Origin of the sequence: Cobetia sp. 1AS1 (assembly GCF_029846435.1) — a bacterium.
Lineage (GTDB): Bacteria > Pseudomonadota > Gammaproteobacteria > Pseudomonadales > Halomonadaceae > Cobetia > Cobetia amphilecti.
On sequence record NZ_JARWKU010000002.1, the window covers coordinates 230,686 to 288,356 of the forward strand.

Here is a 57,671-nt window from a genome sequence, read left to right on the forward strand (position 1 = left end):
GAAAGGCAGGCCTGACCCTTTCCCGCCACCTGGGGCATGCCTTGTACAATATCGAGCAATTGCCCCGAACGGGCCGCCAACAGGCAGCAATTTACCCCTGCGTAAGGGCGAGGAATAACGCAATGTCAGCACTTGTCTAGAATGGGCTATCTGCTATTTCAACGCTGCGAGAGGACCCGCCAGCGCCTCGCCCAAATGGGCTTCTCTCTCCGCTTCAACACAATAAAACACTACATATGAGGGTTCTGGCACAAACAACATGCAGGATCGAGCTGCATTTACAGGGCGAGCCTCGGCGGAGTTTCAATACCGTATCCACGCAAGCAGTTCACCTGAGTGACGCTTTATTTAAATATTATAAATAAATTATATTTCTCGATATCTTGGCCTGTGGCGTGACGCCTGAAGTGTCACTTCACACCTCCACAGTCGCCATGCAGTGGCATGTCATAAAAACATTCGCCAAGGCTCAATGAGCAAGAATCGTACAAGGATGAAACATCATCCTGCAGAGCGGGACATTCGAGGATTTTACTCGCAAGGCGCCTTCTGTGAGCGATGCCTCTCTGCCCATAGCTCGGCGATCTTGACGACGACCTGCATCAAGGCTGTGGGCAATTCCTTGCGTGCCGGCAGGCCGGTGGCCAGCATTTCGACCAGCTCGGGCATTTCATGCACGCTCAGACCCAGCGAATTGGCCCGCTGCTGGATGCGCTGCCCCAGCCTCTCACCCTGGGTATGCATGAAATCCGTCGCTTGCTCTGCCGTGGCCCGAGGGGCATCAACAGATGTGCCATCAGAAGACGCGGGCGCCTCATGATCAGGTACTGCATCGACGGGGCGTACGTGCACCCTGGGCGCCAACCCGGCCAGACCTTGCGCGAGCGCATGCTGCAGCTCGCGCAAGGCCGCATCACGCTCGCCTGAGTCGCTGGAGGGTTGCGTCAGTCGCTCGATCTCGACCACCAAGGCCACAGGCGCAGCGAGCTGATACCAGGTCAGCTTCACTGCAAGCGTTGCCCGCGCGGCAGTATCACCGCTCTCACTGCTCCTGCTTTTCTCCCCCCTCTCACTTTCGGCACTTTCGGCACTTTCGGCACTTTCCGCACTACCGGGCGCTGGCGCCTGCCCTTCGCCCTGCTCCGCATTATCTCGCGCAGCAAGATTTTCCGGCTCGGAAGTCACCTGGGGTTTGCGATCGCTGTCCCCCTCGCCATCGCTGTCGCCTGCCACCAAGGTCAGCGACATCTTCCACTGCTGAGCCTCGCCGTGATCACTGCGGCGACTGTCAGGTGTGGCGTCATGCGCAGCCACGGGCGTCACGCCCAATGGCGCTGCACGTCGCTCCTCCTCATCCCGCGAGCGATGCCGATAAGGCGGCCCCGGGAAATAGAGGCTGAAGAAGACATGCAGGCCGGGCATCAACAAGCCCTGCCAATGGAAGGGCTGACCCAGAATCAACAACAGCTGTTGCTGTACCAGCCCGCTGGCAAGGGCGTCTGAGCCACTCGCCTGGCGAGACACATCAGAGGCGGCAGGTTGAGCAACGCCCAATTGCATGTTGGCTCGATAAGCACCCAGCGCACTGGCTTCATGAGAGCCAGCGCCCTGTCGGGCCGCGTCAATGCCACCCGGCGGCAACAGCATGTCACTGCTCGGGCGAGCCATGCCCGGGCGCGACTCACGGCGCAGCTCTGCTCGCATGTCTCGCATGCGCCAGACAAAGGCGTCCTCGCGTGCCGCCTCCCAGGGGATGAAGCGCGCCTCCGCCAGCACCGGCCATTGCCGCCAGGCCAACAGAGCCTCCAATCTGGCATTGGCAAGCTGAGGATGACCGGCGAGCTCGGCCAATCCCAGCCGATTCTCGACCCAGGCGAGCAGGTCCGCCTCGTAGAAGAGCCCGCTCTGGTGAATCTGCTGGCTCAAGGCCGCCGACAGACTGAGAAGTGATGCGCTGGACAACGCCATGGGCGCCAGAAGACCGGGCAAGGGCTGGCCGCGCGCCAGCAGAGACACCAGCGACTGCCCTTCCGGCAGCGCCAACCCGACCCGCGCGGACGGCGAGCCGCTGGCCACTAGCTGTGACAGGGCATCGAGCAAACGCGACATCGTCTGTGTCTGCGTCGTCAGCTCGACGGAAGCACCGGACGGTGGGAGGGAAGAGGAAGCTGACGCGAGGGCGCCAGCGGGAGAAGTGGAGGCTTGCGAGGCTGTCAGCAACGCTGCGCTGGCATTCAATGACGGGGCCGCAGGCCTTGCGCCTGAGCCTGTACCAGTTCCCGTCTGAAAGAGCGGATTGGCACCATTCTGGCCGCCACTGCCCTTGCCATCTTCCGCCCCCAGCCCCTGGCGCGACTGGAGAGCGGAAGTCGGGAAGACGACACCGGAGTCCGCCGGCGGCGGGCGTTGTGCCGTCCTCCCCAACACCTGATGGAGCAGACTATCGATCAAGGGATTGATGCCGCTCATGTCGTGCAATCCTCATTGCCAGGGAGGCCGTCAGGGGTGATGCGCGAGGCCTTGAAGACTCGGCTCTCCCCGTGTCAGGTCAAGCCTTTCTCTGCTGAGCCTGGCCGCCATGATCGTAACTTGCCTGATCTTGGTTGTTCTGGCCTCAGCTATTCTGACCGTAGCTGCCCTGGCCATAATTGCCCTGGCCATAGCTGCGTGCCAGCTTGCGGCGCGTACCCACATCCCCGAGCACTTCCTGCAACTGACTCTGGCGCGCCTTGAGCTGGACAGTCAGCTCTGATTCCAGTGTGGTCAGCGTACGCAGGCGTTGTTCCAGCGCCCTGCGCGTCTCGGCGTTGCCACCTCGCGGCATGCGCAGCTGCTGCATCTTCTCGATATAGCTGGCCTGCCCGCCGAGAACCGCGGGCCAGTCACCCAGGCGTGCTGAACGCAGCATGGCATTCATCTGCTCCAGCAGCTCATCGCATTGCTGGAAGGTGTCATCGGCGAGCAGTGCATTGCTGTCCATGGTCAATCCAGTCCCTTGTCGTGTACGGCAATCTGACGCCAGGCGTCTCCCAGCTCGTTGAGCAGGCGACGCGCCTCGTCGAGCTTTTCCGGGCTGTTGCCCAGGTTGGCCTGCATGATCAGGCGCGCGATGTAGTCATACATGCGATCAAGGTTGGTCGCGACCTCATTGCCCTGCTCATGATCCAGGCAGGCACGCAGGCCTTCGGTGACGATGCTGGTCGCCTTGGCCAGCGACTGTCCCTTGGCGGCCACGTCGCCGGCCTCCATCTGCAGGCGCGCCGCTGCCAACGCGCGGTCTGCTCCCTCGAACAACATCACGATCAACTGGTGCGGACTGGCGGAAAGCACACCGGATTCCACGCCGACACGGGCATAGGCATTGGCGCCACGATAGCGACTCATGGTGATTGGGTTCCCTTGTTCATGGCGTTTGTCAGTATCTCTGTCAGATATGGAGCCGTCTTCGGCATGCCGTCTCGACTGCGGGCATTGCCGGATTCATCGAATCACGCAAGCGGATCGCGGATGGCCTGGGCCTGGGCCTGGGCCTGGGCCTGGGCCAGTGACCAATGTCTCAGGGCATCAGCCACCGATCAGCCCGTCATGTCCCAGCTGTTTTCCAGCGTTTCCAGCTGACTGGTCAGGTAGTCACTGGTGGATGTCAGGTTGGCCACCAGGATGTCGAGTTCCGTGAACTGCTCCCGATAACGCTCGATGGTGGACTCGATGGTGTCTTCGGTCTGCTCATACTGACTGGCGAGACTCTCCAGCGACCCCTCGATGCCTTCCGTGGTGCTTTCCAGCGTGCCGTCTTCCCCAACCACCTCCTCCAGCAGACTGGACATCTGGCTGGCGAAACCGCTGGTGCCCGCCTCATCATCGGAGATGAAGAACCCCGACATCGCCGCCAGCTGCTCACTGTCGGCAGCCTCGATCACGGCGCTGTCGAATTCGAGCTTGCCATCGTTGGTACGGCTCACTCCCAGCGAGGAGAGCGCATAGAAATCGCCCTCACTGGTGAAATTCAGCGCCGAGGTCAGACGACTCTCGATGGTGCGCAGTGTCGAATCGCCCAGCAATTCCCCCGCCGTCCCTTCATCGGCATTGAAGGCGGTGTAATTGTCGATGGTGTCCTGCAGGTCGTTGTAGGCATTGACGAAGGTTTCCATCGCCTTGCTTACCGACTCGGCATTCTCCTTGACGGTGACCACGCTCGCAGTCGTATTCGTCTCGCTCAGCGTCAGAGTCAAGCCATCCACGGCATCATCGATGACATTGGAGGTGGCTTGCATGCTGATGCCGTTGACGCTGAACTCGGCATTGCGCGCCGCGACGACTTCCTCCATCCCGCCGGCGGCCGGGTCACTGCTCGTCGGGTCATGGCTGAGCAGGCTATCGAGCTCTGCCACCTCACCGCTGGTCGAGAGGCTCATCACCGCCTCGTTGCCCGTCTCGTCCGAGGTCATCACCAAGCGATACGGCGTGTCGGAGCCATCATTGACGATCGAGGCCGTGACCCCGAGACCCGCCTCATTGATGGCATCACGAATGCCTTCCAGCGTGTTGTTGCTCTCGTCGATGACGATGCTGGCGCTGCGCTCGGCGTCCGCCGCATAGCTGCCGTCACTGGCCAGCGTGCCCAATGACAGCGTCAGCGTGGTCGCGGTGCCATCACCGATGGCCTCATCACGACTCGCCTGCCCCGTCGTCGCCAGACTCTGCGCCTGCGCCAGCTGGGTGACAGCCACCGAATAACTGCCCGCACTCACTTCCGAGGTTGCCGTGGCACTGACGCCCGAGCCACTGGCGGTGGTGGTCATGCCGGCATAGGTCTCGGCATCGGCCAGCGCCGCGGCGGCGGTATCCAGGGATTCCAGACGACTTTGAATCGTGCCCCAGGCCGACAACTCGGCCTCGTAACTTGCCTGCTGGGTCTCGATCGGCGTGAGCTTCTGACGCTCTGCCGTCTCCAGATCCGTCAGCAGACTGTTGAGGTCGAGCCCAGAGCCAATCCCCAGCGATGAAATCGTCGCCATATGCACCTCTCGATAGGGTGAAGGTATTTTCACATGCCCGCTGAGTCGCCATCAGGCGAAAAAGCACGCATACCGGGCGTATTTGTCTGTCTGAGTGTTGTGGCTATCGGCACAGGGTTCGTGAACTTGAGGGCTTTCTTGTGCAGACGTTTTCTTGTGTGAGCGCTTTCTTCTTTCGATCACCTTCTTTCGACCACCTTCTTCTTCCGACCACCTTCTTTTTCGATCGCCTTCCTTGTTGATCACCTCCCGAGCGCACCCTGCATTGGACCTCAGACTACAGAAAGGTAGTCACCCTACAGCGCCTACGACGTATCGCTTACCGCACCGCAAACGTTTGCGGTTCATAATTGGCGCCATTGTGAACCAGCGGATTCAGACACTGGATCGACTCATTCCTGCTTTACCCAAGGACTGCGACGTGAAACGACACGGCATCTTGAACGGACCTCTCAGTGGCCACCTCGCCCGTCTCGGCCATACCCACACCGTGGTGATCGCCGACGCCGGCCTGCCGATTCCCGAGGGCGTGCCCTGTGTCGATCTCGCGGTGGTTCCCGGCCTGCCCGCCATGCTGCCGGTGCTGGACGCCCTGCTGGCCGAGCTGTGCATCGAGGCCACGACCCTGGCAGAGGAGCTGCCGGTCAAGAGTCCCTCCTTCCACGACGCCATCGTCGAACGCCTGGACACGCTGGACCGCCTGTCCCTCGCACCGATCGCCCGCAAGCAGCTCAGCCATGAAGCCTTCAAGGCGGCGCTGCCCGAGGCGAGCGTCATCGTGCGCACAGGCGAGTGCACGCCGTACGCCAACGTGATCCTGCACTGTGGGGTGCCCTTCTGATGCAGAGCCATGCACAACCGCGGGTGCTGATGGCACTCAAGGGCATCGACAAGGGCTTCTCCGGGGTCAGCGTGCTCAAGGGTGTCGACTTGACGCTGCGCGCGGGGCGCGTGCATGCGCTGGCCGGCGAGAATGGCGCCGGCAAGTCGACGCTGATGAAGATTCTCTCCGGCGTCTATCGCTATGATGCCGGCACGCTGTGGCTGCGTGACGAGGAAGTGGTCTTCACCACCCCGCGTCAGGCGATGGACAGCCGCATCGCCATCATCCACCAGGAACTCAATCTGGTGCCGGGCCTGTCCGCCGGCGAGAACATCTTCCTCGGCCGTGAGCCACGCACCGCGCTGGGCACCGTCGACTGGAAGCGCCTGCACCGTGATGCCCGCCAGCTGCTCGACCGCCTTCGCCAATCGCTGGATTCCCGCACCGCCGTCAGCGAGCTGAGCATCGGTCAGCAGCAGATGGTCGAGATAGCGCGTGCGCTGTCGCTGGACGCCGAGATCATCATCATGGATGAGCCCACGGATGCGCTGACCGACATCGAGACCGAGATTCTCGCCGAGGTCGTCGCGGAGCTGCGCGCCGAAGGCCGCTCGCTGGTCCTGATCACTCACCGTCTGAACGAGATCTTCAGCATGTGCGATGAAGTCGCCGTGCTGCGCGATGGCCAGATGATTCACCAGGGGCCGACGGCAGAGCTGGATGAAGATGGGCTGATTCGCCTGATGGTCGGTCGCGAGCTGGCCGAGCGCTACCCTTACACGCCCGCCAGCCCTGATGGCGAGGTGATGCTCGAGGTGACGAATCTCGAGGCGCCGGGCGTCAAGGGCATCAGCTTCTCGGCCCGCCGCGGGGAAGTGCTCGGCTTTGGCGGCCTGATGGGCGCCGGGCGTACCGAACTGGCCCGCGCCCTGTGCGGCGATACCCGCATCAGCGCCGGCAGCATGCAGCTGCATGGCCAGCCGGTGCGCTTCGCCTCGCCGGCCGAGGCATTGGCCGCGGGCCTGGTATATGTGCCGGAAGACCGCAAGCAGGCGGGCCTGATTCTCGCCCATTCGGTGGCCAGCAACATGTCCTTGAGCGCCCTGCCGAGTTTCTGTGGCGCGTTCGGGCGCATTCGTCATGGCGAGGAAGCCGCCGCCGTCGAAAGCTTCGTCAAGAGCATGCAGATCAAGGTCAGCAATACCGACCAGCCGGTCGATACGCTGTCCGGCGGCAACCAGCAGAAGGTGTCGCTGGCCAAGGCACTGATGCCGGCGCCGGAGCTGGTGATTCTCGATGAACCGACCCGTGGCGTGGATGTCGGCGCCAAGCGCGAGATCTACCTGCTGATCAATGAGCTAAAGCGCCAGGGCAAGTGCGTGTTGCTGATCTCCTCCGAAATGCCTGAACTGCTCGGCCTGGCCGATCGCATTCTGGTGGTCGCCGATGGACGCATCTCCGGCGAGTTCAGCCGTGAGAACGCGACCCAGGAAGCGATCATGACCGCGGCCTCGGGCCTCGAGAGCCCCCTGAGCAGCGGCAACGACGCCGCGAATGGCACGTCAATGTCCAGCGCTGCATCACGCGATACCGTCCGCCCGTCTTCTACCCCCGATTCCTCCGCTTCCCGCCACGAGATGCCGAACTGATGTCTACTCCTTCTTCCTCTGCCGCCAGCGGCCGCCGCCTCGACGTCATGCGCCTGCTGGTCGACAACAAGGCGCTGATCGCGCTGGCCCTGCTGATCGCCGTGAGTGCCGGCCTGTCCGACAACTTCCTGTCGTCCGACAACCTGCTCAACGTGCTTCGCCAGACCAGCATCAATGCCATCATCGCCATGGGCGTGACCTTCGTCATTCTCACCGCGGGTATCGATCTGTCCGTCGGCGCGGTACTGGCGCTGACCGGCGCCTTCGCGGCCTCGATGACCGCCGCCGGCCTCTCCCCCTGGCTGAGCGTGCCGGGCACCATCATCGCCGGTGCCGGCCTGGGTGCCATTTCCGGTCTGTTCGTCGCCTTCGGTCGCATCCAGGCCTTCATCGTCACGCTGGTGGCGATGACGGTGCTGCGCGGTGCCACGCTCGTCTACACCGATGGCCGTCCGGTCTCCATCGGCGTCAGCGAAGCCGCCGACAGCTTCTGGAATCTGGGCGGTGGTTACTGGCTCGGCGTGCCGATCCCGATCTACATGATGTTCTTCGTCTACGTGCTGTGCTGGGGCGTACTGCATCACACCCGCTTCGGGCGCCACGTCTATGCGGTCGGCGGTGGTGAGAAGGTCGCGCGCCTGTCCGGCATCAACGTCAATCGCATCAAGATCAGTGTCTATGCCATCGCGGGTGCCTTCGCGGCACTGGCGGGTGCCATCCTCGCCGCGCGTCTGGGCTCGGCACAGCCGAATGCCGGCACCGGTTACGAGCTGGACGCCATCGCGGCGGTCGTCATCGGCGGCACCAGCCTGATGGGTGGCCGTGGACGCATCTTCGGCACCTTGATCGGGGCACTGGTGATCGGCGTGCTCAACAATGCGCTGAACATCATGGGCGTCTCCAGCTACTACCAGATGATCGCCAAGGGCGCCGTCATACTGCTCGCGGTACTGATCGACAGCCGCGCGCAGAAATAGAAGAGCAAGTAAGTAACACACGACACGGTTTCATTCCCGGCAGCATCGAAGACCCTCGCCCCCGTGCGCCAACCATGGGGGCCCTCCAGCGGGTCGCCGACAACAACGAAAGGACCATCGCCATGAAGAAGAACGGAAAACTGCTCACCTCCACGCTGACCACCGCCATCACTGCCGCAGGCCTGAGCTTGATGCCGGTGCAATCCGCCATGGCCGACAAGATCGCGTTGGTGGTCTCGACGCTGAACAACCCGTTCTTCGTCAGCCTCCAGCAGGGTGCCAAGGACAAGGCCGAGGAACTGGGCCACGAGCTGATCGTGCTGGATTCCGGCGATGACGCCGCGCGTGAGCTGTCCAACGTCGAGGACGCCCTGTCCCGCGGCGTCGATCTGCTGCTGATCAACCCGACCGATTCCGATGCCGTGGTCTCCAGCGTGCGCACCGCCAATGGCCGCAATGTACCGGTGGTGACACTGGATCGCAGCGCCAACGGCGGTCGCGTCGCGGCGCACGTCGCCTCCGACAACGTCGCCGGTGGTGAACTGGCGGGCAATTTCATCGCCGAGAAACTCGCAGGCAAGGGTGAGATCGTGCAGCTGGAAGGTGTCGCCGGCGCCTCGGCCACGCGTGATCGCGGTGAAGGCTTCATGAAGGCCATCGACGGCCAGTCAGGCCTCAGCCTGGTGGCCACGCAGCCGGCCAACTTCAACCGCACCCAGGGCCTGAACGTGATGGAGAACCTGCTGCAGGCGCATCCGGGCGTGAATGCCGTCTTTGCCCAGAACGATGAGATGGCGCTCGGTGCCCAGCGTGCCCTGCAGGCCGCCGGCAAGGACATCCTGCTGGTCGGCTTCGATGGCACCGATGAAGGCATCAAGGCCGTGCAGGCCGGCAAGATGGACGCCACCGTCGCCCAGCAGCCGGCGCTGATCGGCAGCCTCGGCGTCGACACCGCCGACAAGCTGCTCAAGGACGAAGACGTCGAGAAAACCATCTCCGTGCCGCTCAAGCTGATCACCGAATAAGCGATCACACGGCTCACGCCGCCTGCATCGCGGGACAGGACGCCGGCCACTGGCCGGCGTTTTTTCGTCTTTTTGCGTCTTTCCATCAATGGCGTGTCTTGCTCGCCTCGCAGGGCCAGTAACGCCCACTCGACTTTCACCATCAGGCTCACCACCAGGCTCACCACCAGGGATAGAAAAGTGATTCGACTCAAGGATGTGGCGGCACACGCTGGAGTTTCGGTAACCACGGTATCGCATGTCGTGAATGCCACCCGTCCGGTGGCCAGTGCCACCGAGGCGCGGGTACGCGAATCGATCGCCGCGCTCGGCTATCGGCCGGACAGCGTCGCCCGCGCGCTGAAATCCAACCGCAGCCGCACCCTGGGGATGATCGTCACCAGTGCGCACAACCCCTTCTTCGCCGAGGTGATCCGCGGCGTCGAGGACCGCTGCTACCAGGCAGGCTACAGCCTGATCCTGTGCAACAGCGACGATATCGACGCCAAGCAGCTCAGCTATCTCGAGACGCTGCGGGATCGGCGCATCGATGGCCTGGTGGTGATGACCGCCGAGAACGGTGCCGGCTTTCTCGAGGCGCTCAGCGCCCTGCCACTGCCGACGGTGATGATGGACGCCGAGCCCCAGCCGGGCTGGGACATGACGGTGGTCAATGATGATTCACGCCTGGGGGGCAGGCTTGCCATCGAGCACCTGCTGGCGCAGGGGATCGAGCGCATCGCCCTGCTGACCGGGCCTCGTGATCATGCCCGTTCCCGCGAGCGCCTGAGCGGAGCACTGGACGCCCTGCACGCCGCCGGCCTGGGGCTCGCCGAGGACTGGCAGATCGCGACCCAGTTGATGCTGGCCGACGGTCATCGCGCGGCCCACCTGCTGCTGGCCAATCCGGCCGACAGACCCGATGCCATCTTCGCCTTCAATGACCTGCTGGCGCTGGGCTGTCTGCGCGCCGCCCAGGACCTGGGTCTTGAGGTACCGAAGCAACTCTCGATCATCGGCTACGACGATATCGAGATCAGTGCCTACCTCTCACCCGCCCTGACCACCATCCGCCAACCGATCTATGCGCTGGGCACCACGGCCGTCGATCAGCTGATCGCACGTCTGGATGGCTCTCCCTTCCCGGGCCAGACCCAACTGGCCCCGAGGCTGGTGGAACGCGACAGTGTCGCGCGGCCAGGCCAGTGCCTTATGGGCCACGTTTGAGCACAGCCAGGCTAGATCACAGATCTATACAAGATGAGCATCAAACATATCAAACAACAACATTTCTCTTATAGGTGAACACTGCCTACTCTGCCCCTCATGAATCACCGCTGCCACGCTTGGCAGCACGAACATGAGGACACCCAGGTGACAGGCACTTCTTCAAGCACTTCCCCTTCAAGCACTTCCCCATCGGACACTGCCCGATCAGATACTGTCCAGGCAGGCACTGACACGCCGACATCGACACCAGAGGCCGACAGCACGCCCGCCATTGGCCGCGGGTTGTTGTTGCTGATGGCGATCGCGGTCGCCGCGACCGCCGCCAATCTGTACTACAACCAGCCGCTGCTGGCGGAGATGGCCGGCTCACTGGGCGTGAGCCAGGGCATGATCGGCCTGATTCCCTCCGCGACCCAATTCGGCTATGCCGCCGCCATCCTGCTGATCTCGCCGCTGGGCGACACCATGGACAGACGCCAGCTGATCCGCAATCTGTCCATCACCCTGGCACTGGCCTCACTGGGCATCTTCCTGGCCCCCAGCTTCTGGCCGCTGTTGCTGGCAAGCTTCGTGGCCGGACTGGGTGCCAACATCACCCAGCAGCTGATTCCGCTGACCGCCTCGCTGTCCACCCCCGAGGCGCGCGGCAAGAACATCGCCACCCTGATGACAGGACTGACCATCGGCATACTGCTGTCACGCACCCTGAGCGGCAGCATCGGCGGATACTGGGGCTGGCGCAGCGTCTTCCTGGTCGCGGCCATCCTCACCGTCATCATCGGTGTGCTGCTGCATCGTCATCTGCCCAGCCGCGCGCCTGCCGTGCAGATGGCCTACCCCAGACTGATCGCCTCGATGGGCACGCTGTTCAAGCAACATGCCCTGCTGCGGGAATCCGCGCTGACCGGCGCGCTGTGGTTCGCGGCCTTCAATGCCATGTGGGCGACGCTGGCCATTCACGTCACCGATGCGCCGTTTGACTACAGCGTCCAGCAGGCGGGGCTGTTCGGCATCATCGGGCTGGCGGGCATCTTCGGTGCCAAGGCGGCGGGCCGACTGGTCAATCGTGTCGGCGCGGGGCGTCTGATCAGCTTCGCCCTGGTGATGGTGCTGGCGTCCTTCGCGGTGCTTGCCATGTGGGGTGACAGCCTGGCCGGACTGATCGTCGGCATCATCCTGCTGGACCTGGGCGTCTTCGCGGCCCAGATTCCCAACCAGGTGCGCGTGTTCTCGATCGACCCCAAGGCCCAGAGCCGCATGAACGCCGTCTACATGCTGTGCTACTACCTCGGTGCGGCAGCCGGTTCCGCCATCGGCGTCAAGATGATGAGCGTCTATGGCTGGCAGGGCATGTCGCTGTTCGGGCTGGCACTGGCAGCGGTGGCACTGGTTCATCATGGTGTGAAGCAGCGCCGCTCGGCCTCTTCATCACAATGAGATCAGGACAGTGAGATCAGGACAGTGAGATCAAGACAGTGAGACGAGAGCGCAAGCGAAGCGCTGGGTGGGCAAGCGAGGCGCGAAAGAGAGAAAGCGCGAAAGTGATGAAAGCGAAGCGATGAACGGCTGAGAGCCTGAGATGGCGCCTGGTCAGCACGTCGAGTCATGGGCAATAACCCCCCGTGCCACGGCAGCTGGCCAGGCGCCTGAAATGGTGGCGCAATTCAGGTAAACTCTGCGCGCCATTTCGGTGCGTCGCCGAAGTGGTACGCGATTCACGACCCGTTATCGGGGCAAGAACCCGTCAAACCCTCGAGATCCACATGAAGCTCATCGTCAAACTTATCCTCGGCATCATTGCCGGCCTGCTGATCGGCCTGATGGCCCCGGATGCCCTCGTACGTGCCGCGCTGACCGCCAAGGTCATCATCGGCCAGCTGATCAACTTCACCATCCCGTTGATCATCCTGTTCTACGTCATGAGCGGCATCGCGTCGCTGCCGAAGAATTCCGGCGCCATGCTGGGTCGCACCGTTGGCATGGCCTACGGGTCGACGATTCTGGCCGGCATCTTCGCCTTCCTGGTGGCCAGCAACCTGCTGCCCGGCATGCTGTCCGGCATGGCGCCGGTCGCTGAAGGCCGCGATGCCCTGACTCCCTTTCTCGATCTCGAAATCCCCGCGGCACTGCCGGTGATGACGGCATTGGTGCTGGCCTTCGTGTTCGGCGTGGTGATCAGCCGCCGTGAACTGCCGACCCTGAAAAGCGCCGTCTTCGAATCGCGTGAAGTGGTCGAGGTGTTCCTCAATCGCGTCATCATCCCGCTGCTGCCCCTGTTCATCGCCGGCACCTTTGCCGAGATGGCCTACGAGGGCAAGGCGCTATCGACACTGGATACCTTCTGGAAGGTGCTGGTGCTGGCGATCGTGATGCACTGGATCTGGCTGAGCACGGCCTACCTGATCACCGGCCTGATCCAGCGTCGTTCTCCGCTGGGCCTCCTGCGCAACATGCTGCCGGCCTACCTGACGGCGCTGGGCACCATGTCGTCGGCGGCGACCATTCCGGTCAGCCTGCGTCAGACCAAGGCCAATGGCGTCAGCGATGAAGTGGCCAACTTCAGCGTGCCGCTGTGCGCCACCATCCACCTGTCCGGTTCCACCATCACCATCGTCACCTGCGCCACCGCCGTGATGATGATGAGCCACAACCTGGCACTCGCAAGCCTCGGCGAAGTGATTCCTTTTCTGATCATGCTGGGCCTGACCATGATCGCCGCGCCCGGAGCACCGGGTGGCGCGGTGATGGCGGCGCTTGGGGTTCTGGGCAGCATGCTCGGCTTTGGCGAGGCGGAACTTGGCCTGATGATCGCGCTGTATCTGGCCCAGGACAGCTTCGGCACCGCCACCAACGTCACCGGCGATGGCGTGATCGCGCTGTGGGTCGATCACTTCGCGCGCCGCGATGGCGTGGTAGCTACGCCTGCGTCAGATGCCGCGACCGGTGAAGCACCGGTGGCACGCTCACAGCCGTGAGCTGCCCTATGTGCTGAGCCGTGAGCTGCCGCATGTGCTCAGCCATGAGCTGAAGTGGTCTGAGCCACCTGCGCTGACAGTCGTCAAAAGCCCCGCCTCCTTTTGGAGACGGGGCTTTTTTCATGCCCGCGGCCATCCATACGCTCATCTCCACGGTCTTTCTCACGGTCTTCCTCGCGATCATCCTCTCAACCACCCCGCAGGATGGCGTACCTGGCGGCGAGGTGAGACATGACGCCGCGCCGTGCCTGACACCCACAGGCCAAACGGCTACCATTGGCGCCCACGCGCGAGCGCTGTCATCGCTGCCGTACGCCATCACCCTGTTACCGTTGCCGGAGTGCCAGATGTCCCTGCTTCCCCCTGCACTGTTCTGTCCTTCGATATCACTACCGATATCTCGCCCGCGTCTGGCACGCTTGTTCGCCACCCTGTCGCTCACCACTGCCAGCCTGGCCCTTGCCCAGCACGCCAGCGCGCTGGAGATCGGCATGCCCGCCGATGGCGGTGTCAGCGTCAGTCCCGCCGTGATGCTCGAAGCCGAGGGCACCCTTGATGAGCAACTGAGCAGCCCGCTGATGCTCAAGCAGTTCTCAAGCCACGAGGCCGTGGAGCAAGGGCTGAGCGATGGTAGCCTCGACGCCGCCTACCTGACGCCGCAGATGCTCAAGGCGCTGACCGCAAGCGGCATGTCACTGCGAGTGCTGGATGGCGCGGATCTCGACGATGTCAGCCTGGTCGCGCGTGACGAGCTGATTCGCTACACCGAATTGTTCGAGCCGCAGGAGCTGCTGATCCGCTTCCTCAACGACACCACCCGCGCGGTGCGAGTGGTGATCAGCGATGACGATGCACGCTCGCATCTGGCCTTGAAGCAGTGGGTGGAGGTCAAGGTCGGCTCCAGCATGCAGCTGGTCAGCCCGCGCTCGCTGGAAGAGCTCGAAGGCGATGAATATGTCGGCGATGCGCCCCAGGCACTGATCAACAGCCGCAAGATGCACGCTGCCTTCCTCAACGGCGATGACGCGACGCGTCTGGTGGCGCTGCATCCGCTGTCCAAGGACTGGCTGCCGCGCGCCGACATGCTCGACCTGCCGCGCATGCTGCTGGTCAGCCGCGCCGATATCGAGGATGCCAGTCTTGAGGCCGAGCTCGAGTCGCTGGCCGTCGCACACGCCCGCATGCAGCAGAGCCTGCACGGTGAGGAGCCGATGAAGCTCGCCTTCACGCTCAAGCAGGCCTGGCCGGCGGATGCCGGTGAGGCGCCGAGTCTGCCCAGGGTGGTGCATGCGCTGAACGGACGCGCTATCCCGACCGCCGACATGCGCACCGCCCTCGAGGACTGGCTGGGCGGGCAACAGTCAGCGGTCAGCTGGCCTGAGCTCCAGCAGTAGACCCAGAAGTAGCCCCAGCAGTAGACCTGGCAGTAGGCCCAGCACTAGATCCAGCGGTCATGCCCGCCACAGGGCAAATCACAGACACAAAAAAACCCGCCGATTGGCGGGGTTTTTCTTGTCTTTCACGACAGCGCTCGCTCGGGCTCAGCCCTTGACGACGGTCGCGATGGCCTTGGCCACGTAGGGCAGGTTCTCGGTGGAGAAGCCGGCCACGTTGGCACGCCCGGAGCGCACCATGTAGATGCCGAACTCGTCACGCAGGCGATCGACCTGTTCCGGCGAGAGGCCGGTGTAGGAGAACATGCCACGCTGTTCGGCGATGAAGGCGAACTGCTCATCCAGACCATACGGCTTGAGCGCCTCGACGAAGTCACGACGCAGGCCGTTGATGCGCTCACGCATCTCGGTCAGCTCGCTTTGCCACTCGCCGCGCAGGGTGTCGTCCTCGAGGATATCGATGACCACCGCACCGCCATGTGCCGGCGGATTGGAGTAGTTCTCGCGCGCGGTGATCGCGGCCTGGGAGCGCACGTCGAGCATGCTCTCCTCGTCCTTGGCGATCAGGATCAGGCAGCCGGTGCGTTCGCAGTAGATGCCGAAGTTCTTGGAGCAGGAGCTGGTGATGATGGCTTCATCGACATTCTCGGCCAGCAGGCGCACGCCGTAGGCGTCTTCTTCCAGGCCGTCACCGAAGCCCTGGTAGGCGAAGTCGATCAGCGGCATTAGCTTGCGCGCCTGGACGACTTCCAGCACCTGGTCCCACTGCTCGCGGCTCAGATCGAAACCGGTCGGGTTGTGGCAGCAGGCGTGCAGCAGTACCACGTCACCTTCCGGGATGGTCTTGAGCGTCGCCAGCATGCCGTCGAAGTCGAGGCGGTTGTTCTCGTCGACATACGGGTAGCTGTGGCGCGTGACGCCAGCGGCGTCGAAGATGCCCAGGTGGTTCGGCCAGGTCGGGGTAGACAGCCAGATATCACGGCCCTTGAGGTTGCTGGCGATGAAGTCCGCGGCCAGACGCAGGGCACCGGTACCGCCGGGTGCCTGGGTGGCGCTGGCGCGATTGGCGGCCAGCACCGGCGACTCGGCGCCCAGCACCATCGGCAGCACGACCTTGCCGAAGCGCGGGTCGCCGTGAGAACCGATGTAGGTCTTGGTGGCCTCGTTCTCGACCAGGCGGCTCTCGGCCTGCTTGACCGCACGCATGACCGGCGTATTGCCGTTGGCATCGCGATAGACGCCCACGCCGAGGTCGACCTTCTGCGGGTTGGTGTCCTTGTTGAAGGCTTCGATCAGGCCGAGGATGGCATCCCCGGGTACACGCGCAATCTGCTCGAACATCTTATTTCGCTACCTCGTCGGTTCTGGCGGCCATGATGAAATCGTTCTTGTGCAGACCCTTCATCTCGTGGGACCACCAGGTCACGGTGACCTTGCCCCACTCGGTGAGAAGTGCCGGGTGGTGCCCGACTTCCTCGGCAATCTCGCCTACGCGATTGGTGAATGCCAGTGCCTGCTTGAAGTTGCGGAACGTGAAGCACCGTTCCAGTTGCATGATGCCATCGCGATTGAGCAACTGCCACTCGGGAATGGCGGTCTTGAGCGTCTCGATGTCGCTATCGCTGACCTTGGGCGCATCGAAGCTGCAGGCTTCACAGGACTGTCTGGCGAGTTCGGTCATGTCACTATCTCCGGCTTGAGGAAAGAGGGGGCTGGTGAAAAGGCGTACCCCTTGGGGCAAGGGCGTCTGTGCGATCAACGTTTGGGCGATCAACGTGGTGCGAAGCGCGGCGTCTTGAGGCCGAGAGCCATGGCCTCGTGCACCAGTGCCATGATGTCGCGGCTGGCGAGTTCATGCAGGTCGTCCAGTGACTCAAGGACATAGTAGAGCGGCTGCAGGATGTCGATGCGATACGGGGTGCGCAGTGCCTCGACGGCATCGAAGGGCAGATGCTCGGGGCGCTCGAGACTCTCCGCAAGCTCACCCAGGGCGTAGCGGGTCTCGCGCGGCGAGGAGATGATGCCGCCGCCGTAGAGGCGCAGCGCACGGCTGCCATCGGGTTGAGTCTCGCGCAGCATGCCGAATTCCACCGTCATCCAGTAGAGGCGGGCCAGATAGACGCGCTCTTCCTTGCTGGCGGCGAGGCCGAGGCGTCCGTAGGTGGCGGTGAATTCGGCGAAGGCGGGGTGGGTGAGCATCGGGCAGTGGCCGAAGATCTCGTGGAAGATGTCCGGCTCCTGCAGGTAGTCGAGTTCTTCCGGGGAGCGGATGAAGGTGGCGACCGGGAAGCGCCGCTCGGCGAGCAGCTCGAAGAAGCGCGTGAAGGGGATCAAGGCCGGCACACGTGCGGTTCGCCAGCCGGTGGCGGCCTCGAGGACACGGTCGATCTCGCCCAGCTGGGGGATGCGGTCCTCCGGCAGGGCAAGGCGCTCGAGCCCTTGCCGATACTCGCGGCAGACACGCCCCTCGACCAGCGCCATCTGACGCGCCATCAGTGTCTGCCAGGTAGAGTTCTCCTGATCGCTGTAATGGATTCGGCCCCGGGCATCCGGCTCATGGGCCACGTAGCGGGTGCCCTTGGCCTTGGCTTGCGAGCCGGGCTGAGCTTCCTGGGATGTCTGTGGCCAATGACGACCCTGCGGTGCGTTCATGCAACCTCCCCAACCAGATGGCGGCGCTGCCGAGCAGGCTGCCGTGTTGTCATTATGGCGTACATGCCAGTCCTTGCATGTCGATGACAACGCTAGGCCTTGTCGGGTGGCGTTGACCAGTGGTCAGGCGTGGCTCTGCGCCGCAGATAACGCTGCGTTGGCGCGTGTCTTGTCACATAATTGTGACACTGGAGCGGTAATCGGGCGCATCCTGTGCCATTCGGGCGTTCGTGCACTGCTGTGTCGCCGTCTTTTGTAAGGAATGCTTTACGACGTTTTTGATAACGCTTACGTTAACGTCACTCAGTCGCCCGTCGCTAAGCTGCCCGTCGCCAAGCCGCCCGTGACTCGAGCGGCGACGCCAGGCCGGCGACACCCTTTCGATGACAATGCCAACAAGAATTCCAACGACAATGCCGAGAACGCCATGCGCCTCAAACTGACCTGCCAGAATCGAATCGGGATTCTGCGCGACATCCTGGCCCCCTTTGCCGATTACGGCCTCAACGTGCTGCGCGGTGAGGTCGGTGGGGAGGCCAACAACTCCATCTATCTGCATGTGCCCAACATGCTGCGCATGCAGCTCTCGACCCTGAAGCCGACCCTCGAGGAGATTCCCGGGGTCTTCAAGGTCAGTCGCGTCAGTCTGATGCCCACCGAGCGACGCCATCTGGAGCTCAATGCACTGCTGTCATCGCTGTCAGACCCGGTGATGTCCATCGACATGGATGGGCGCGTGGTGGCGGCCAATCGCGCGGCGGGCAAGTTGCTCGGGGTGCGCATCGATGAGGTGCCGGGGCTGGCGCTGACGCGTCACGTCCAGGATGTCGACCTGCCGGAACTGATCCGGCGCAACAATGCTCGCGTCAATGGCCTGCGCCTGCGGGTGGGGGAGGAGACTTTCCTCGCCGATATCGCGCCACTGCACACCGAGAACGAGGATGTCGCCTCGCTGGCGGGCGCCGTGGTCACCCTGCATCGTGCAGACCGCCTGGGCTCGCGTATCTATCAGATCCAGCGCACCGAGGTGCGTGGCTTCGAAGCGATATTCCAGGCGAGCCGTCAGCTGTCGGCAGTGGTCAAGGAGGCTCGCCGCATGGCACCGCTGGATGCGCCGCTCCTGATCGAGGGCGAGACCGGCACCGGCAAGGAGCTGCTGGCGCGGGCCTGCCACCTGGCAAGCCCTCGCGGCCAGGCCCCCTTCATGGCGCTCAATTGCGCGGGGCTGCCGGAATCGATGGCCGAGACGGAGCTGTTCGGTTACGCCCCGGGTGCCTTCGAGGGCGCACGGCCGGAGGGCAAGCTGGGCCTGCTGGAGCTGACCAGCGGCGGCACCATCTTCCTGGATGAGGTCGGCGAGATGAGTCCGCGCATGCAGGTCAAGCTGCTGCGCTTTTTGCAGGACGGCGGTTTCCGGCGCGTCGGCAGCGATGAGGAAACCTTCCTCGATGTGCGCGTGATCTGCGCCACTCAACAGGACCTGCCGGCACTGTGCAGCGAAGGGCGCTTCCGCCACGATCTCTTCCATCGCCTCAATGTGCTGTGTGTGCAGATTCCGCCGCTCAGGGAATGTCTGGATGGGCTCGAGGAGCTGGCGCGACATTTCCTCGAGCGCGCAGTGCGTCAGATCGGCGCTCGCGTAAGGGATATCTCGCCCGAGGCCATGGCGCGCCTGCAGGGCTATCACTGGCCGGGCAACGTGCGTCAGCTGGAGAACGTGCTGTTCCAGGCCGTCTCGCTGTGCGATGGCGAGGTGATCGAGGCGCAGCATCTGCGCCTGACCGGTGAGGCGCGTGATGAGGGGCTGGACAACATCGACCTGACCGGCAGTCTGGGCGATATCCATGACGAGGTCGAACGGCGCATCCTGGCGCATCTTTACCCGGAGTATCCGTCCAGCCGATTGCTGGCCAAGCGCCTGGGAGTCTCGCATACCACCATCGCCAACAAGCTCAAGCGTCACGGCATCGCACAGGAATGACCCGCGGCGCAGGTGATGGCGGGTGAGAAGAGACAACAGGGCGAGAGGAAAGCAGACGAGCCGCAAAAGGAGAGAGAGGAGAAGGGGAAGAAGACAGGCAAGAAGACAGAGACGGAGAGGCGCTTAAATGCGTGTTTGAATATCGGAATTGGTGAATTGTTTTGCTCGCTAATAAAGGGTATGATCCTCATATTGTTAGCAAGCTAATATAGAGGGCGTCTGATATCGCCGGCAACAGCCGCCCTGACGCCGCACCAATCAAGGCTCTCGTGGGTCTTCCGCTCAGTACCGATGAGGGGGAGTGTCATGGGAGCCTTCATGTCGAGAGATGATACATGAACGCACATTCTCCGGGGACGGATTCGACACAGGAAATCCCGTTTCACGAGCAGATCAAGCCCTCGCTGGGTGGCCAGGTCGGCCGGGTCCATCGTCTATGGCGCACCGCCATCACCAGCGCGGTGCGTAGCCTGGACATGACGGAATCGCGCTGGACGGTCATGGTCCATCTGGAAAAGCTCGGCGAGGGCTGTACCCAACAGATGCTGGCCAGCGAGCTGGGCATCGAGATGCCGTCGCTGACGCGCACCCTCAATCAGCTCGAGGCTCAGCAGCTGATCGCGCGCGTGCCACACGAGACCGACAAGCGGGCGCGTTGCCTGTGGTTCACCGAGCAAGGCCGCCAGTGCCTGACCCAGTTGACGGAGCGCATCGAGCGAGTGCGTGCCGAGCTGTACGTCGGCTTCGATGACGAAGCGCTCAATGCCTTCGCCCGCACTCTGCTCCAGTTCGAAGACAATGCCAGTGCCAGCATCGCGCGCTCGCAGGCCGAATATCAGCGGAGTCGTCAGGGGTGACATCCGATCAGCGCTTTCGGCGCTGGGTGCGGGGAGCCTTGCTGATCGCCGTATTCAGTTTCGTGTATTTCCTGATCGCGGACCTGTGGATGCCGATGACGTCCCAGGCGCGCGTGATGCACCCGGTGGTCAGTGTGGCATCGCGGGTCAGTGGTCGTATCGATGAGGTGCTGGTCCACGACAACCAGCATGTCGAGGCAGGCGATGTGCTGTTTCGTATTGATGCAAAGCCCTATCAGTTGGCCGTGCAGCAGGCGGAGTTGGCGCTGGAAGCCGCCATTCAGGCCAATCAACAGCTGGATGCCTCGATTCTGGCGGCCATGGCGCAGCTCGAGCAGAGCCGTGTCAGCGAGGAAGAGCAGCGGCTGGAGATGGCGCGCGTCACGCGGTTGATCAAGTCGCACAGCATCTCGCGCCAGCAGTACGATCAGACACGTGCCAGCTATCAGGGCGCGCAGGCGACGGTCAGGGCCGATCAGGCCGATCTGGCAGCGCTCAAGGTGCAGCGGGGCCTGACGGGAGACGATAACTTGAGCCTTCGCCAGGCGCGCAATGCGCTGGAGCAGGCGCGTCTCGATCTGGCCTATACCGAGGTGCGCGCCCGCGAGGCCGGGACGGTGTCCAACATGCAGCTGGTGGCCGGCGCCTACGCCAGCACCGGTCAGGCGCGGCTGGCCATCGTGGCCGATCGTGCCGATGTCATTGCCGACTTTCGCGAGAAGTCTCTGTCACGCGTCGCGATCGGCGATCAGGCAAGCATCATCTTCGATGCGCAGCCGGGGCGGGTCTTCACGGCAACGCTTTCATCGCGGGATTCAGGCGTACAGGCGGGTCAGCTCAACGCCGATGGCTATCTGGCCGCCCCCGAGGACAGCGATCGCTGGGTGCGTGATGCCCAGCGCATGCGCGTCCATCTCGTGATGCCGAGGGCTCATGGCCTCTCGCTCAGCCAACTGCCGACCGGCTCGCGTGCCACCGTACAGCTGTTCCCCGTGGCCGGACCAGCCAGCTGGCTGGCGCATGCCCAGGCGCGTGCGGTCAGCCTGCTGCATTACATCTATTGAGGCGGCGGCATGTTGGCGAATGCATTGCGAGACCGGCTGTCCCGTCTGTGGACACGTGGTGAGACCTTGCCGCGCGTCGAGGGTAGTGAGCCATTCCTGAGCGAGAACGATGTCCAGCAGTGCCTGCGGATCGCCTTCGGCGGCACCCTGGGCTTCGTGCTGCTCAAGTGGATGGATTGGACCTACGGCACCTTCTTCGTGGTCAACCCGATTCTGCTGCTGGCCCTGGTGCCGGTACTGAACGCCTCCATCGCGCGGCAGTTTCTGGCCAGCGTCTTTCTCAACAATGCCTTCACCCTCGTCGTGCAGGGGCTGTTCGGTGACAATCCGGCGATCATGTTGCTGCTGGTGCTTGGCATACAGCTGGTGCTGTTCAACTGCATGAGCCGCGGGCCATTGTTCCTGTTCGGTGCCCTGAGTGTGGTCGGCATGCATGTGCAGCTGAATTTCGCCAGCTACCCGAGCACGGATATCAGTGATCTGGTGTGGTGCAACTTCGTCGGTGGCGGCACCACGCTTTCGATCGTGGCCCTGATGCATTACTGCTTCCCGGACAAGGCGCCGCGCCAGCCACCGTCACGCCCCGCCAAGCCGCCACCCAATCGCCGTCACGAAGTGCTGTTGACCACCGCGGTGGCGATGGTGGTCTATGTGATGTTCCAGGTGCTCGATCTGAGCGATTCGCTGTCGGCGCAGATCGCCTCGATCCTGATTCTCTTTCCGATGAACTGGTTCGGTGCCATTCAGGCCAGCATTCGGCGCGCCGCGGGTACGTTGGTGGGCTGCAACGTGGCGGTGGCGATCCAGCTGGTGTTGATGACGCACTATTCGTTGCTGTGGCTGGTAGCGCTGGGGCTCTGGCTGAGCCTGATGCTGTTCGCGCGCCACCATGTTCTGGAGCGGGTGGGCTCTGGTGCGGGTCTGGGCGCCATGACGACCATGGCGATCCTGTTTGGCCAGTACATGTCGCCCGACAAGGACCTGATCTACAGCGCGCTCTACCGGACCAGCTCCGTGCTGGTCGCGGTCTGCAGCGCGATGCTGCTGATCTACCTGATGCATGCGCTGCTCAATCGCTTCGCGGCGACGCGTCTGATTCGCCCCGCCGCTTGAGACAGTCGTCGCCGGTCGAGATTGTCGGCGCTCCGCAGGCGGTGGATCAGCGTGGCGCGTCGTAGCGCCCTGCGGTGCCGTGGGTGAACACCACCTGCCACAGCTGCAGCTGGCGGGCGCGGAAGGCGCCTGCGCAGGCGCCGAGATAGTACTCGAACATGCGCTTGTCGCGCGGTGAATAGGTATCGGCCAGCTCATGCCAGTGCTGGTCGAGATTGGCGCGCCACGCCATCAATGTCGGGTCGTAGTCGGCGCCGAAGTTGTGCCAGTCCTCCATCACCAGATGCGCTTCGCTGGCGCGTACCAGCTGACTGGCGCTGGGCAGCACGCCATTGGGGAAGATATAGCGGTTGACCCAGGGGTCGGCCGAGATATCACTCTGGTTGGAGCCGATGGTGTGCAGCACGAAGCGTCCGCCGGGGCGCAGCAGGTGCGCGGCATGGGCAAAGTAGGTGGCGTAGTTCTTGTGGCCGACGTGTTCGAACATGCCAATCGAGGCGATGGCATCAAAGCTGCCCACCGTGCGCCGGAAATCTGGGTCGCGATAGTCCTTGAGCAGGATTTCCACCGGTAGCCCTGCGCAATGCTCGCGCGCCAGCGCGGCCTGTTCGGCGGAGATGGTGATACCGACGACCTCCACGCCGTAATGGCGTGCGGCGTAGGCGGCAAGGCTCCCCCAGCCACAGCCGATATCCAGCAGGCGCATGCCGGGCGCCAGCCCCAGCTTGCGACACACCAGATCCAGCTTGGCCTGTTGCGCCTTGCCCAGGTTCTCCGCGCTCATCGGCAGGTCTTTCCAGTAGCCGCAGCTGTAGCACAGGGTGTCATCCAGCATGCGCGTGAATAGGTCATTGCCGAAGTCATAATGCACCTTGCCGACCACGCCGGCGCGGCGGCGACTCTGCAGATTGATCACTCCGGCCTGCAGTCGATAGGCGATGCGCTCGCTGGTGGTGTGGGCACGACTGCCCAGGCCATGCCGCAGCAGGCGACAGATCATCTCGTCGATCTGGTCGCAGTCCCACCAGCCTTCCATGTAAGCCTCGCCCAGTCCCAGGCTGCCTTGCTGCAGCACTCGCCGGAAGAGGTCCGGATGGCGAACGCGAATGTCCCAGGGATCAGGGCCGTTGAGCCTGACGCCGGAACCTGCCAGCAGATGTTCGACGGTGCGTCGATGACGGGTGTCGGGGAGTGCAACGGGGGCCAGGCGTTGTTCGATGCTCATGGAAAAGCCTCCTTGACGGCGCGCGGGCGCAGAGAGTCCTGATGGGTTCGTCATGGCGTATGGCAGTGATCGACAGTCCCCGGGCGATAGGGCTGTCGAACATCTCGCATGGCAATGCGCGAGCTTCATGCTGCGAGGTGCATGAAGCGAGGTTGCAGGTACAGCATCCGAGTCGCCCCAGCGTGCCAGCCGGGTGGCTGGTAACAACTTTTTTTCACCAGATATACGCGGCGGTCAGGAGCGGCGCTGGGACAGCTTTCGTCTCAGCATAGTCAAGAGTCGTCTAATGGGGCGGTGCAATTGACTGATTTGTGGGGCAACCGATGGTTGCGCCCCCGGAACTCAAGTGCCGCAGTGTCGGTTTCCCTGGGTTATCGCCTGGTGTCGGAACGCAAGAAAGCCGCCCCTGGGGCGGCTTTCTGACGGATGCTGCGCTTTCGCTTTCGCCGTCGTTGCGACTTTCGCTTTCACCGTCGTTGCGACTTTCGCTTTCACCGTCGTTGCGACTTTCGCTTTCGCGTTCAATCGCGCTGTCAGGTCACGCTACCTGACGGGGGAACGACTCAGCGGCAGCGCACGGTCCAGACGACCTTGTAGCCTTCGCCTTCATGGGTGGCGGCAGCCATTTCGGTGTCTTCATTGACGGTGCCACCTTCCAGCTGGTCATTGCCATCGGCGGCCTTGGCGGTGGCGTCGTGCGGTCCGAAGACGCGCGAGTCGAGCACATCGTACTTGTCGCGGTCCTGCTCTTCACACACCTCGAGCGCGCGTTCCTTGACCTGTGCGATGGCATCATCGCGGTCTTCATCGACGGCGCTGACTTCGTAGCGCGTGTCCTGCTTCTCGATCACGCTGGTGTTACCGCAACCGGCGATGAAGGCGGAGCCGACGAGGGCCAGGGTCATGCAGGAATTGCGCAGGGCGTTGGATGTCAGGGTCATGATCTCTCCTTGAAGTGTCTTTCAGAGCTGTCTTTCAGAGCTGTCTTTCAGAACGGTCATTCAGAGCTGTCTTCCAGAGCCGCCGTAAGCGGGCTTGGGTCGCAATATCTGTCGTCAAGATGACGCTGATATCAGTACTGGGGGGTATGGGCGCGTGCTTCAAGTGTCGAGATGCATCGACGCTGGCTGTCGCCTGCCGCCAACAGCAGAGGCACGGGGGCACTGGCGTGTGGGCTTGCGGGCAACCGAAGTGACACTTTGGTCGTGAACTGTCTCATTTAGGCATGTCGATGCCTCATCTGGACAGCCAACCTGTGACAACTGACCTAGTCTGCATAAGCCCTACCGGTTGGACGCCACCGACCGGGGGCTGGTGGCCGGGGCAGGAAAAGTGACGGGCGGCGCAAGCCAGCTTGTCTGCCTGACGCCGGCCACGTGCCAAACCCCATGCCAGCCAGGAGCACGTCATGTCAGCCAATGCCAATCGCGGAGTCGTATACCAGGGAGCGGGGAAGGTGAGTGTCGAATCACTGGACTATCCGACCCTGGCGCTGGGAAATCGCAAGTGTGAACACGGGGTCATTCTCAAGGTCGTCTCGACCAATATCTGCGGCAGTGATCAGCACATGGTGCGTGGCCGCACCACGGCGCCGCAGGGCCTGGTGCTGGGCCACGAGATCACCGGTCTGGTCGTCGAGGCCGGGCGCGATGTGGAATTCATCAAGGTCGGTGACATCGTCTCGGTTCCCTTCAACATCGCCTGCGGCCGCTGCCGCAACTGCAAGGAAGGCAAGACGGGGATCTGTCTGAACGTCAATCCGGCGCGTCCCGGCGCGGCCTACGGCTATGTCGACATGGGCGGCTGGACTGGCGGTCAGACAGATTACGTCATGGTGCCCTATGCCGACTTCAACCTGCTCAAGTTCCCGGATGCCGACCAGGCGATGGAGAAGATCCGTGACCTGACGCTGCTGTCCGATATCTTCCCCACCGGCTTCCACGGCTGTGTGACCGCGGGGGTCGGGCCGGGCTCCACGGTATATATCGCGGGTGCCGGGCCGGTCGGGCTTGCGGCGGCCGTGTCCGCCCAGCTGCTGGGTGCGGCCTGTGTCATCGTCGGTGACATGATCCCCGAGCGTTTGCAGCAGGCCGAGAGCTTCGGCTGCGAGACCATCGATCTGCGTCAGGAAGGTTCGATGGAAGACAAGGTCGAGGTGATTCTCGGCGAGCGCGAAGTGGATTGCTTCGTCGATTGCGTCGGCTTCGAGGCGCATGGCTGTGGTTGTGACCACGGCCGTGAGCAGCCGGCCACGGTGCTCAACTCGGCGATGGCGCTGACGCGTGCCGGCGGCCAGATTGGCATCCCCGGCCTCTATGTCACCGAAGACCCGGGCGCCGAGGATGAGGCCGCCAAGGTCGGGGCGCTGTCGATGCGCTTCGGGCTGGGCTGGGCCAAGTCCCACTCGCTGCACACGGGCCAGTGCCCGGTGATGAAGTATCACCGCCCGCTGATGCAGGCGATCCTGTTCGGGCGCGTCAATATCGCCGATGCGGTCAATGTGCAGGTCATCAGTCTGGAAGAAGCGCCGCAGGGTTATGCGGACTTCGATGGCGGCGCTGCCAAGAAATTCGTCATCGACCCCCACGCCATGGTGCGCAACGGCCGTGCTGCCTGACGCCATCACGGCCTGAATCCCGCCCGTAGCGGAGTTCTATCGCCACAGACGACGCTGCCACGCCCTTTGCCGGGGCGTGGCAGCGTCGTCTTTTCTTGAAGCGTGCCTGCCAGGCGGATGTTGCAGCCAGGCCCTTGTTGTCGAAGAGGCGCTGCGCTATACCGGTGGACATATGAGGCCAGCGCGCTGCGTGTGGTGCTCTCCGCTCTGATGTTTCTGCACAGGAATGCCCATGTCCGCTTCAGCGTCCACCATCGCCAATACCGCCAGCCTGATGCCACAGCATGCCGATTTTTCCGACTGGCCCAATAGCCGCGACTGGCTGGCGCATCTGGTCAGCTTCAATACCGTGTCGCGCGAGTCGAATCTGGCATTGATCCATTGCCTGCGCGACGCCCTGGAAGTGGTCGGCGTCAGTGCCGAGGTCATCCACAACGATGGCGGCGACAAGGCCAATCTGCTGGCGGTGATCGGGCCGGAGGTCGAGGGCGGCGTGGTGCTCTCCGGGCACACCGATGTGGTGCCGGTGGAGGGTCAGGCCTGGGACAGCGATCCCTTCACGCTGCGTGAGGACGAGGGTCGCCTTCATGGGCGCGGTTCCGCCGACATGAAGGGCTTCATCGCCTGCTGCATGGCGGCGGTGCCGGCGCTGGTGAATGCCCAGCGTGCGGGCACGCTGAAAAAGCCGGTGATTCTTGCCTTTTCCTATGACGAGGAGATCGGCTGTCTGGGCGCGCCGCGCATGATCGCACGCCTGCGTGACCGCCTGCCGCGTCCGGCGGCGGTGCTGGTGGGCGAGCCGACCATGATGGCGATCGTCGATGCCCACAAGGGCATTACCGATCTGCGCACCACGGTGACCGGCAAGCCGTCGCATTCCAGCCTGGTCTATCAGGGGGTGAGTGCCATCCATCTGGCGGCGCGCATGGTGACCTTCATCGAGGACCGCATGCAGGCGCGCATCGACTGCGGCCATCTGGACGAGCGCTTCGATGTGCCCCACGCCAGCCTGCATATCGGGCGCATCGAGGGCGGCACGGCGGTCAATATCACCGCCGGGGAGTGCATCTTCGACTGGGAGCTGCGCCATCTGCCGGGCGAGGATGTCGAGGCGATGCTGGCGGAGATCGATGCCCACGCCGAGCGTCTGGTCGCCCCCTATCGTGAGCGGGCGCCAGAAGTGGCGATCCGCAGTGAGCGCACGGTGGAAACGGTGCCGTCACTCGGGCATGGCGATCGGGACCCGGCCATTCGCCTCTGCCAGCGTCTGCTGGGCGATAAGCGGGCCAGCGAGGCCGTGGCGTACACCACGGAGGCGGGCCAGTTCCAGAGCGAAGGCTGGCCGACGGTGGTCTGCGGGCCAGGCTCCATCGGGGTCGCGCATCAGGCCAATGAGTACATCGAGCTCAGCCAGCTGGCGGCCTGTGATCGCTTCCTGGCCCAGTTGGTGCGTGAGCAACAGGGCGGCTGAGCCCCCTTTTTGCCGGGCCTGATGCACGACTGACACGCGCTCTCACAGCATGCCGGGGCGGGGTGTCTCCTGCTCCGGCATCGGGCGCAATATCGTGGCACATTCCCGCAGCAGATGGTCGGTGAGCTTGTCCAGCGTGCTGCCTCCGTGACGCCAGTGATGCCAGTAAAGCGGCACATCGAGGGCATGGTTCGGCGCGATATCCACCAGCTCACCATTGGCCAGCAGATGCGCCGCCTGCTGCTCGGGAATCATGCCGTAGCCCATGCCGCTCAAGGCCAGACGCACGAAACCTTCCGACGACGGGCAGAGATGGTGGGGGAAGGGCTCATCGAAGCCCATGGTCGACAACAGCCGGTGCTGCAGGCGGTCATCACGGCCATAGACGATGGCGGGCATGCTGCGCAGGGTCTCGGCCGGCAGAATGGGCGGGATGGCATGGTCTTTCTTCGTGATATGGCGCTGCACGAAGTCCGGGCTGGCCAGCGCCCGATAGCGCATGCTGCCCAGCGGGTGGGAGCGTGCCCCCTGCACCGGGCGTGGCGTGGCACAGATGCAGCCCGCGACTTCTCCATCGCGCATGCGCCTGAGCGCCACTTCCTGATCCTCCACCAGCATGTCCAGCAACAGGTCACGCTCGCGACAGAAACTGCCGGTGACGGTCGGCCACCAGGTGGCCAGCGAATCGGCATTGATGGCGATGCGCAGTCGTTGCTCGCTCTCGCCGAGGGCGGGAATCTGGTCGAGCAGGTCATGCTCCAGCAGGCGCACCTGCTGGACATGATTGAGCAGGCGCCGCCCGAGTGGCGTCGGCCCCAGGCGCGGTGTACGCACCAGTACCGGCTGCCCCAGCCGTGCCTCCAGCAGTTTGATGCGCTGCGAGACCGCCGACTGCGTCAGCCCCAGTGCTCGCGCCCCGCGTTCAAAGCCCGCCTGATCGATGACGGCCGCCAGCGCCTCCAGCAATTTATAGTCCAGCATCAGTATTCCTTATGATCCATTCCCTGAATCAATTTCCTTGATGGATTCATCCTAGCGTACTCTGCCTGCCTCAGCACTGACAGCCGTGGCAGACGTCGTCAGTCACGGCAACGACACGACGAAAGGACAGGCGATATGTGGTGGTCATTCTTCAATGGGGCAGGGGTAGGCGCAGGCTTGATCATTGCCATCGGGGCGCAGAATGCCTTCGTGTTGGGGCAGGGGCTAAAGCGCGAGCATCAATGGTGGGTGGCGGGGCTCTGCGCGCTGTGCGATGGCGTGCTGATCATCGCCGGCGTGCTCGGGCTGGGCGCGCTGATGCAGCAGTCGCCGCTGTTGATGAGCATTGCCCGCTGGGGCGGGGTGGCGTTTCTGCTCTGGCAGGCACTCAAGGCGTTGGGGCGCATGCGCACTGGCGGCCAGCTGACGGCGAGCAACGCGCTCAAGGCCAATCTCGGCAAGGTGCTGGCGGCAACCTTGGCCGTCACGCTGCTCAACCCGCAGGTCTATCTGGATACGCTGGTGATGCTGGGCGCGATCGGCGCGCAACAGCCGTCCCCGCAAAGCTTCATCGTCGGGGCGAGCCTGGCCTCCTTCGGCTGGTTCTTCGGCCTGGTGGCATGTGCCGGTTGGCTGGCGCCACGCCTGACCAGCCCGCGTGCCTGGCAGGTCATCGAGGCCTTCATCGCCACGATTCTGCTGTGGGTGGCCTGGCAGCTGGGCAGCGGTGCCTGGCTCTAGCGGCCAACGCCAGGCGGGCAAGAGGCAACGGCAGGCGTGACGCGCCGATAGGTGTAAAGAAAGCATGACGCAGTGTCAGGCGCTGGCGGCAATGGGAGTGCCCCGAGGGGGCAGTGTCGAGATGGACGTCAGCGCCATGGCAGGGTTTCGTTACATGTCTGGCGTGGGAAGAGGCCGGACACGGCACCAAAGCAGGCCCAAGGCGAATGGGCAGGGCGGCAGGCAAGGCATAGATTTCCGATAACGGAATCGGGACACGGCAGGTGATGCGCGCGATGCGTTCGCCTGTCGTGAAGGATGTTGCCCGCCTTTTCTCTACCTTGCCTGCCTTGTCGGCAGCCTGACTCAGGAGCCCCTCATGAACGCACCGGCACGTATCGAACAGCACAATCCCATCGGCACGGACGGCTTCGAGTTCGTCGAATTCACGGCCCCGGATGCGGCCGGCATCGATGCCCTGCGCAAGTTGTTCAACCAGCTCGGATTTACCGAGACCCGTCGCCATCGCTCCAAGCAGGTGTTCCTGTTTCAGCAGCACGGCATCAATGTGGTGCTCAACGCCGAGCCGAACAGCCCGGCGGCGGAATTCGCGGCGATCCACGGCCCGAGTGCCTGTGCGATGGCCTGGCGCGTGGCGGATGCCGAGCAGGCGCATCGCTACGCCCTGGCGCACGGTGCGCGCAGCGTCGAGCATCCGGTCGGGCCGGGCGAGGTGGGCATCCCCGCGGTGCAAGGCATCGGCGGTTCGGTGCTGTACTTCGTGGACCATCACCGCGAGCGCTCGATCTACGATACCGACTTCGTCGCCATCGACGGCGCAATCGAGAATGCCAACAGTGTCGGCCTGCATACGCTGGATCACCTGACCCACAATGTCGGGCGTGGACAGATGGATGTGTGGGCCGACTTCTACGCGCGCATCGCCAATTTCCGCGAGATCCGCTATTTCGATATCGAAGGCAAGATGACCGGGCTCTTCTCGCGCGCGATGACGGCACCCTGCGGCAAGATGCACATTCCCATCAACGAGTCAGCGGATGATGACTCCCAGATCGCGGAATTCATCCGCGAATACCATGGCGAGGGCATCCAGCATCTGGCGATGGCGACGGATGATATCCATGCCACCGTCAGGGCGCTCAAGGCCAATGGCGTCACCTTCCTGACCACGCCGGCCACCTATTATGAGAAGGTCGATGCGCGGGTGCCCAACCACGAAGAGAATGTCGAGGACCTCAAGGCATTGAATCTGCTGGTCGATGGCGCGCCGGGGGAGGGGATTCTGTTGCAGATCTTCACCGAGACGGTGATCGGGCCGATCTTCTTCGAGATCATCCAGCGCAAGGGCAACGATGGTTTCGGCGAGGGCAACTTCAAGGCGCTGTTCGAATCCATCGAGGAAGACCAGATCCGCCGCGGCATCATCGGCGGCGAGTGACTTTTCCAATCGGCACGCCGAGTGATTTCGCTAGCCGGCACGCCCTGATCACCGCGTGATCACGATGGCATCTTCAGCAACATGAAAGCCCCGCCGGTGATAGCCGACGGGGCTTTCATGTTGCTGAAGTCTTGATTCAGGCAGTCAGGCTCAGGAGGTCGTCGGGACGCGCTGGTGATCGATCACCTGACGCAGCACGAAGCTTGAATGCACGCCGGTCACCCCCTCGATCCGCGTGATCTGCTTGAGCAGCAGGTCGTGATAGTCATCCATGTCCTTGACCACCACCTTGAGCTGGTAGTCGGCTTCCTGGCCGGTGATCAGCAGGCATTCCATCACCTGAGGCAGCGCGGCGATGGTGTCCTCGAAGTTGGTGAAGCGCTCCGGGGTGTGGCGGTCCATCGAGATATGCAGCAGCGCCATCAGGCTGAGTCCCAGCTTGCGGGCATCTATCTGGGCGCGGTAGCCGGTGATCATGCCGCTTTCTTCCAGCGCACGGACACGGCGCAGGCAGGGCGACGGGGACAGGCCAATGCGCTCCGCGAGTTCCTGATTGCTGATGCGACCCGAGTGCTGAAGCTCGTCAAGAATGCGACGGTCGAAGCGGTCCAGTGTCGGGAGAGGAATATTCTGGCTCATTTTCGCAATCCATTAGCGGTGAAGATGTGAATGGTGAAATAATCTGCTTTTAAGATGGCGATGTCATGTGGTTTTCGCAATCGTCCGCCCTGATATGCGGCATATACTGTAATCACTGCTCAGCGATGAAAAAGCCCGCTCGGGTCGTGGCTGTCGCATGACACGACGCACGGCGCGAACGACAGACCTGAGCAGGATGAGCCACCGGCGCTGGCGACACGCCTCTTGCAACCGGTGAACGCGGAACGCAGTCGGCTTCTGATCGAAGCGAGGCTGCCGAAAGGGCTCTGGTGGTGATCCCACCGTCCTTCTCTCCGCGCTGGTGACCGTGATCCGGTCCCGGAGCTTGCGGCGGACAGTGACGTTACGCTGCCCCCGACTTGCTTGCTTGCCCTGCTGACGGCAAGCTTTCGGATGCAAGGCCTTCACGCCTTCGTCATCTCACATTTACTCAGGCGCCCCGATTGGGACACTGTTGAGTGCGAAAGGTGCCATCGATCTCCCGTATCGGGCCTCGATTGCCGGTTTTTCGCACCCAGACCGCCAAGGACACGACCATGACTGCTGCATCCACGCCAAGTGCTGCCTTCGACCACACCAAATATCGCCCCGTGACGCCTGTTGCACTGACCGACCGCCAGTGGCCGTCGCGTACCGTGACCCAGGCGCCGCTATGGGCGAGTGTCGACCTGCGTGATGGCAATCAGGCGCTGCTCGAGCCGATGACGGTCGAGCAGAAGAAGCTGATGTGGAAGCTGCTGGTCAAGATCGGCCTCAAGGAGATCGAAGTCGGTTTCCCCTCCGCCAGTCAGCTCGATTTCGACTTCGTGCGCTGGTTGATCGAGGAAGATCAGGTCCCGGAGGGCGTCAGCATCCAGGTGCTGGTGCAGGCGCGTGAGCATCTGATCGCGCGTACCTTCGAATCGCTGGTCGGCGCGCGTGATGCCGTCGTTCACGTCTACAACTCCACCTCCACCGTGCAGCGTGAGCGGGTGTTCGAGATGGACCGTGACGGCATCAAGGCCATCGCCGTCGAGGGTGCACAGCTGGTCAAGGACTACGCCGAGCGTTACCCGGACACCAACTGGGTGTTCCAGTACTCGCCGGAGAGTTTCACCTCCACCGAGATGGATTACGCCGTCGAGGTATGTGAAGCGGTGATGGATGTCTGGCAGCCGACGCCGGAAAAACGCTGCATCCTCAATCTGCCGGCCACGGTGGAAGTGGGCCCGGCCAATCACTTCGCCGATCAGGTCGAGTACTTCATCAAGCACCTGAGCCGTCGTGACTGCGCGATCATCTCGCTGCATACCCACAACGACCGCGGTGGCGCCGCTGCCGCCGCCGAACTTGGCCTGCTGGCCGGCGCTGACCGCATCGAAGGCACCCTGCTGGGCAACGGTGAGCGCACCGGCAACATGGACCTGATCACCCTGGCGATGAACCTCTACAGCCAGGGCATCGATCCGGAGCTGGATCTCTCCAACCCGGACGAGATCATCCAGGTTTACACCGAGTGCACCAATCTGCCGGTTCACCCGCGTCACCCGTGGGTCGGCGAGCTGGTCTACACCGCCTTCTCCGGCAGCCACCAGGACGCCATCCGCAAGTGTCTCAAGAAGCAGCAGCCTGACGAGCCGTGGCAGGTCGCCTATCTGCCCATCGACCCGCAGGATCTGGGCCGCGACTTCCAGGCGGTGATCCGCGTCAACAGTCAGTCCGGCAAGGGTGGCATGGCCTTCCTGCTCGAGCGCGATCACGGCATCAGCCTGCCGCGCTGGATGAGCCTCGAGCTTGCGCCGCACGTGCAGAAGGCCAGCGAGCAGGTCAGTGGTGAGCTGTCCAGCGACCAGATTCGCGCGATTCTCGATGCCAGCTTCAAGCGTGAGGCGCCGCTGAGTCTCAAGGGCTATCGTCTGGATCGTGAAGGGGCCGAGCAGCTCACCGCGACACTGGTCGATGACAAGGGCGAGCAGATCGCGCTGGCCGGCGAAGGCAACGGCGCCATCTCCGCCTTCATGGATGCCTGGCAGCGTCACACCGGTTCTACCGTCAGCGTGGTGGACTACGGTGAGCACGCCCTCGGCGAAGGCAGCGATGCCGTCGCGGTGGCCTTCGTGATGCTCAACCTGGATGGCAAGCGTGTCTGCGGCATGGCCGAGGATGGCGATACCGTGAGCGCATCGCTCAAGGCCGTGCTGTCGGCGGTCAATCGCGGTCTGGAAAGCAGTGCACGCAGCGAAGCGGAACGTGCCGAGGAAGCCGGCCCGGTCGCTGTCTGACGACAACACGCCTCATGCGTGACTGATCAGGGGCTTTTTTGCCTCTCTCGAGACCCTCGCTCATCAGAGCGGGGGTCCTTGCGTTTTGTGGCAGGGCAGAAGCTGCCCGGCTGGCGCTCACGCCCGCCGTTGCTGGGCTGACGCGGGCAGGCTTGCGTGGAAAATACGTGTCATGCTCGCCAGGCCGCTATAGACTTTTGTCTGATGTTGACGGCTCAGTCAACATCCGGACTTGCACCGGTGCCCACCCTGCGTATCATCGCTGCACCCGCATAATGATAACGATCTGGTGGCAGACCGGATTCGAGAACACAACAATTCCAAGCGGTGCAAAGGCAAACCCCCTGATTGAAGAGATAATGGATGCGTCCCCATCCCTGCTCTGATCGGGCATCGCCAGTGCACCTCTCGTTCAGGAGGTCCGCTAGAACAACCCACAACTACTCATCGGTATCGCATGATTCAACTTGATGCTATCACCACCCTGTTGCTGGCGGCGCTTGTCCTCGTCGTTGGCCATCTGATCGTCGAGCGCGTGCGCGTGCTGCGCGAATTCAATATCCCCGAGCCTGTGGTCGGCGGCCTCATCGCTACCATCATCGTCACCGGCCTGCGCGGCCTGGGTTACGAGTTCCAGTTCTTCGGCGGTCTCCAGACTCCCTTCATGTTGCTGTTCTTCGGCTCCGTCGGCCTGTCGGCAGACGTGCGCATGATTCGTGCCGGCGGCAGCAAGCTGGTGCTGTTCCTCGCGCTGGTCATCGGTCTGCTCATCCTGCAGAACCTGCTGGGTGTCGGTGTTGCCAGTCTGTTCGGTCTTGATCCGGTACTGGGTCTGCTCGGCGGTTCCATCACCATGTCCGGTGGCCACGGTACCGGCGCGGCATGGGCCAACGTCTTCGCCGACGAATATGGCATCAATGGCGCGATGGAAGTCGCGATGGCCTGTGCCACCTTCGGGCTGGTGTTCGGTTCCCTGATCGGTGGGCCGACGGCGCGTTTCCTGATCAATCGCATGAAGCGTGAAGGGCAGGACATCAACGCCCAGGTCAGCGATTCCGAATATGACGAGACGGAAGTCCAGCATCCGCTGAATACGTCCAATGCCCTGAAGACACTCTTCATGCTGCTGCTCGGGGTCGTCTGTGGCCAGCAGCTGCAGTCACTCACGTCGGGCACCGCCTTCTCGCTGCCGACCTTCGTGTGGGTGCTGTTCAGCTGTATCGTCATCGGCAACGTGGTGCGCGCCTTCGGCGACAAGCACCTCAATACCCACGCCGTGGATGTGCTGGGCAATATCAGCCTGTCCATCTTCCTGGCGCTGGCGCTGATGACGCTCAAGCTCTGGGATCTGGCCAACCTGGCACTGCCGATTCTGGCCATCCTGCTGGCACAGGTCGCGCTGGTGTTCCTCTACACCACCCAGGTCACCTTCCGCCTGATGGGCAAGAACTATGACGCTGCGGTACTGGTCGCGGGTAACTGTGGTTTCGGCATGGGCGCCACGCCGACGGCGATCGCCAACATGCAGGCGGTCACGCAGCACCACGGGCCGTCGCGTCTGGCCTTCATCATCGTGCCGGTGGTGGGTGGTTTCCTGATCGATATCGCCAACTCGCTGATCATCAAGGGCTTCCTCGGCTTCTTCTGAACATGACAGCAGGTGTCATGATGAGAAGTCGCAGAATCTGCCTGGCATGAACGACAACGCCGGACTCCATTGGAGTCCGGCGTTGTCGTTTCGGGGGGCTGAGGCTTGCAGGTTTCGAGGGCTCAGGCTTCCAGGGCTCAGGCTTCAAGGGCGGTGAGAAGCTCGTCAGGCGCTTGTGCTCTCGCCCTCGTTCTCACCTTCGCTCTCTTCCCGGCCCCGCGTCAGCAGCCTTATCTACACCCACAGTGCCACGATCAGGCCATAGGCCAGCAGGGTGACGACCACGGTACCGGCCAGGTTCAGGAAGAAGCCGGCGCGCATCATGGTCTGGATCTTGAGGTGGCCGGTGGCGAACATGATGGCGTTGGGCGGGGTCGCCACCGGCATCATGAAGGCACAGCTGGCCGCGATGGCCGCCGGCACGGTGATCAGCAGCGGATCGATGTCCAGTGACAGCGCCAGTGCCCCCAGCAGCGGCAGGAAGGCGGCTGCCGTCGCGGTATTGGAGGTGACCTCGGTGAGGAAGATGATCACCACGACCACGATGGCGACCAGGCCGATGAGCGGCAGCACGCTGAACATCGACAGCTGGCCGGCGATCCACTCGGCGAGACCCGAGCTCTTGATCACGCCCGCCAGTGCCAGACCACCCCCGAACAGCAGCAACACGCCCCAGGGCAGGTCACGTGCGTCTTCCCACACCAGCAGGCGGCGGCCGCGTGAGGTGCCGGAGGGAATGGCGAACAGGCCCACGCCAATGGCCATGGCGATGCCGGTGTCCGACAGCCAGGCAAGGCCCATCTGGTTGATCAGCGGACGAAACATCCACAGCAGGGCAGCCACCAGGAAGGCGACGCCGACACGTTTCTCAGCGCTGCTCATGGCGCCCAGTGCCTTGAGCTCGCGGCTGATCATCTCGCCGCTGTCTGCCGTCTCGGACTTGAAGGAGAAGGGCGTGCGCGTCAGCCACCACCAGGTGATGGCGCACATCGCGATGGCGACCGGCAGGCCGACGAGCATCCACTGGGCGAAGCCGATCTCGATGCCTTGATCACTGGACAGGTAACCTGCCAGCAGGGCATTGGGCGGCGTGCCGATCAGGGTCGCGATACCGCCGAGGCTGGCGGAGTAGGCGATGCCCAGCAGCAGGGCGGCGGCGTAGCGCTTCAGTTCCGGGTCATTGCTGTCGCGCTCATCCTGACCACTGGACATCAGGCTAACCACTGACATGCCGATGGGCAGCATCATGATGCTGGTGGCGGTGTTGGACACCCACATGCTGATGAAGCCGGTGGCGATCATGAAGCCGGCGATCTGGCGGCGCGGCGAGTGGCCGGCAAGCTTCAGCGTATGCAGGGCCACGCGGCGATGCAGGTCCCAGCGCTGCATGGCGATCCCGAGCAGGAAGCCACCGAGGAACAGGTAGATGGTCGGGTTGGCATAGGCGGCGGTGGTGCTCTTGATGTCGTCGATGCCAAGCGCCGGCACCAGCACGATGGGCAGCAGCGAGGTCACCGGAATCGGCAGGGCCTCGGTGGCCCACCAGGTGGCCATCAGCAGGGCCAGGCCGACGCAGAGCCAGGCGCTGTCCGGCATGTCACCCGGCGCCGGTGTCAGCCAGGTCAGCAGCAACAGGAGGGGGCCGAGTATCAGGCCGATGCGCGCCGCGAGTGGCGCTTGTGGCGGCGTAGTGGATTGATCAGCGACGTGATCGGCAGATTGCTCAGGCATGTCGACTCCAGAGAAGCCGGTCGGCGACTGGCTTCCTCATCATGGTGGTCATCGTGTTGTTGGTATGGGGCATGGTAGGTGATGGCGAGTTGTCGTGTTGATGTTATTCATTACATGTTGGTTGTGCATGTGTCCCCGGCCGGGGTGACGTGCACGACGTGTCATGTTGCCTGCCTCGTCAGAAAGTCGCTCGCGAGTCGATCAGCCGGGCGCTCAGGCGGCAAGGCGCGGCCATTGTCTCAGCATTGCGGCGCGGCTCAATAGCCTTCATAGCCTGTTTTGAAACTCCGGCAAGTGAAACCTTGACGCCGCGCAAGCGCGACGCTTGATCCGAGGCGCTCACACCTCGGGCCAGGCCCTGTGTGACGCCATCTTGCACGGAGCAGGTTGCTGTCTGGCGACAGACGCTGTCGTTGGCTGTGGACTTGTGAGCGCAAGGGCTGGAAGGTAGGGTTAGCAGCCATGAACAGGGCCAGCGCAGGACAACTGCGTGGCCCACTGTCGCGTTACTTTCACAAGGAAGATGATTGATGATTCTGGTCACGGGTGGTGCAGGCTACATCGGCTCTCATACGGTATTGGCGCTCATGGAGGCCGGCCATCAGGTGCTGGTGCTGGACAACCTGTCCAATGCCAGCGAAGCCTCTCTTGCGCGTGTGGCGACGCTTGCCGGACGCGAAGTGCCGTTCGTCGAAGGGGATATCCGCAACGGCGCGCTGCTCGACAGCCTGTTCGAGCGTCACGATATCGAGGCCGTGGTCCACTTCGCCGGGCTCAAGGCGGTCGGCGAGAGCGTCGCCAAGCCGCTGGCCTACTACGACAACAACGTCAACGGCACCCTGGTGCTGTGTGATGCCATGGCGCGGGCCGGTGTCAAGCGTATCGTGTTCTCTTCCTCCGCCACCGTGTATGGCGATCCGGCCTCCACGCCGATCCGTGAAGACTTTCCGACCTCCGCGACCAACCCCTATGGCCGCTCCAAGCTGATGGTCGAGGAAGTGCTGCGCGACCTGGCCGTCGCGGATGACAGCTGGCGCATCGCGCTGCTGCGCTACTTCAATCCGGTGGGCGCCCATGAGTCCGGCACCATCGGTGAAGATCCCAACGGCATCCCCAACAACCTGGTGCCGTATATCAGCCAGGTCGCCGTGGGCCGCCTCGAGGAACTGGCCGTGTTCGGTGATGACTACCCGACGCCGGATGGCACCGGGGTGCGCGACTACATCCACGTCGTCGACCTGGCCGATGGCCACCTCAAGGCGCTGGACTACCTGGCCGGTGATGCGCGGGATGGCGTTCACACCTATAACCTGGGCACCGGTACCGGCTACAGCGTGCTGGACATGGTCAAGGCGTTCGAGAAGGCCAGCGGTCGTCCGGTGCCGTATCGCATTGCACCGCGTCGTGCCGGCGATATCGCCGAATGCTGGGCAGAGCCCGACAAGGCCTTCAACGAGCTCAAGTGGAAGGCCGAGCTGGGTCTCGACCGCATGATGGCCGACAGCTGGCGTTGGCAGTCACGCAACCCCAACGGCTATCGCAGTGCCTGAAAACTGACACTGCATGGTCAGTGCGCCTGAGTTGACGAGCTTGAGTTGACCGAGCTTGAATTGACCGAGATTGAGTTGACGGCGCTTGTGTGAAGACCTCTCGAAGCGGTCGCGGGCAGCATCCGCGGCCGCTTTTGCGTATGATGATGGCGGGCCGAAGGGCCCGTGTCGACTCCTTCGAATTCTCTGCGAGACCCCCATGACCCAGTCTGATGTCACCCTCGATCTTGAACTGCTGACGGCCATTGAACAGCTTTGCCGTGAAGCGGGGCAGGCGATACTCGCCGTTGCCCGTGGGGGAGAGCTCGGCACGCGCGCCAAAGCGGATGACAGCCCCGTCACGGCGGCGGATATGGCGGCGCATCATGTGCTGGTCGAGGGGCTGGCCCGCCTGACGCCGCAGATTCCGGTGCTCTCGGAGGAGAGCGACAAGGCCGATATCGCGGCGCGGCGTGACTGGCAGACCTTCTGGCTGGTCGACCCGCTGGATGGCACGCGTGAATTCGTCACCGGCAGCGGTGAATACACCGTCAACGTGGCACTGATCCAGGGTTCGCGCAGCGTGCTGGGCGTGGTGGATGCGCCGGTACTGGAGACGACCTGGAGCGGGCTCGCCGGCGTGGGGGCCTTCCGGGAAGACGCCACCGGGCGTGTCGCGATCACGGTCAGCCCGGAGCCCGAGGTATTGAGAGTCGTGGCCAGCAAGTCGCATCTCGATGCGCGTACGGCGGCGCTGATCGAGCGACTGGCACCGGTGGAGAACGTCAGCTGTGGCAGCTCGCTCAAGTTCTGTCGCATCGCGGAAGGCAATGCGGATCTCTATCCGCGCTACGCGCCGACCAGCGAGTGGGACACCGCGGCGGCTCAGGCCGTACTGGAAGCGGCCGGCGGCCAGGTCTTCGATGCCGAGTCATTGCCTTTACAACCGCGTCGTCTGGACTACAACGCCCGCGATACGCTGGTGAATCCCTTCTTCATCGCCTGTGGCCAAGCGGATGGTCGCTGGCGCCAGGCGCTGGACGTCTGAGGGTGGCCGGGGCTCGACGGCTCGTGCATCTGCTGGCTCGCGTAAGGGCTGAAGCGTTCATGCCGTTGCGGGGACGTTCATGAAGGGCCTGCTGCAGCGCCTCCTTCGTCGCCTGTTTGCGCGCAGCGATCAGGCGAGCAAGCGAGCCGGGGTGATCTCCGCCATCACGCTGGCCCTGCTGGCGAGTCTGGTGCCGTTGATCTATCACGGCCTGCTCGAGGGCGGCCTGATCCTGTTCGGCAATCTGTTGCTGTGGCCGTGTCTGCTGGCGGCGCTGCATCGTCCGCGCTGGCGTTGGCCGGCGCTGGGGCTGATGGCGGCGCTGGGCGTCAATCTCTCTGCAAGTGTGGTCAGCGCCGTCTATTACGATTCCCGCTATGGCTTGGCCTTTGCGCTCAGCTCGCTGGATACCAGCCGCAGCGAATCGATGGCGATGCTGTTCAAGTTCCCGCTGGCCCTGATCGTGCCGCTGGGGTTCTTCCTGCTGGCGCTGTCACTGGGCAATCGCTTCGGGGCGGGGCTGGCTCGCGCCCGGCTGGGTGGACGCAGCGGAATCGCCTTCGTGCTCTGGATGCTGATGCTGCTGGCCGGTAGCTGGCAGTGGGGGCGAGCCAGTGTGCCGTTGGCCATCACGACGCTGTCGGTCTCGCCGGGCTGGAACCTGGCCACCACCTCGCATGCCTGGTGGGAGAAGGAGCGCTACAAGGCGCTGATGGCGGATGACTATGATTTCGGTGGCGTCTCGCGCAGCCCCGAGGTGTCGGATGATGCTGTCTTCGTCCTGATCATCGGCGAATCCCAGCGCCGCGATCAGCTGTCGCTGTATGGCTATTCCCGCGCCACGACGCCGAATCTCGATGCGCGTCGCGACGAGCTGGTGGTCTTCGATCAGGCCATCGCGCCGGCGCCGCAGACCGTGCTGGCGGTACCGATGCTGGCCAGCCTGACCGACCCGCGGACCTTCTCGCCGCGCTACCTGGACGCCAATCTGATCTCGCTGGCCAATCAGGCCGGCTATCATACCGAGTGGCTGTCGCGCCAGGGGCTCGATATCACTTCCGAGCGCACCTGGATCACCGCCATCGCCCAGCGTGCCGATGTCGCTCGCACCATCATGACCGACTATGACGATGGCTTGCTGGATGCACTGGATGAGGCGCTGGCGCGCGATGTCGAGAGGCCGCGGCTGATCGTGCTGCATCTCTACGGCAGTCATCCACCGGCCAGCCTGCAGTACCCGGATTCACTGCGCTATTTCCTGACCCCGGACAGCCGCTCACCGCTGACCGATGCCTACGATGACAGCATCCGCTTCACGGATCAGGTGATCGAGGGCGTCTTCCAGCGCCTGGAAGGGCGACCCGCTGGCGTGCTCTATCTGTCGGACCACGGCCTCGAGCATGACCCGCTCAGTGACGCCTATGTGCATGGCGGTGATCGCCCCAGTCAGGCGCCGTACCGCATTCCGCTGTGGCTGTGGCAGACGGGGCAGGCGCCCAATCCCGCGCGCGAGCTGACGCGCCTGCGTTCGCACGCCGATGAGCCTTTCGCCAGTTTTGACCTGCCCTATCTGGCCAGCGACTGGCTGGGCATCCGTTTCTCCGGTGACAAGCCGTGCCTGTCGCCCTGGGCGGTCTGCTATCAGCCACGTGAACGTCATCCGGTGCTGGACCAGCTGGGACGATTGAACTTCTATGAAGCCCTGCCGTCGGACTTTCTTTCCCGACCTCTCGCGCCGGGTGCCGAAGAGCTCGAGGAAGCGGTCGAGGCGACCACCGAGCTGCTGGAGCGTCCGGAGTTCATGTCCGGGCAGGGCGCGAAACGCGACGGGCAAGCCCCACAACCGGATTCCCGCGTGACGCCGTCAGAGGATTCATCGGCGTTCACCTTGTCACCTGCTTCATTACCTTCAGAAACTCTCAAGGACTGACATGAAAATCACTGTCTTCGGAACAGGCTACGTAGGCCTGGTGACTGGCACCTGTCTGGCCGATGTCGGCCATGACGTGATCTGCATGGACGTTGATGCGGCCAAGATCGATGGCCTCAAGCAAGGCGAGATTCCCATCTTCGAGCCGGGGCTGGAGAGCATGGTGCTGCGCAATGTCGAGGCCGGCCGTCTCAACTTCACCACTGACGCCCGTCAGGCCGTCGAGCACGGCGTGCTGCAGTTCATCGCCGTGGGCACACCGCCGGACGAAGACGGCAGCGCCGATCTCAAGTACGTGCTTGCGGTGGCCGGCACCATCGGCGAGCACATGAATGACTACAAGGTCATCATCGACAAGTCCACCGTGCCGGTGGGCACGGCGGATCGTGTCACGGCGCGAGTCGCCGAAGTGCTTGCCGAGCGCGGCGAACGTGTCGACTTCGATGTCTGTTCCAACCCGGAATTTCTCAAGGAAGGCGCGGCGCTGGAGGACTTCACGCGTGGCGCGCGTATCGTTGTCGGCACCGATTCCGAGAAGGTGCGTGAGCGCATGCGCGAATGCTACGCGCCCTATAACCGCAATCATGAAAAGCTGATGTTCATGGATGTGCGCGCCGCCGAGCTGACCAAGTACGCCGCCAACGCCATGCTGGCGACCAAGATCAGCTTCATGAACGAGATCTCCAATCTGGCCGAGCGCCTCGGTGCGGACATCGAGGAAGTGCGCCGTGGCATCGGCAGTGACCCGCGTATCGGCTACCACTTCATCTATCCCGGTTGTGGTTATGGTGGCTCCTGCTTCCCGAAGGACGTCCAGGCATTGGCGCGTACTGCCAGTCAGGTCGGCTATGACGCCGAGCTGCTGACCGCCGTGGAGTCGGTCAACAAGCGCCAGAAGGTCACGCTGTTCGACAAGCTGTCGCGGGCCTTCGATGGTGATCTCAAGGGCAAGACCATCGCCGTCTGGGGCCTGGCCTTCAAGCCCAACACCGATGACATGCGCGATGCGCCGAGCCGCACGCTGATGGAAGCGCTGTGGGCGGCTGGTGCGACCGTGCAGGCCTATGACCCGGAAGCGATGAAGGAATGCCGCCGCATCTACGGCGAGCGTGACGACCTGGTGCTGGTCGCGGACCGTCAGCAGGCGGTCAAGGGCGCCGATGCACTGGTGGTGTGCACCGAGTGGAAGGAATTCCGCACGCTGGACGGCGAGTGGCTCAAGGCGCAGCTCGGCTTCCCGGTGGTGGTCGATGGCCGCAACCTGTTCGAGCCTGCCGCCATGAAGGCCGCTGGCCTGATGTATTACGCCGTCGGTCGTGGTGACTCCATGCGTCGTGTGCAGGAGGCGTCGTGAGCACTGGTGCAGGCAAGCTGGCCGCGATCGCCATTCGTCAGGTCGAGAAGAATACCGGTGCCAGCCGCAATGCCTTCGAGCAGGCGGATGCGTTGCGCGCACTGGGCTATCGCGTGGTGATTCTCGCCGAGCGCGGCAAGCCTGAGCTGGCTCGCTCCCACGGCGCGGAGCTGGTGCGCCTGTGGCGGTGGCCCTTCAAGGGGGCGTATCGACGTTTCTGGTTCAATCGCCGTGTTCAGGCCTGGGCCAGCCGTCATGCGCCCGACCTGCTGATCAGTCATGGTGACTGCGAAAGCCCGGATACCGTCTATCTGCACAATTGCGTGCACCTTGCCTCGCAGTGTATCCATGGCCGTGAGCTGCCTCGCGACCACGAAGTGGCGGCGATTCATGATCACGTGCTCAAGGGTGGCAAGTTCCGTCAGGTCGCGGTCAATTCGCGCATGATGGGCGAGGATCTGATGGCGCGCTACGGTATCGCGCCTGAGCGGATCGAGATCAGCTACCCGGGCTATGACCCGGAGCAATTCACGGTCGAGCGCGCGCGCGCAGGGCGCACCGCCCAGCGCGAGGCATTGGGCGTGGCCGAGGACGAGCTGCTGGTCGGTCTGGTGTCATCCGGCAACTTCACCAAGCGCAACGTGGCCGGGTTCGTGGCGATGGCGGCGCTGATGGAGCAGGCCTCACCGGGCCGCTATCGCTTCCTGGTGGTAGGCAAGGATGATGCCGCGCCTTACCAGCAGCAGGCCAGGGAGGCGGGCATCGCCGAGCGCATGATCTGGCGCTCGACCATTCCCGAGGTCGAGACGCTCTACGGTGCACTGGACCTGTTCGTGATGCCGGCTCATATCGAGGAGTTCGGGCGTGTCGCGCTGGAGGCGATGGCCTGTGGTGCGCCGGTGCTGCTCAATGCGCGTGTCGGCTCGGCCGAGCTGCTCGATGACTACCCTGAGCTGGTCATGGCGACAGAGTCCACGCCACAGCAGTGGGCCGAGCGCTGCATCCATCTGCTCGAGAGCGATACGCAGGCGCTGAGCGCTGCGCTGGCCAGCCTGGCACGCAATTACTCGCATCAGGCGCAGAATCTCAAGCTCAAGGCCAGCTTCGAGGCCTTGATGGCGGGGCGGTGAAGATCTGTGCTGACAGATTGACCGCTCGCGTGCCGGACGAAGCATGAGTGCGACAGAGAAAAGCGTGCAAGAGTGAATGACACGACTGGCCCCGTATCCCTGATGCGGGGCCTTTTGTTGACGCAAGGCGTGGGTGAGGGCGGGCTACGTGGTCATCGGTCGCAGTGCCTCGCCTTGGGTGTCGCGTGTGCAGTCCCTATACTCATGGCTTGTTTACCGCAGGAGAAAGGCATGTCCCTGACTATCAGCATCATTCTGGCCGTCATCGCGATCATCATCATCGCGGGATTGGCGTTCTATGCCCTCAAGCTGCGCCGCGAGGTCAAGGTGCGTGAGGCGCGTCGCGAGCAAGAGCTCATCCAGGCGCGCGCCAACTGTCTGGAAAGCCTCGAAGCCATCGCACGCGCCATGCAGGCCGGGCAGGTCGACATGGTGGAAGGCGGTCTGCGCTGCAAGGTGTTGATCGAGATTCTCGATACCAGTCTGGCCGAAGATGACGTGCTCTCGGTCTTTGGTGTCCTGCATGGGCGGGTGTCACACCTGCACACCCATTCGGCGCGCAAGGAGCTGTCGCCGCGTGAGCGTCTGGCCGAAGACAAGGAGCGCATCGCCGTCGAGGAAGCGCTGGCGGAGCCGCTGCAGCTGGCGGCGAGTCGCGTGCTGAGCAACATGGAGTTCTGGCATCAGCATTACCTGGGGCGCAAGCGTCCCGCTTCGCCAGCAGATCTGGGGCAGGCCGTCTGATGAGTCTTCACGAGGCAGGCATGAACACGACACTTTCCTTGCTGGGCACGCCGCTGGCCGAGCTGCGTCACGCGCTGCACCGCTCACCGGAACTCTCCGGACAGGAAGCCGCCACGGCGGCCTGCATCGCCGGCTGGATGCAGGAGGCCGGCGCCGAGGTGGTCAGCGGGCTGGGTGGGCATGGTCTGGCCGCCATCTTCCGCGGTACTGAGCCAGGCCCGCGCGTCATGCTGCGCTGTGAGCTGGATGCGCTGCCCATCGATGAGGCGCCACGCGGCGACTGGTCCTCCTGTCACCCGCATGTCGGGCACCTGTGTGGCCATGACGGCCACATGAGCTGGATGCTGGGCGTGGCGCAGCGCCTGGCGGCGTCTCCGGTTGCCATGGGCGAGGTGGTGTTGCTGTTCCAGCCCGCCGAGGAAACCGGTGAAGGCGCGCGCGCCGTCGTGCGCAGCAAGGCCTTTGCCGCGCTCAAGCCTGACTATCTCTATTCGTGCCACAACTTGCCGGGGCGCCCCCTCGGGGAAGTCAGCGTGCGCGACCATGCCTTCACCTGTGCCTCACGCGGCATGATCGTGCGGCTTTCCGGGCTCTGTGCACATGCGGCCCACCCGGAAAATGGTCGCAGCCCGGCGATGGCCATGTGTCGCATCATGCAAGGCCTGTCGCGTCTGCCGTTGCAATTTGCCGATGAGACCGGACTTGCGATGGTGACCCTGATTCATGCGCGCCTGGGCGAGGTCGCGTTCGGCACCTCACCGGGTGACGCCGAGGTGATGGTCACCCTGCGCACCGAGAGCGATGACATGATGAAGGCGCTAGCCGAAGCGGCGGTGTCACTGGCGCGCAGCGAGGCGGAAGAAGATCGTCTGGGCATCGATGTGGACTGGTGTGACACCTTCGATGCGACCTGGAATTCGCCTGAGGCGAACGACATGATTCGCCGCGTGGCGCGACAGCAAGGGCTTGATTGCGTGGAACTTTCTCAGGCACATCGCTGGTCCGAGGACTTTGGCGTGCTGGCACGTGACTGCCACGCCGCCATGTTCACATTTGGCGCAGGTGAGGAAATGCCGGGGCTTCACCACCCCGATTACGATTTTCCTGATACGCTGTTGGCGCCCGGCGTCGAGATTTTCGAGGGGCTGGTTCGCCAGCACCTTGGAAGAGAGTAAAACAGGGGTTTTACAGCGTCGCCATTCTGATACAGTTAGTGTCAAAGTTTTTCGACGTTGCAAAAAACACTGTTTTCCTTCACCGTATGCCTGAGGATCGGTACCGTTTTCAAGGGAAACAGACCCGATCAGAGCTGGAAGGACGCACCTGCATGTGCTTTCTTCTTAAAGGAAGATTTGAATAAAATTCCTTTCATCGTAACGAGTTCGGCTCTTATACTGAGTCGATACGTAACACCCTCGTTACATATTGCGCTGTGTTAAGAAGGAGTCTTACATGAAAAGATCTACGACTGGCCTGGTTCTGGGTTCTGCATTGGTTGTTGGCCTGTCTGGCTGCGCAAGCTCTGCTTCCCAGTCTTCATCTGCTGAGAAGCCCTGGTACAGCCAGCCGTTCGTCTGCGGTCTGGCCGGTGGCCTGATCGGTGGCGGGATTGGTTACGGCGTCTCTGGCGACAGCGACGAAGACACCGGCGCTTCTCTGGGTGCTGTCGGCGGCGCGACCGCTGGCGCACTGCTGTGTGCTGACGATGCTCCGAAGTCCATGGACGACGATGGCGACGGCGTGCCGAACGACCGTGACGAATGCCCGGGGACTCCGGCAGGCGTCGCTGTTGATGCGAAAGGCTGCCCGCTGGATACCGACGGTGACGGCGTTGCTGACTACAAGGACCAGTGCCCGGGTACTCCGGCCGGCGTCACTGTTGACGCGAAAGGCTGCCCGCTCGATTCCGACGGTGACGGCGTGCCGGACTACCAGGACCAGTGCCCGAACACCCCGGCCGGCGCCAAGGTCAATGCCCTGGGCTGTGTCGCTGACCTCGTCCTGCGTGACGTGAACTTCGAGTTCGACTCCGCCAAGCTGACTGCCAACGCCGAGAAAGTGCTGAACGGTGTGGCGGCCAAGCTGGTCTCCAACGAGAACGTCCGCGTTCGTGTCGAAGGTCACACTGACTCCGTGGGTTCTGACTCCTACAACAAGCAGCTGTCCCAGAAGCGTGCTGACTCCGTGAAGGCCTACCTGGCTTCCGAAGGTGTTGGCGCCAACCGTATCCAGACTGTGGGTTACGGTGAAGAGCAGCCGGTCGCCAGCAACGATACCGCTGCAGGCCGTGCCGAAAACCGTCGTGTCGAGCTTGCTGAAGTCAAGTAAGCCGAACGCGGTAAGCTGAATCAGACGGGGCGCCTCAGGGCGCCCCGTCTGCGTTCGTGTCGTGCATGGCCTCCAGTGGCTCAAGCGTATCTTTACGACTTTTGAACGGGCTGCTAAGGTCTTGCCTCGTTCATGTTCCCGCGTTATGTGTCCACACCCTGACTGGTCGCTTGATCATCATGGGGCAGTGGGCGGCGCCCCAGGCATTGTAGGCCGGGGTCAGTAGCGTGAGGGGCGTGATCGTCATTGCCCCCATTTCGAGCCGACGCCCCGCGTTCGGCCAAATTCGCTTCACGTGACCCTTGGTAAGGGCCACCACTGAACGCAAGGAATTCTTCATGCCTATCGTTACCCTGCCTGACGGCAGCCAGCGTACCTTCGATACCCCGATTTCCGTGATGCAGCTGGCCGAGTCCATCGGTCCCGGTCTTGCCAAGGCCTGTGTGGCCGGCAAGATCAATGGCGTCGAGGTCGATGCCGCTGACATGATCACCGAAGACGCCAACGTCGCCATTCTCACGGCGCGTGATGCGGAAGGCCTGGACGTGATTCGTCACTCCTGCGCGCACCTGATCGGTCATGCCGTCAAGCAGCTTTACCCGGAGGCCAAGATGGCCATCGGCCCGGTCATCGATGACGGTTTCTATTACGACATCGACTTTGGCCGCTCGGTCACCCCGGAAGATCTCGAGACCATCGAGAAGCGCATGAAGCAGCTGATCGACAGCGAGTACGATGTGGTGCGTGAGTATGTCTCGCGTGACCAGGCCATGGCCGCCTTCGAGAAGCGCGATGAGCCGTACAAGCAGGAGATCATCGAGGGCATCGGCGAAGGCGATACCATCCGCCTTTACCACCACGAAGAATACACCGACATGTGCCGCGGCCCGCACGTGCCGAATACCCGTCACCTGAAGCACTTCCAGCTGCTCAAGCTGGCCGGTGCCTACTGGCGTGGTGATTCCACCAAGCCGATGCTGACCCGCATCTATGGCACCGCCTGGCCAGACAAGAAGCAGCTCAAGGCCTACCTCAAGCGTCTCGAGGAAGCCGAGAAGCGCGATCACCGCAAGCTGGCCAAGAAGCTGGACCTCTTCCATATGCAGGAAGAAGCGCCGGGCATGGTGTTCTGGCACCCGAATGGCTGGACCATGTATCAGGTGCTCGAGCAGTACATGCGTCGTATCCAGCGTGCCAATGGCTACCAGGAGATCAAGACGCCGCAGGTGGTCGATCTTTCTCTGTGGAAGAAGTCCGGGCACTGGGGGCATTACAACGAGCTGATGTTCACCACCGAGTCCGAGAAGCGTGAGTACGCGGTCAAGCCGATGAACTGCCCGTGTCACGTCCAGGTCTTCAATCAGGGCCTGAAGAGCTACCGTGACCTGCCGCTGCGTCTGGCCGAGTTCGGCTCCTGCCATCGCAACGAGCCGTCCGGCTCTCTGCATGGTCTGATGCGTGTGCGTGGCTTCACCCAGGATGACGCCCACATCTTCTGTACCGAGAATCAGGTCGAGTCCGAGGCCGAGGACTTCATCCGTCTGACGTTGGAAGTCTACCGTCAGTTCGGCTTCGAAGACGTCGAACTGAAGCTCTCCACCCGTCCGGAATCCTTCATCGGTGAGCCGGAAGCGTGGGACAAGGCCGAAGCCGGCCTGCAGGCAGCACTGGATGCGACTGGCCTGCCGTGGGAGCTGCAGCCGGGTGAGGGTGCCTTCTATGGACCAAAGATTGAATTCTCTCTGCGAGATTGTCTGAATCGTGTCTGGCAGTGTGGTACTCTACAGCTCGACTTCAATCTGCCTGAGCGTCTCAGTGCCCAGTTTGTCGATGAAAGTGGAGAGCGTCGCATGCCGGTCATGTTGCACCGCGCGATTCTCGGCTCCTTCGAGCGCTTCCTCGGCATCCTGATCGAGCACCACGCAGGCGCGATGCCATTCTGGCTCGCCCCGGAGCAGGTTGTCGTAATGAATATCACGGATTCCCAGGCAGAATATGCCAAGGATCTGGTCTCCCGCCTCGAGAAACATGACATCCGTGTCAAAGCAGACTTGAGGAACGAGAAGATCGGCTTTAAAATCCGTGAGCATACTCTGCAGAAGGTTCCTTACCTCATCGTCGTTGGCGACAAGGAAGTGGAAGCTGATGCAGTAGCTGTCAGAACCCGTTCCGGTGAAGACCTCGGCACCATGAAAGTTTCAGAATTCATGGAACGCCTGAAGGAAGAACAGGTCTGACAGTAACGAATTTCAGCCAAACGGAGACGCAACGATCAAGCGGAATAATCAGCGCGGACGCCCCCAGGAAAAGCGGGCTCCCATCAATGACCGTATTCGTGCGGACGAAGTCCGCCTCATCGACGCAGATGGCGAGCAGGTTGGCGTAGTGTCAACCAAAGATGCGCTTGTCAAGGCCGAAGAGGCAGGGCTCGACCTCGTCCAGATTTCCAATGCCGACCCCATCGTCTGCAAGATCATGGATTACGGCAAGTTTCTTTTCGACGAGAAGAAACAGAAGAATCTGCAGAAGAAGAAGCAGAAACAGATCCAGGTCAAGGAAGTCAAATTCCGTCCTGGTACCGATGAAGGCGATTATCAGGTCAAGCTACGCAACCTGACTCGCTTCATCGAAGGCGGAGACAAGGGTAAGGTAACCTTGCGCTTCCGTGGTCGCGAAATGGCGCACCAGGACATCGGCCGCAAGCTGATGGAACGGATCGCCGGCGACCTCTCGGAGCTCGTGACCGTCGAGTCCTTCCCGAAAATGGAAGGCCGTCAGATGATCATGATTCTCGCGCCGAAAAAGAAGTGATCCATAGGCAGTAAAACGGACACATCAGGGTCACGCCTGCGGGCGTGGCTCTTTTTGTCGGCCCTGGATTTTCTCAAGAAACCGAGCGGAGTTAATACTCATGCCGAAGATCAAGACTAACCGCGGCGCTGCCAAGCGCTTCAAGAAGACTGCCAATGGCTTCAAGCACAAGCAGTCCTTCCGTAGCCACATCCTGACCAAGAAGTCGACCAAGCGTAAGCGTCAGCTGCGTGGCATGAAGCAGGTTCACGCTGCAGACAAGGCGCTGATCCAGCGCATGCTGCCGAACCTGTAAGCCGTCCTTACCTCGGTCCAACTTTCTTAATATCAGGAGTACGCTATGTCCCGCGTCAAGCGTGGCGTCGTCGCACGTCGCCGTCACAAGAAGATCATGAAGCAGGCCAAGGGTTACTACGGAGCGCGTTCACGCGTCTTCCGCGTAGCCAAGCAGGCTGTCATCAAGGCCGGCCAGTACGCTTACCGTGACCGTCGTGTCCGCAAGCGTCAGTTCCGTGCCCTGTGGATCGCGCGTATCAACGCTGCGGCCCGCATCAATGGCATGTCCTACAGCCGCTTCATCGCTGGCCTGAAGAAGGCCAATATCGAGATCGACCGCAAGGTCCTCGCCGATATCGCGGTTCACGAAAAAGCTGCCTTTGCTGCCATCGTCGAGAAGGCCAAGGCTGCTCAGTAAGTGACCGGATCAGATGTCGCCCAGACCCGGCGAGCCGCTCAGGTGGCGAACCGGGCCGTGACTGTCGAATGCTTGCATTGGACAACTCAGGCGGTATCGAGATGACGTGTTACGTCACAGGGGAAGAGCAGCCGCTCTTCCCCTGTTTTTGTTTGGCCTACCATCAGAGAATCGGCGGTGGGTCAGCAGCGACATGAACGGGACTGGCCGCGTTGTGGGCCGGTCTCTGGCAAGGGCGCGATCGTCTGCGTGACTCACCGCAGGCGGAGCGCTCTCCCTGCCGACCTTCGGGTCGGCGCGACTTCCATTGGTGGCGGACATTGCCGCGCCAGTGACTCAAGCGATCGGAGCTGAACGGATGGAACATCTTTCCACCCTGGTGGACGAAGCACGCACCGCGATCCAGGCGGCCGAAGACGTCCAGACCCTCGACGAGGTACGGGTACGTTTTCTCGGCAAGAAGGGCGAGATCACCGCACTGCTCAAGGGCCTCGGCAAGCTGTCCCCCGAAGAGCGTCCCAAGGCCGGTGAGACCATCAACGAAGCCAAGCAGCTGCTGAGTGGTGAGTTGGATGCACGTCGCAATACGCTGGAAACGGCGGCGCTCAATGCGCGTCTTGCCGCCGAGCGCGTCGATGTGACCCTGCCGGGCCGTGGTGAGCCGGTAGGCGGCCTGCACCCGGTCACCCGCACGCTTGAGCGTATCGAAAGCTTCTTCTCGCACATCGGTTACGGTGTCGCTGAAGGGCCGGAAATCGAAGATGACCATCACAACTTCGAAGCTCTGAACATCCCGTCGCATCACCCGGCGCGCGCGATGCATGACACCTTCTATTTCGACGCCACGCGTCTGCTGCGGACCCACACCTCACCGGTGCAGGTACGCAGCATGAAGGCCAGTGAGCCGCCGCTGCGCATCGTCTGCCCGGGCCGCGTCTATCGCTGTGACTCCGATCTGACCCATACCCCGATGTTCCACCAGGTCGAGGGTCTGCTGGTCGACGAGAATGTCAGCTTCGCCGACCTCAAGGGCACCGTCGAAGAATTCCTGCATGCCTTCTTCGAGCGTGATGACCTGGAAGTCCGCTTCCGTCCGTCCTACTTCCCGTTCACCGAACCGTCCGCTGAAGTCGATATCCAGTGCGTGATGTGTGCCGGTGACGGCTGTCGTGTCTGCTCCCACACCGGCTGGCTCGAGGTGATGGGGTGCGGCATGGTGCATCCGGAAGTCTTCCGTCACTCCGGTATCGATAGCGAGCGCTTCCGCGGCTTCGCCTTCGGCATGGGCGCGGAGCGTCTGGCGATGCTGCGTTACGGCGTCAACGACCTGCGGTTGTTCTTCGAGAACGACCTGCGTTTCCTTCGCCAGTTCAGCTAGGCACTCATTCACGTATCGCGCCTTGAGGGCGTGAACTTACGGAACAGGACAGCAAGATGAAATTTTCCGAACAGTGGCTGCGTGAGTGGGTGTCGCCGGAACTGAACACCCAGCAGCTGGCCGATCAGGTCACCATGGCCGGTCTGGAAGTCGATGGTATCGAAGCGGTCGCCGGTGAGTTCACCGGTGTGGTCGTGGCCGAGGTCAAGGACAAGCAACCGCACCCGGAGGCCGATCGCCTCAATGTCTGCCAGGTGGATGATGGCAGTGGTGCACTGGTGCAGGTCGTCTGTGGCGCGCCGAATGTCGCCGCTGGCCAGAAGGTGCTCTTCGCTCAGGTCGGCGCCAAGCTGCCGGGCGACTTCAAGATTCGCAAGGCCAAGCTGCGCGGTGTCGAATCCCGCGGCATGATCTGTGGTGCCTCCGAGCTGGGTCTGGAAGCCGAAGCCTCCGACGGCATCATGGTGCTAGCCGCGGACGCGCCGGTGGGCCGTGATGCCCGTGACTTCCTGAATCTTGACGACAACGCCATCGAGGTCGATCTGACCCCGAACCGCGGCGACTGCCTGAGCGTCAAGGGTCTGGCGCGCGAAGTCGGCGTGCTCAACCGTCTCGCCGTCACGGCGCCGAGCATTGAGCCGGTCGCCGCCCAGATCGACGATACCTTCCCGGTCACCGTCAGCGCGCCAGAGGCGTGCCCGCGCTATCTGGGACGTGTCGTGCGTGACGTCAATGTCGCCGCGACCTCGCCGCTGTGGCTCGAGGAGCGTCTGCGTCGCAGTGGCATCCGCAGCATCGACCCCGTCGTCGACGTCACCAACTACGTGCTGCTCGAACTCGGCCAGCCGATGCACGCCTTCGATCTGGCACGCTTGAACGGCGGCATCGAGGTGCGCATGGCAGCCGCTGAAGAGCCGCTGACGCTGCTCGACGGTCAGGAAGTCGCGCTGCGTGACGACACCCTGGTCATCGCCGACGAGAAGGGCCCGCTGGCCATCGCTGGTGTGATGGGTGGCGAAGGCAGTGGCGTGAATGCCGAGACGCGCGACATCTTCTTCGAGTCGGCCTTCTTCGCGCCGTTGAGCGTCGCTGGCAAGGCGCGCAGCTACGGCCTGCACACCGACAGCTCGCATCGTTTCGAGCGTGGTGTGGACGCCCAGCTGCAGCGTGATGCCATCGAGCGCGCGACAGCCCTGCTGCTCGAGATCACCGGCGGCAAGCCGGGCCCGATCATCGAGGTCGCCAGCGACGCAGCGCTGCCCAAGGCCGCCGTCGTCAGCCTGAGCGGCGCCAGTGTCGAGCGCACGCTGGGCATGGCGCTGCCGGATGACGAAATCGTCGAGATTCTCGAGCGTCTGGGCATGCAGGTCGCCGCGAATGGCGATAGCCAATGGCAGGTGACGGTGCCGAGCTGGCGTTTCGATGTCAGCATCGAGGCTGACCTGATCGAAGAGCTGGCGCGCATCCACGGCTACAACAATCTGCCGGTCAGCCGTCCGAACGCGCGTCTGGCACCGGCCGTGGCCAATGAGACCACCCAGCCGCTGACCAGCCTGCGTCGTCAGCTGGTGGCGCGGGGCTATCAGGAAGCGATCAGCTACAGCTTCGTCGCCCCTGAGCTGCAGAAGACGCTGGACCCGCAAGGGGTGGCGCCGGCACTGGCCAACCCGATTTCCAGCGACATGGCCGTGATGCGCAGCTCGCTGCTGCCGGGGCTGGTCAAGGCGCTGAGCCACAACCTCAATCGTCAGCAGTCGCGTGTGCGCCTGTTCGAGACCGGGCTTGTGTTCCGTGGTGAGCTGGACTCCCTCGAGCAGACGCCGATGATCGGCGGCCTGATCACCGGCGCTCGTCTGCCGGAAGGCTGGAATGGCGGTCGTGACAAGGTCGACTTCTTCGACCTCAAGGGCGATGTCGAGGCACTGCTGGCATTGGGCGGCAATCTGGATGCCTGGCGCTTCGAAGCCGCCGAGCATCCGGCACTGCACCCGGGCCAGTGCGCTCAGCTGTTCTTCAATGGCGAGCCGGCGGGCTGGATGGGTGCCCTGCACCCGGCGGCGCGCGCCGAGCTTGGCCTGAAGGTCGAGGTGTTCGTGTTCGAGATCACGCTGGCCTCTGCCTGCGCAGGCCGTCTGCCGCGCTTCGCGCCGCTCTCCAGGTATCCGGAAGTGCGCCGCGACCTGGCCTTCGTGGTCGAAGAGGGCGTTCACGTGCAGTCGCTGCTCGACGCCATCCGCTCGCAAGCCGGTGAATGGCTGACGGACCTGCGCCTGTTTGACGTCTATCAGGGGCAGGGGGTAGCCGATGGTCACAAGTCGCTCGCCCTGGGCTTGACCTGGCAGCATCCTTCGCGCACGCTGAATGATGAGGAAATCAATCAGTTAGTCGATGCGATCGTCACCGATGGCCACACACGTTTCGGGGCGGCGCTGAGAGCATGAGTCGCCACTTGAACGAGGGAGCGGACATGGGAGCGTTGACCAAGGCGGAACTTGCCGAGCATCTGCACGCAGAACTCGGCATGTCCAAGCGCGAAGCCAAGTCGATGGTAGAGGTATTCTTCGACGAGATTCGCGGTTGCCTGCGGGAAAATGAACAGGTGAAGCTGTCCGGTTTCGGCAACTTCGATCTACGTGACAAGCGCGAACGTCCGGGGCGCAATCCCAAGACAGGCGAGGAGATTCCGATCTCCGCGCGTCGCGTGGTGACATTCCGCCCAGGTCAGAAGCTCAAGGCCCGAGTGGATGAGTACGACGGCGAGACGCACGCACATCAGCGTCTTGAAGAGCATGATGACCACGATGATCATGATGATGATCACTGAGGTCATTGCCTGACCTCACCCGCCGCTCCCTGAGCGGGTGACCATGCTCACGAAAGTCCCGACGCCCTGCGTCGGGGCTTTCGTCGTTCTGAGGCGTCGTTTCTTGTGTTATCGCTGTGCGTCATCAGCCGATCGAGAGCTCGGTACGCGCATAGCTGATGCCGGGGCGGCTGCGGGTCGCCAGCAGGTAGCCGAGGGCGAGTGGTCCGGTGCGGCCCAGCAGCATGGTCGCGATGAGCAGCAATTGCCCGCCGGGCGAGAGCTCGGGCGTCAGGCCGTGGCTCAGGCCGACGGTGCCGAAGGCCGAGACGGTCTCGAAGGCCAGCGACAGGAAGGCGTGGTCCGGGTCGGTGATGGTCAGGCCGAACAGCATGCTGAAGATCAGCAACATCGCCGCCAGTGCCACGGCGATCGACTTGAAGACGGTGTCATCGCCGATGCGGCGGCCGTGCAGGGTAGGGGAGGGCTCGCTGCGCAGGAAGGCGCGCGTGGTCAGCAGCAGCACCACGAAGGTGGTCAGCTTGATGCCGCTGGCCGTCGAGCCGCTGCCGCCGCCGATGAACATCAGCGCCATGGTCCACAGGGTCGAAGCCTGTGTCATCTCGGCGGAATCGATGACGCTGAACCCGGCGGTGCGCGGTGTGATGGCCATGAAGGCAGCGGCGAGCAGGCGTTCGCCGTGACTGGCCATGGCGCCCAGCGTGCCGGGGTTGCGCCATTCAAGCGCCAGTATCACCACCAGGCTCAGCAGGTTGAGTGCCACGGTGGCCTCGATCACCAGGCGTGTCTGCACCGAGAAGCGTGACGGCTGCAGCAATACGCGCCAGCCATGTTGGCGACGCCGCTCGCGCAGCTCGCCGATGACGGCAAAGCCGATGCCGCCGGTCATGAACAGAATGCCGATCACGCTGCTGGTCAGGGGATTTGCCGCCTCGCGCATCAGGCTGTCCGGCCACAGGGTGAAGCCGGCATTGTTGAAGGCCGAGACCGAGTGAAAGAGGCTCAGCCAGAGCCCCTCCTGCCAGCCGTACTCGGGCACCCAGTCCAGCGCCAGCAAGGAGGCGCCTGCCAGCTCGAGCGTCAGCGCAAAGGCGGTGATGATCTTGAGCAGGCGGCCTATCTCGCGTGAGCTGCTGCGATTGAGCGCCTCGCGCAGCAGGCTGGTCTGATGCATCGGCAGGCGCTGGCCCAGTATCACCAGCGACAGGGCGGCGATGGTCATGAAGCCGAGTCCACCGAGCTGGATCAGTATCAGCACGACGGTCTGGCCCGCGAGGGTGAAGTCGCTTAGCGGAGTGACGGAGAGTCCGGTGACCGTGACGGCAGAGGTTGCGGTGAACAGCGCCGACAGCCAGCTCAGCCCTTGCTGGTGCATGCCGGGCAGTTTCAGCAGGCAGGCGCCCAGCATGCCGAGGCCCAGAAAGCCGCTCAGCAGAATCTCCGGCGGCGACAGATGGATGATGGGCCCGCGTGGGCTGCGGGTCAGGGGGCGGAGATAGCGCCGGTAGCGCTGCCTCATAGATGCGCTCCCAGCTTGCGCAGCGCGCTCAGCTCGCCGATCAGAACCAGATGGTCGCCGGCGGACAGTCGCGTGCTGCCGGAGGGTTGGCGATCGAGTGTCTTGCCCTTGCGCAGCGCGATCACGCTGATGTCGTCATCGATGGGCAGCTGATCGAGCTGCTGGCAGTCATCGCCCAGTCGTGCACTGACTTCCAGTTCGACCACGAACTGGTGATCGCCGAGATGGATGAAGTCGACCATGGCATGGTAGGCGAGGCTTTCCGCCACACGCACGCCCAGGTCGTACTCCGGATGCACGATGTGATCGACACCCAGACGACTGAGCAGCTTGTGGTGTGCATCCGAGGTGGCCTTGACCCACAGCTCCCTGGCGCCGAGCTCCTTGGCCAGCAGCGCGCAGATCAGGCTCTGTTCCATCGAGTCGGCCAGATCGATCAGGACGGCGTCGTACTGCTCAAGCCCCAGCTCCTGCAGGGCATGCTCATCGGTGGGGTCCGCGATCACGGCCTGGTTGAGCAGGTCTGCCACGGCATTGAGGCGCTTCTCATCGGCATCCACGCCGAGCACTTCATGGTCATGGCGCCTGAGTTCCCGCGCGACGGTGCTGCCGAAATAGCCCAGTCCGATAACCGCGAATTGACGATGCATGACGACTCCTTGTCTGCGCTGCTGGGTGAGGCCAGACGCTCTTTGTCCAGATGCTCTTTGGCCAGGCATTCTCAGGCTTAGCGCTCTCTGGCCCAGCACTCTCTGGCCCAGCACTCCCAGGCCCAGCACTCTCTAGCCAGAGCGTTCTGGTCGGCGTCTCTTGCATGAGCCTACTCCAGTGATGCGGTGATGTCGGGTCCTTTTGCGGCGCGGTGCGTCTCA

47 protein-coding genes are annotated in these 57,671 nt (G+C 63.1%); 33 read left to right on the forward strand and 14 right to left on the reverse strand.

Annotated elements, in window-relative coordinates:
* Positions 1 to 531: 531 nt before the first annotated feature.
* The 4 genes from QD280_RS04790 to fliD form a co-directional block, all read right to left on the reverse strand.
* Positions 532 to 2,469 (reverse strand): hypothetical protein, encoded by a 1,938-nt coding sequence (locus QD280_RS04790; protein ID WP_279838484.1) that lies wholly within the window; start codon positions 2,467 to 2,469, stop codon positions 532 to 534.
* A gap of 145 nt (positions 2,470 to 2,614) precedes the next feature.
* Complete coding sequence (locus QD280_RS04795) at positions 2,615 to 2,980, reverse strand: flagellar protein FliT (RefSeq protein WP_192838854.1); 366 nt, start codon at positions 2,978 to 2,980, stop codon at positions 2,615 to 2,617.
* A gap of 2 nt (positions 2,981 to 2,982) precedes the next feature.
* Complete coding sequence (fliS, locus tag QD280_RS04800; protein ID WP_054556596.1) at positions 2,983 to 3,384, reverse strand: flagellar export chaperone FliS; 402 nt, start codon at positions 3,382 to 3,384, stop codon at positions 2,983 to 2,985.
* Positions 3,385 to 3,575: 191 nt separating this feature from the next.
* Positions 3,576 to 5,018, reverse strand: a complete 1,443-nt coding sequence (gene fliD / locus QD280_RS04805) for a flagellar filament capping protein FliD (protein ID WP_279838485.1) — start codon at positions 5,016 to 5,018, stop codon at positions 3,576 to 3,578.
* A gap of 421 nt (positions 5,019 to 5,439) precedes the next feature.
* Between fliD and rbsD the strand changes: the two genes are divergently transcribed.
* The 8 genes from rbsD (at position 5,440) to QD280_RS04845 (ending at position 15,070) form a co-directional block, all read left to right on the forward strand.
* Positions 5,440 to 5,859, forward strand: a complete 420-nt coding sequence (rbsD, locus tag QD280_RS04810) for a D-ribose pyranase (protein WP_279838486.1) — start codon at positions 5,440 to 5,442, stop codon at positions 5,857 to 5,859.
* The gene (locus tag QD280_RS04815; protein WP_279838487.1) at positions 5,859 to 7,490 is read left to right on the forward strand and encodes a sugar ABC transporter ATP-binding protein; all 1,632 of its coding nucleotides are present in this window, start codon (positions 5,859 to 5,861) and stop codon (positions 7,488 to 7,490) included. The genes rbsD and QD280_RS04815 overlap by 1 nt, the downstream gene beginning before the upstream one ends.
* Positions 7,490 to 8,467 carry a ribose ABC transporter permease gene (gene rbsC / locus QD280_RS04820; RefSeq protein WP_107334720.1) on the forward strand — a complete coding sequence of 326 codons (978 nt, stop codon included), beginning with the start codon at positions 7,490 to 7,492 and terminating at the stop codon, positions 8,465 to 8,467. Before QD280_RS04815 ends, rbsC begins: the two co-directional genes overlap by 1 nt.
* Positions 8,468 to 8,589: 122 nt before the next feature.
* Complete coding sequence (gene rbsB, locus QD280_RS04825; protein ID WP_107334719.1) at positions 8,590 to 9,492, forward strand: ribose ABC transporter substrate-binding protein RbsB; 903 nt, start codon at positions 8,590 to 8,592, stop codon at positions 9,490 to 9,492.
* 198 nt (positions 9,493 to 9,690) lie between these two features.
* Positions 9,691 to 10,698 (forward strand): LacI family DNA-binding transcriptional regulator, encoded by a 1,008-nt coding sequence (locus QD280_RS04830; protein ID WP_279838800.1) that lies wholly within the window; start codon positions 9,691 to 9,693, stop codon positions 10,696 to 10,698.
* Between the two features lie 297 nt (positions 10,699 to 10,995).
* On the forward strand, positions 10,996 to 12,138 hold the full coding sequence (locus tag QD280_RS04835; protein ID WP_279838488.1) for an MFS transporter: 1,143 nt from the start codon (positions 10,996 to 10,998) through the stop codon (positions 12,136 to 12,138).
* Positions 12,139 to 12,464: 326 nt separating this feature from the next.
* Positions 12,465 to 13,676: a dicarboxylate/amino acid:cation symporter gene (locus QD280_RS04840; protein WP_279833538.1), complete on the forward strand. Its 1,212-nt coding sequence runs from the start codon at positions 12,465 to 12,467 to the stop codon at positions 13,674 to 13,676.
* 347 nt (positions 13,677 to 14,023) lie between these two features.
* Positions 14,024 to 15,070: a hypothetical protein gene (locus tag QD280_RS04845; protein ID WP_279838489.1), complete on the forward strand. Its 1,047-nt coding sequence runs from the start codon at positions 14,024 to 14,026 to the stop codon at positions 15,068 to 15,070.
* Between the two features lie 147 nt (positions 15,071 to 15,217).
* Here the strand turns inward: QD280_RS04845 and QD280_RS04850 are convergent, their stop codons facing one another.
* The 3 genes from QD280_RS04850 to phhA form a co-directional block, all read right to left on the reverse strand.
* Entirely contained in the window at positions 15,218 to 16,411 is a 1,194-nt protein-coding gene (locus QD280_RS04850; protein WP_279838490.1) for an aspartate/tyrosine/aromatic aminotransferase, read from the reverse strand.
* A gap of 1 nt (position 16,412) precedes the next feature.
* Complete coding sequence (locus tag QD280_RS04855; RefSeq protein ID WP_054555480.1) at positions 16,413 to 16,751, reverse strand: 4a-hydroxytetrahydrobiopterin dehydratase; 339 nt, start codon at positions 16,749 to 16,751, stop codon at positions 16,413 to 16,415.
* A gap of 89 nt (positions 16,752 to 16,840) precedes the next feature.
* On the reverse strand, positions 16,841 to 17,722 hold the full coding sequence (gene phhA, locus QD280_RS04860; protein WP_192837590.1) for a phenylalanine 4-monooxygenase: 882 nt from the start codon (positions 17,720 to 17,722) through the stop codon (positions 16,841 to 16,843).
* A 427-nt stretch (positions 17,723 to 18,149) separates the two neighbouring features.
* On the opposite strand from phhA, the gene QD280_RS04865 reads away from it, so the two are divergent.
* The 4 genes from QD280_RS04865 (at position 18,150) to QD280_RS04880 (ending at position 22,737) form a co-directional block, all read left to right on the forward strand.
* Entirely contained in the window at positions 18,150 to 19,703 is a 1,554-nt protein-coding gene (locus tag QD280_RS04865) for a sigma-54-dependent transcriptional regulator (RefSeq protein ID WP_043331281.1), read from the forward strand.
* A 335-nt stretch (positions 19,704 to 20,038) separates the two neighbouring features.
* Entirely contained in the window at positions 20,039 to 20,560 is a 522-nt protein-coding gene (locus QD280_RS04870) for a MarR family transcriptional regulator (protein ID WP_052384225.1), read from the forward strand.
* A complete protein-coding gene (locus tag QD280_RS04875; protein ID WP_279838491.1) occupies positions 20,557 to 21,624 on the forward strand; it encodes an HlyD family secretion protein in 1,068 nt (355 codons plus the stop codon). Before QD280_RS04870 ends, QD280_RS04875 begins: the two co-directional genes overlap by 4 nt.
* 9 nt (positions 21,625 to 21,633) lie before the next feature.
* Positions 21,634 to 22,737 carry a DUF2955 domain-containing protein gene (locus QD280_RS04880; protein WP_279838492.1) on the forward strand — a complete coding sequence of 368 codons (1,104 nt, stop codon included), beginning with the start codon at positions 21,634 to 21,636 and terminating at the stop codon, positions 22,735 to 22,737.
* Positions 22,738 to 22,783: 46 nt separating this feature from the next.
* Here the strand turns inward: QD280_RS04880 and cfa are convergent, their stop codons facing one another.
* Complete coding sequence (cfa, locus tag QD280_RS04885) at positions 22,784 to 23,962, reverse strand: cyclopropane fatty acyl phospholipid synthase (protein WP_279838493.1); 1,179 nt, start codon at positions 23,960 to 23,962, stop codon at positions 22,784 to 22,786.
* A 563-nt stretch (positions 23,963 to 24,525) separates the two neighbouring features.
* The gene (locus tag QD280_RS04890) at positions 24,526 to 24,903 is read right to left on the reverse strand and encodes a hypothetical protein (RefSeq protein WP_043331278.1); all 378 of its coding nucleotides are present in this window, start codon (positions 24,901 to 24,903) and stop codon (positions 24,526 to 24,528) included.
* A 467-nt stretch (positions 24,904 to 25,370) separates the two neighbouring features.
* Here QD280_RS04890 and fdhA point away from each other — a divergent pair, with 467 nt between their 5' ends.
* Together fdhA and argE are read left to right on the forward strand one after the other, a co-directional pair.
* A complete protein-coding gene (gene fdhA / locus QD280_RS04895) occupies positions 25,371 to 26,579 on the forward strand; it encodes a formaldehyde dehydrogenase, glutathione-independent (RefSeq protein WP_054555477.1) in 1,209 nt (402 codons plus the stop codon).
* 232 nt (positions 26,580 to 26,811) lie between these two features.
* On the forward strand, positions 26,812 to 28,050 hold the full coding sequence (gene argE, locus QD280_RS04900; protein ID WP_279838494.1) for an acetylornithine deacetylase: 1,239 nt from the start codon (positions 26,812 to 26,814) through the stop codon (positions 28,048 to 28,050).
* 42 nt (positions 28,051 to 28,092) lie between these two features.
* Here the strand turns inward: argE and QD280_RS04905 are convergent, their stop codons facing one another.
* Positions 28,093 to 29,031 (reverse strand): LysR family transcriptional regulator ArgP, encoded by a 939-nt coding sequence (locus QD280_RS04905; RefSeq protein ID WP_279838495.1) that lies wholly within the window; start codon positions 29,029 to 29,031, stop codon positions 28,093 to 28,095.
* 135 nt (positions 29,032 to 29,166) lie between these two features.
* On the opposite strand from QD280_RS04905, the gene QD280_RS04910 reads away from it, so the two are divergent.
* Together QD280_RS04910 and hppD are read left to right on the forward strand one after the other, a co-directional pair.
* On the forward strand, positions 29,167 to 29,772 hold the full coding sequence (locus QD280_RS04910; protein WP_043331275.1) for a LysE/ArgO family amino acid transporter: 606 nt from the start codon (positions 29,167 to 29,169) through the stop codon (positions 29,770 to 29,772).
* Between the two features lie 358 nt (positions 29,773 to 30,130).
* Positions 30,131 to 31,210: a 4-hydroxyphenylpyruvate dioxygenase gene (gene hppD, locus QD280_RS04915; RefSeq protein WP_279838496.1), complete on the forward strand. Its 1,080-nt coding sequence runs from the start codon at positions 30,131 to 30,133 to the stop codon at positions 31,208 to 31,210.
* 150 nt (positions 31,211 to 31,360) lie between these two features.
* Here the strand turns inward: hppD and QD280_RS04920 are convergent, their stop codons facing one another.
* Positions 31,361 to 31,849, reverse strand: a complete 489-nt coding sequence (locus QD280_RS04920; RefSeq protein ID WP_279838497.1) for an Lrp/AsnC family transcriptional regulator — start codon at positions 31,847 to 31,849, stop codon at positions 31,361 to 31,363.
* A 557-nt stretch (positions 31,850 to 32,406) separates the two neighbouring features.
* On the opposite strand from QD280_RS04920, the gene QD280_RS04925 reads away from it, so the two are divergent.
* Complete coding sequence (locus QD280_RS04925) at positions 32,407 to 34,131, forward strand: 2-isopropylmalate synthase (RefSeq protein ID WP_043331272.1); 1,725 nt, start codon at positions 32,407 to 32,409, stop codon at positions 34,129 to 34,131.
* Between the two features lie 457 nt (positions 34,132 to 34,588).
* Positions 34,589 to 35,779 carry a sodium/glutamate symporter gene (gltS, locus tag QD280_RS04930; RefSeq protein WP_043331271.1) on the forward strand — a complete coding sequence of 397 codons (1,191 nt, stop codon included), beginning with the start codon at positions 34,589 to 34,591 and terminating at the stop codon, positions 35,777 to 35,779.
* A 234-nt stretch (positions 35,780 to 36,013) separates the two neighbouring features.
* Here the strand turns inward: gltS and QD280_RS04935 are convergent, their stop codons facing one another.
* The gene (locus QD280_RS04935; RefSeq protein ID WP_279838498.1) at positions 36,014 to 37,510 is read right to left on the reverse strand and encodes a DASS family sodium-coupled anion symporter; all 1,497 of its coding nucleotides are present in this window, start codon (positions 37,508 to 37,510) and stop codon (positions 36,014 to 36,016) included.
* A gap of 527 nt (positions 37,511 to 38,037) precedes the next feature.
* Here QD280_RS04935 and galE point away from each other — a divergent pair.
* The 15 genes from galE to ihfA all read left to right on the forward strand — a co-directional run bounded on the left by galE (position 38,038) and on the right by ihfA (position 55,280).
* A complete protein-coding gene (gene galE / locus QD280_RS04940; protein ID WP_054555473.1) occupies positions 38,038 to 39,060 on the forward strand; it encodes a UDP-glucose 4-epimerase GalE in 1,023 nt (340 codons plus the stop codon).
* Positions 39,061 to 39,259: 199 nt separating this feature from the next.
* The gene (gene cysQ, locus QD280_RS04945; protein WP_279838499.1) at positions 39,260 to 40,087 is read left to right on the forward strand and encodes a 3'(2'),5'-bisphosphate nucleotidase CysQ; all 828 of its coding nucleotides are present in this window, start codon (positions 39,260 to 39,262) and stop codon (positions 40,085 to 40,087) included.
* 79 nt (positions 40,088 to 40,166) lie between these two features.
* Positions 40,167 to 42,017 (forward strand): phosphoethanolamine transferase, encoded by a 1,851-nt coding sequence (locus QD280_RS04950; RefSeq protein ID WP_279838500.1) that lies wholly within the window; start codon positions 40,167 to 40,169, stop codon positions 42,015 to 42,017.
* 1 nt (position 42,018) lies between these two features.
* The gene (locus QD280_RS04955; protein ID WP_192837596.1) at positions 42,019 to 43,371 is read left to right on the forward strand and encodes a UDP-glucose/GDP-mannose dehydrogenase family protein; all 1,353 of its coding nucleotides are present in this window, start codon (positions 42,019 to 42,021) and stop codon (positions 43,369 to 43,371) included.
* Positions 43,368 to 44,501, forward strand: a complete 1,134-nt coding sequence (locus QD280_RS04960) for a glycosyltransferase family 4 protein (RefSeq protein WP_279838501.1) — start codon at positions 43,368 to 43,370, stop codon at positions 44,499 to 44,501. The genes QD280_RS04955 and QD280_RS04960 overlap by 4 nt, the downstream gene beginning before the upstream one ends.
* 231 nt (positions 44,502 to 44,732) lie before the next feature.
* Positions 44,733 to 45,245, forward strand: a complete 513-nt coding sequence (locus QD280_RS04965; RefSeq protein ID WP_082388255.1) for a DUF2489 domain-containing protein — start codon at positions 44,733 to 44,735, stop codon at positions 45,243 to 45,245.
* A gap of 20 nt (positions 45,246 to 45,265) precedes the next feature.
* Positions 45,266 to 46,420 carry an amidohydrolase gene (locus tag QD280_RS04970; protein WP_279838502.1) on the forward strand — a complete coding sequence of 385 codons (1,155 nt, stop codon included), beginning with the start codon at positions 45,266 to 45,268 and terminating at the stop codon, positions 46,418 to 46,420.
* Between the two features lie 277 nt (positions 46,421 to 46,697).
* The gene (locus tag QD280_RS04975; RefSeq protein ID WP_043335655.1) at positions 46,698 to 47,573 is read left to right on the forward strand and encodes an OmpA family protein; all 876 of its coding nucleotides are present in this window, start codon (positions 46,698 to 46,700) and stop codon (positions 47,571 to 47,573) included.
* Between the two features lie 338 nt (positions 47,574 to 47,911).
* A complete protein-coding gene (thrS, locus tag QD280_RS04980; RefSeq protein WP_043335653.1) occupies positions 47,912 to 49,810 on the forward strand; it encodes a threonine--tRNA ligase in 1,899 nt (632 codons plus the stop codon).
* Between the two features lie 34 nt (positions 49,811 to 49,844).
* On the forward strand, positions 49,845 to 50,384 hold the full coding sequence (gene infC / locus QD280_RS04985; protein ID WP_082388253.1) for a translation initiation factor IF-3: 540 nt from the start codon (positions 49,845 to 49,847) through the stop codon (positions 50,382 to 50,384).
* A gap of 100 nt (positions 50,385 to 50,484) precedes the next feature.
* Positions 50,485 to 50,679, forward strand: coding sequence for a 50S ribosomal protein L35 (gene rpmI, locus QD280_RS04990; protein WP_043335648.1), 195 nt, complete (start codon positions 50,485 to 50,487; stop codon positions 50,677 to 50,679).
* A gap of 45 nt (positions 50,680 to 50,724) precedes the next feature.
* Positions 50,725 to 51,078 carry a 50S ribosomal protein L20 gene (gene rplT, locus QD280_RS04995; RefSeq protein ID WP_043335644.1) on the forward strand — a complete coding sequence of 118 codons (354 nt, stop codon included), beginning with the start codon at positions 50,725 to 50,727 and terminating at the stop codon, positions 51,076 to 51,078.
* A 358-nt stretch (positions 51,079 to 51,436) separates the two neighbouring features.
* A complete protein-coding gene (gene pheS, locus QD280_RS05000; RefSeq protein WP_166018712.1) occupies positions 51,437 to 52,456 on the forward strand; it encodes a phenylalanine--tRNA ligase subunit alpha in 1,020 nt (339 codons plus the stop codon).
* Positions 52,457 to 52,512: 56 nt separating this feature from the next.
* Positions 52,513 to 54,897, forward strand: a complete 2,385-nt coding sequence (gene pheT / locus QD280_RS05005) for a phenylalanine--tRNA ligase subunit beta (protein ID WP_279832591.1) — start codon at positions 52,513 to 52,515, stop codon at positions 54,895 to 54,897.
* Positions 54,898 to 54,923: 26 nt separating this feature from the next.
* Entirely contained in the window at positions 54,924 to 55,280 is a 357-nt protein-coding gene (ihfA, locus tag QD280_RS05010) for an integration host factor subunit alpha (protein ID WP_107336300.1), read from the forward strand.
* Positions 55,281 to 55,404: 124 nt separating this feature from the next.
* Here ihfA and QD280_RS05015 read toward each other — a convergent pair whose 3' ends face one another.
* Together QD280_RS05015 and QD280_RS05020 are read right to left on the reverse strand one after the other, a co-directional pair.
* Positions 55,405 to 56,799 carry a potassium transporter TrkG gene (locus tag QD280_RS05015; RefSeq protein ID WP_279838503.1) on the reverse strand — a complete coding sequence of 465 codons (1,395 nt, stop codon included), beginning with the start codon at positions 56,797 to 56,799 and terminating at the stop codon, positions 55,405 to 55,407.
* The gene (locus tag QD280_RS05020; protein ID WP_107336302.1) at positions 56,796 to 57,449 is read right to left on the reverse strand and encodes a TrkA family potassium uptake protein; all 654 of its coding nucleotides are present in this window, start codon (positions 57,447 to 57,449) and stop codon (positions 56,796 to 56,798) included. Before QD280_RS05020 ends, QD280_RS05015 begins: the two co-directional genes overlap by 4 nt.
* Between the last annotated feature and the right edge of the window lie 222 nt (positions 57,450 to 57,671).

Excerpts from the sequence above, each read along its gene's own strand:
- QD280_RS04790 (WP_279838484.1), bottom strand. The coding sequence starts at position 2,469 with ATGAGCGGCATCAATCCCTTGATCGATAGTCTGCTCCATCAGGTGTTG.
- QD280_RS04795 (WP_192838854.1), bottom strand. The coding sequence starts at position 2,980 with ATGGACAGCAATGCACTGCTCGCCGATGACACCTTCCAGCAATGCGAT.
- fliS (WP_054556596.1), bottom strand. The coding sequence starts at position 3,384 with ATGAGTCGCTATCGTGGCGCCAATGCCTATGCCCGTGTCGGCGTGGAA.
- fliD (WP_279838485.1), bottom strand. The coding sequence starts at position 5,018 with ATGGCGACGATTTCATCGCTGGGGATTGGCTCTGGGCTCGACCTCAAC.
- QD280_RS04815 (WP_279838487.1), top strand. The coding sequence starts at position 5,859 with ATGCAGAGCCATGCACAACCGCGGGTGCTGATGGCACTCAAGGGCATC.
- rbsC (WP_107334720.1), top strand. The coding sequence starts at position 7,490 with ATGTCTACTCCTTCTTCCTCTGCCGCCAGCGGCCGCCGCCTCGACGTC.
- rbsB (WP_107334719.1), top strand. The coding sequence starts at position 8,590 with ATGAAGAAGAACGGAAAACTGCTCACCTCCACGCTGACCACCGCCATC.
- QD280_RS04835 (WP_279838488.1), top strand. The coding sequence starts at position 10,996 with ATGGCGATCGCGGTCGCCGCGACCGCCGCCAATCTGTACTACAACCAG.
- QD280_RS04840 (WP_279833538.1), top strand. The coding sequence starts at position 12,465 with ATGAAGCTCATCGTCAAACTTATCCTCGGCATCATTGCCGGCCTGCTG.
- QD280_RS04845 (WP_279838489.1), top strand. The coding sequence starts at position 14,024 with ATGTCCCTGCTTCCCCCTGCACTGTTCTGTCCTTCGATATCACTACCG.
- QD280_RS04850 (WP_279838490.1), bottom strand. The coding sequence starts at position 16,411 with ATGTTCGAGCAGATTGCGCGTGTACCCGGGGATGCCATCCTCGGCCTG.
- QD280_RS04855 (WP_054555480.1), bottom strand. The coding sequence starts at position 16,751 with ATGACCGAACTCGCCAGACAGTCCTGTGAAGCCTGCAGCTTCGATGCG.
- phhA (WP_192837590.1), bottom strand. The coding sequence starts at position 17,722 with ATGAACGCACCGCAGGGTCGTCATTGGCCACAGACATCCCAGGAAGCT.
- QD280_RS04865 (WP_043331281.1), top strand. The coding sequence starts at position 18,150 with ATGCGCCTCAAACTGACCTGCCAGAATCGAATCGGGATTCTGCGCGAC.
- QD280_RS04870 (WP_052384225.1), top strand. The coding sequence starts at position 20,039 with ATGAACGCACATTCTCCGGGGACGGATTCGACACAGGAAATCCCGTTT.
- QD280_RS04880 (WP_279838492.1), top strand. The coding sequence starts at position 21,634 with ATGTTGGCGAATGCATTGCGAGACCGGCTGTCCCGTCTGTGGACACGT.
- cfa (WP_279838493.1), bottom strand. The coding sequence starts at position 23,962 with ATGAGCATCGAACAACGCCTGGCCCCCGTTGCACTCCCCGACACCCGT.
- QD280_RS04890 (WP_043331278.1), bottom strand. The coding sequence starts at position 24,903 with ATGACCCTGACATCCAACGCCCTGCGCAATTCCTGCATGACCCTGGCC.
- fdhA (WP_054555477.1), top strand. The coding sequence starts at position 25,371 with ATGTCAGCCAATGCCAATCGCGGAGTCGTATACCAGGGAGCGGGGAAG.
- argE (WP_279838494.1), top strand. The coding sequence starts at position 26,812 with ATGTCCGCTTCAGCGTCCACCATCGCCAATACCGCCAGCCTGATGCCA.
- QD280_RS04905 (WP_279838495.1), bottom strand. The coding sequence starts at position 29,031 with ATGCTGGACTATAAATTGCTGGAGGCGCTGGCGGCCGTCATCGATCAG.
- QD280_RS04910 (WP_043331275.1), top strand. The coding sequence starts at position 29,167 with ATGTGGTGGTCATTCTTCAATGGGGCAGGGGTAGGCGCAGGCTTGATC.
- hppD (WP_279838496.1), top strand. The coding sequence starts at position 30,131 with ATGAACGCACCGGCACGTATCGAACAGCACAATCCCATCGGCACGGAC.
- QD280_RS04920 (WP_279838497.1), bottom strand. The coding sequence starts at position 31,849 with ATGAGCCAGAATATTCCTCTCCCGACACTGGACCGCTTCGACCGTCGC.
- QD280_RS04925 (WP_043331272.1), top strand. The coding sequence starts at position 32,407 with ATGACTGCTGCATCCACGCCAAGTGCTGCCTTCGACCACACCAAATAT.
- gltS (WP_043331271.1), top strand. The coding sequence starts at position 34,589 with ATGATTCAACTTGATGCTATCACCACCCTGTTGCTGGCGGCGCTTGTC.
- QD280_RS04935 (WP_279838498.1), bottom strand. The coding sequence starts at position 37,510 with ATGCCTGAGCAATCTGCCGATCACGTCGCTGATCAATCCACTACGCCG.
- cysQ (WP_279838499.1), top strand. The coding sequence starts at position 39,260 with ATGACCCAGTCTGATGTCACCCTCGATCTTGAACTGCTGACGGCCATT.
- QD280_RS04950 (WP_279838500.1), top strand. The coding sequence starts at position 40,167 with ATGAAGGGCCTGCTGCAGCGCCTCCTTCGTCGCCTGTTTGCGCGCAGC.
- QD280_RS04955 (WP_192837596.1), top strand. The coding sequence starts at position 42,019 with ATGAAAATCACTGTCTTCGGAACAGGCTACGTAGGCCTGGTGACTGGC.
- QD280_RS04965 (WP_082388255.1), top strand. The coding sequence starts at position 44,733 with ATGTCCCTGACTATCAGCATCATTCTGGCCGTCATCGCGATCATCATC.
- QD280_RS04970 (WP_279838502.1), top strand. The coding sequence starts at position 45,266 with ATGAACACGACACTTTCCTTGCTGGGCACGCCGCTGGCCGAGCTGCGT.
- QD280_RS04975 (WP_043335655.1), top strand. The coding sequence starts at position 46,698 with ATGAAAAGATCTACGACTGGCCTGGTTCTGGGTTCTGCATTGGTTGTT.
- thrS (WP_043335653.1), top strand. The coding sequence starts at position 47,912 with ATGCCTATCGTTACCCTGCCTGACGGCAGCCAGCGTACCTTCGATACC.
- rpmI (WP_043335648.1), top strand. The coding sequence starts at position 50,485 with ATGCCGAAGATCAAGACTAACCGCGGCGCTGCCAAGCGCTTCAAGAAG.
- rplT (WP_043335644.1), top strand. The coding sequence starts at position 50,725 with ATGTCCCGCGTCAAGCGTGGCGTCGTCGCACGTCGCCGTCACAAGAAG.
- pheS (WP_166018712.1), top strand. The coding sequence starts at position 51,437 with ATGGAACATCTTTCCACCCTGGTGGACGAAGCACGCACCGCGATCCAG.
- pheT (WP_279832591.1), top strand. The coding sequence starts at position 52,513 with ATGAAATTTTCCGAACAGTGGCTGCGTGAGTGGGTGTCGCCGGAACTG.
- ihfA (WP_107336300.1), top strand. The coding sequence starts at position 54,924 with ATGGGAGCGTTGACCAAGGCGGAACTTGCCGAGCATCTGCACGCAGAA.
- QD280_RS05015 (WP_279838503.1), bottom strand. The coding sequence starts at position 56,799 with ATGAGGCAGCGCTACCGGCGCTATCTCCGCCCCCTGACCCGCAGCCCA.
- QD280_RS05020 (WP_107336302.1), bottom strand. The coding sequence starts at position 57,449 with ATGCATCGTCAATTCGCGGTTATCGGACTGGGCTATTTCGGCAGCACC.